The sequence below is a fragment of the Lederbergia sp. B243.17 genome, assembly GCF_057657925.1.
The window spans coordinates 57202-114057 of the sequence record NZ_JBWBKF010000097.1 but is presented as its reverse complement, the minus strand read 5'-3'; the positions used below and the strand labels follow the sequence as shown (position 1 = coordinate 114057).

Genomic DNA, 56856 nt, shown 5'->3' with positions numbered 1-56856 from the left:
CTGCCGAAGCAGGTCGAGGAGCATGGATTGACGAAAAGCCAGCTACAATTCAAGGATGAGGCCCTCGTTATGCTCGTCCGCTATTACACGAGGGAAGCGGGTGTGCGGGAGCTGGAGCGCCAATTGGCCTCCATTTGCCGGAAGGCGGCGAAAATCATCGTTTCCGGCGAGAAGAAACGTGTCATTATTACTGAATCGTATTTGGAGGAGCTGCTTGGCAAAAAGAAGTATCATTATGGCCAGGCGGAGCTCGAAGATCAGGTCGGTGTGGCGACAGGGCTTGCTTATACGACCGTTGGCGGTGACACACTGCAAATTGAAGTTTCGCTTTCGCCAGGGAAAGGCAAGTTGATTTTGACCGGAAAGCTTGGAGACGTGATGAAGGAATCCGCACAGGCGGCTTTCAGCTATGTCCGCTCGAAGGCGGATGATCTGAAGCTGGATAAGGATTTCCATGAAAATTGCGATGTCCATATCCACGTTCCCGAAGGTGCTGTACCGAAGGACGGCCCGTCAGCGGGCATCACAATTGCGACGGCACTTGTGTCCGCTTTGACAGGAAGACCGATCAGGAAGGAAGTCGGCATGACTGGTGAAATTACGCTGCGCGGCCGCGTTTTGCCGATTGGCGGCCTGAAGGAGAAGTCGCTCAGTGCGCATCGTGCAGGGCTCCGGACAATTATCATGCCAAAAGGCAACGAGAAAGATATCGACGACATTCCAGAGAGTGTCCGGGAAGATTTAACCTTCGTTCCTGTATCGCATATGGACGAAGTATTGGAAACTGCATTGGCGGGTGGCAAAAATGAAAGTAAATAATGTTGAATTGATTATTAGCGGCGTTAGGCCGGAGCAATACCCTGAGAGCAGTCTGCCGGAATTTGCGTTGGCAGGCCGCTCCAATGTCGGAAAATCCTCTTTTATCAATAAAATGATCAATCGGAAGGCGATGGCCCGAACGTCCTCAAAGCCGGGGAAAACACAGACGCTCAATTTTTACAAAATTGAGGAGTCGCTGTTTTTCGTTGACGTTCCCGGTTACGGGTATGCCAAAGTATCGAAGAGCGAACGGGAAGCATGGGGCAGGATGATCGAGACGTATTTTGTCAGCAGGGAGCAGCTGTGCGCTGTCCTGCTGATCGTCGACCTGCGCCATCCGCCGACGAAGGACGATGTCATGATGTATGACTTTTTGAAGCATTATGAACTCCCGTGTCTTGTGGTGGCAACAAAAGCGGACAAGATTCCGCGCGGTAAATGGGAGAAGCATAAAAAGATCGCAAAGGAAACACTTGACCTTGAACCGGAAGATGAAATTATCGTTTTCTCCTCTGAGACAGGGGAAGGGAAAGATAATGTCTGGAATGCGCTAGGCAAGTGGATGAATGCCTGAAAATGGAAGATTAGCAGAATGGAAAAGAGGCAGCGGGCGACTGGGGGGAGATTCCCCTTTTCGCCCCTGCCTCTATTTTCCTTTTTTCATGATAAAGAAGATGCCGGCTCCAAGGAGGAGAAAGGGCAGGAGTTTTTCGGCGAGGGAGAGGTCATGGCCATGCTCAGCTGCCCAGGCTGCTCCCTTTTCGAAAAAAAGCAGAAGAACTGCAGAAGCGAAAAAAAGAATCCCGGGAAACAGGCCGGTTCCTGTTTTTACGTAGCTGAGCAAAAATCCGAGCCCGAGAACCAAAAGAAAAATACCTGCATGATCCGGCCAAACATCAAGCGCTGCTGCAATGTGGAAGTGCAGTCCCAAACCTGCAAGGATGACTCCCGGCAGGATGGCATTCCAGTCTTTTCCCCCATAAGCTTGGAAGAGAAAAGCCACTCCGGCTATGATCAGCAGCGACGGCCATGAGTATAACTGAGAGAACTGGGTAAAATACTGCTGAAGCAAAAAATAAGCCCCAAATCCGGCTAACATTACGCCGGCGAACAACGATTGTTTTTTCATCCATTCATCACCTAATCATCCGACCTTGTGTTTACACAATGAATTTGTTATGTTACATAAGGGAAAAAGTGTATTAGGGGGCAAGCAGCCTCCTCCTTAAGATAGTAACACAAAAAAGATGTTCTTTCGTTTTCTGTTCACAACTTTTTAGAATTCTTCTAATCTGGAGTGCTATAATAGAGGGAGTGCATTATTGATTTTTTGGAGGTGCTTTAGGCATCATGCATATAGTAGTTGTCGGATTAAATTACCAGACGGCATCGGTTGAGATGCGGGAGAAGCTCGCTTTTTCGGAAGCGGCACTGCCGGATGCGATGCAGTCATTGAAAAATAAAAAAAGCATATTGGAGAACATGATTGTTTCGACGTGCAATCGGACGGAAGTGTATGCAGTTGTCGACCAGCTTCATACCGGGCGATATTATATAAAAGAGTTTTTGTCCGAATGGTTTGGACTTCCGCAAGAGGAGTTTGCCGGCCATTTGTTCATACATGAAGAAAACCAGGCAGTAGAGCATCTGTTCAAAGTAGCGAGCGGCCTGAACTCCATGGTTCTTGGTGAGACGCAAATCCTTGGGCAGGTTCGCAGCAGCTTTCTGCTCGCACAGGAAAATGGCACAACCGGAACGGTATTCAATCATCTTGTTAAGCAGGCGATTGCTTTTGCGAAGAAGGCCCATTCAGAGACGGACATTGGCGCAAATGCCGTATCGGTCAGCTATGCTGCCGTCGAGCTTGCGAAAAAGGTGTTCGGAAGCCTGAAGGACAAGCATGTGCTCGTCATCGGCGCCGGGAAGATGGGACAGCTGGCGATCAAGAACTTGTACGGAAGCGGTGCGACCCGGGTGACGGTCATCAATCGGACCTTTGAAAAGGCGCAAACCCTCGCTGAGCAGTTTGACGGACAAGCGAAGTCGCTGCAGGAACTTCAGTGTGCGATTATGGAAGCGGACATCGTCATTTCTTCAACAGGGTCGGAAGGCTATGTCGTGACGAAAGAATCGCTCGCCTTCATCGAAAAAATGCGCCGGGGCAAGCCGCTTTTCATGGTGGATATTGCCGTGCCTCGTGATCTCGATCCTGCGCTATCCGAGCTCGAGAGTGTTTTCTTGTACGACATCGATGACCTGGAGGGAATCGTCGAAGCGAATCTCGCCGAGAGGGAAGTGGCGGCTGCCCGGATCATGAAGATGATCGCGGAGGAAATGGCTGCATTCCAAGAATGGCTGAACACGCTTGGTGTCGTGCCGGTCATTACGGCTCTCCGCGAAAAGGCCCTTTCCATCCAAGCGGAAACAATGGAGAGCATCGAAAGGAAAATGCCGGATCTGACAGCACGCGAGCGGAAAATCCTCAGCAAGCATACGAAGAGCATCATCAATCAGCTGCTGAAGGACCCGATCCTGCAGGTGAAGGAGTTTGCCGGCGATGCTGATGCGGAAGCGAAGATCGCCTTGTTCTCGCAAATATTTAACTTGGAGAAGGACGAAGACGAAGAGCAGGAACCCGTATTGGAAAAGGGTGCGAAGAAACATCGCCATCTCGCTCCTATCCATATGGCATCCTATCAGTCATAAGGTACCGCCATGGAAAATGTGATATTGGCAAGATTACCCGAAGCTGTCATTCCTATTTACGCGGTTTCAATCCTGCTGTACTTTATCGATTTCATCGAGCAGAACCGGAAGGCCAATCGCCTGGCCTTCCGGTTACTTGCGGTTGTTTGGATTTTACAGACTATTTTTCTTCTCGGATATATGTGGCAGACTGGGAGATTTCCGGTCCTGACCTTGTTCGAGGGGCTTTATTTTTATTCGTGGGTGCTGATCACCCTGTCGTTGGCGGTTCATAATCTCTTGAAGGTAGATTTCACCGTCTTTTTTATTAATCTATTGGGTTTTTGCTTGCTGGCGATTCATGCGTTCGCGCCGTTGCAGGGAACAGGTCCGCAGATGGGCGAACAGCTGATTTCCGAGCTGCTGATTATCCATATTACAATGGCGTTCCTGTCTTACGGGGCGTTCTCCTTGGCGGCTGTCGCCTCGATCCTCTACCTGATCCAATACAGGCTTTTGAAGGAGAAGAAATGGCAGACAAAAAGGGTATGGAGGCTCAGCGATTTAAGCAAGCTAGAGGCCGTTTCCCACGTATCGAATCTAGTTGGAGTGCCGATGCTGTTGCTGAGCCTGATACTTGGCTTGCGCTGGGCTTTCATTAAATTGCCCTCCTTCCATCTTTATGATCCGAAAATCATCGGCTCATTTGTTATTATACTTATATACGGCTTTATCATTTATCTACGGCTTAAGAAAGGGATATTCGGAAAAAGGCTGGCCGAATGGAATGCGCTCGCATTTCTGATCGTGCTGATCAATTTGTTTTTAACAAGCCGGTTATCTACTTTTCATATTTGGAATTAAATCATCGACTGGAGGCACGGGACATGAGAAAGATTGTAATTGGATCAAGGCGGAGCAAACTGGCACTTACGCAGACACACTGGGTGAAAGAACAGCTGGAAAAGCTCGGTGCGCCGTTTGAATTTGAAGTGAAGGAGATTGTCACGAAAGGGGATCGTATTCTGGATGTGACGCTCTCGAAGGTCGGCGGCAAGGGGCTGTTCGTCAAGGAAATTGAGCAAGCGATGTATGACGGGGAAATCGACATGGCCGTCCACAGCATGAAGGATATGCCGGCGGTATTGCCTGAGGGGCTTGTGATCGGCTGTGTACCGGAAAGGGAAGATCCGAGAGATGCGTTGATTTCAAAAAATCACCAGACACTTCGTGATCTTGCGCCGGGCTCGATTATCGGCACGAGCAGCCTGAGACGGAGTGCACAGATTCTTAAGGTGCGTCCGGACTTGGAAATCAAATGGATCAGGGGAAATATCGATACACGTCTTGAAAAGCTCGAGAACGAAGACTATGATGCAATCATTTTGGCTGCTGCCGGCTTGAGCCGGATGGGCTGGAAACGTGAGATTGTAACGGAGTTTCTCGATCCTGAAACATGCTTGCCGGCGATTGGCCAAGGGGCACTTGCGATCGAATGCCGAGGCGATGATGCGGAATTGCTTGAGCAGCTAAACAAGCTGAACAGTATCGCAACTGCCAAAGCGGTCGAAGCGGAGCGTGTTTTCCTTGCCAAGATGGAAGGCGGCTGTCAGGTGCCGATTGCCGGTTATGCGAAGCTCAGTGATCATGATGAAATTGAAATGACTGCTCTCGTAGCATCTCCGGACGGAAAAACGGTATACCAGGAAAGGGTGGCCGGCAAGGATCCTGTTCAGGTCGGCGGCAGAGCGGCTGAGATTCTGACGGAACGCGGCGCTAAGAAGTTGATCGACAGTGTGAAGGAAGAGCTCGGGCAATGACCGGGGGCAAGCGTCCGCTCAGGGGAAGGCATGTCTTGATTACGAGAGGCGGGGAGCAAGGTGAGAAGTTCTGTACGGATGTTGCGACTGCAGGCGGCATTCCGCATATGGTTCCGCTCATCGACTTCATCCCTCATCAAGACATCAATGCGCCGATTTTCATGCAGAGGCTTGACAGGTACGACTGGATCATTTTTACGAGCAAAAACGGCGTCCGCTATTTTTTCGAGGAAATTGAACCGATTAAGGACAGGTTCGAGCTTCTGAAAAGCAAAATGAAATTTGCAGCGGTCGGCGAGAAGACGAAGAAGGAACTGGAAAAGCGGTCGGTGCCTGCGCACTTTATCCCAGGCATCTATACCGCAGAGGATTTTGCAAAAGAGTTCTTTGAAAGAGGTCTTGAAGCGGAGAATGTACTGATCCCGAAAGGAAATCTTGCCAGCACGACAATTGCTGACAGTTTTCGGGCGAAGGGAAGATCTGCCGATGAATGGATCGTCTATGATACAATTTATCCGACGAAGGGTGAGGAGCAGCTTGTCCGCCTCCTGAAAGAGGACCAGCTGGATATCTGTGCCTTTACAAGTCCGTCAACCTTTCATCATTTCCAGCAGATTGTCGCAAAGCATCTCCTGTCCTCCCATGCAAAGAAGCTTGAGATAGCGGTCATCGGTACGGTGACAAAGCGGGCGGTGGAAGCAGAAGGATACCGAGTGCGGATCTGCCCGCGGAAATTTACGATTGATGCTATGTTTAATGAAATAAGCAGCTTTTACACCAAAGAATCAGAAGAAGGGAATGACCAGAATGACTGATTTGACATTTAAACGCCATAGAAGACTGAGACAAACACCGGCAATGAGAGCGATGGTCCGAGAGACCCATCTTCGTCCGGAAGATTTCATCTACCCGTTGTTTATCGTGGAAGGGGAAAATAAGCGCATTGAAATCCCGTCCATGCCAGGGGTATTTCAATTGTCTCTGGACAATCTGAAGGCGGAAATCAACGAGATCACAAGCCTTGGCATCCCTTCCGTCATCCTGTTCGGCGTTCCTGAAGAGAAGGACGATTGCGGCACAGGCGCGTTCCATGATCATGGCATCGTCCAGGAAGCAACACGAAAAATCAAGGAGCTGGCTCCTGAAGTACTCGTTGTTGCCGATACATGCCTATGTGAATATACCGATCATGGCCACTGCGGCATGGTGAAGGACGGCACGGTCTTAAATGACGAAAGCCTTGAACTGCTCGTGAAGACTGCAGTCAGCCAGGCGAAAGCGGGCGCTGATATTATCGCCCCATCCAATATGATGGACGGATTCGTCGCTGCGATCCGGAAGGGATTGGATGAGGCTGGATTTGAACACATTCCGGTTATGTCCTATGCGGTTAAATATTCGTCCGCGTTTTACGGACCGTTCCGCGACGCAGCTAACAGCACGCCGCAATTCGGAGACAGGAAGACGTACCAAATGGATCCGGCGAATCGGCTTGAGGCGCTGCGTGAAGCAGAATCGGATGTTGAAGAAGGAGCCGATTTCCTGATCGTTAAGCCTGCCCTCTCCTATCTTGATATCATTCGTGATGTAAAAAACAATTTTAATCTGCCGATGGTTGCTTACAATGTGAGCGGAGAATATTCGCTCGTCAAAGCGGCAGCCGCCAATGGCTGGGTCGATGAAAAAGCAGTGACAATGGAACTTTTGACAAGCATCAAGCGTGCAGGTGCCGATCTGATTATTACGTACCATGCAAAAGATGCAGCGAAATGGCTGAAAGAATCCTAAAGAGAGAAAGGACGGAAGCACATGCGTTCATATGAGAAATCCATCGCCGCTTTCAAAGAAGCGGTCACTCTGATGCCGGGCGGGGTGAATAGCCCGGTCCGCGCCTTCAAGTCGGTTGATTTGGATCCGATTTTCATGGAAAGAGGAAAAGGGTCGCGTATTTACGATATTGACGGCAATGAATATATTGACTATGTCCTCTCTTGGGGACCGCTCATCCTGGGCCATACGAATGAACAGGTTGTCGAAGCGATCAAAAAAGTCGCAGAAAGCGGCACGAGCTTCGGAGCGCCGACTCTAATTGAGAACAAGCTAGCAAAGCTTGTGCAGGAGCGAGTTCCATCCATAGAGATCATACGTATGGTTTCCTCGGGGACAGAAGCGACGATGAGTGCCCTCCGGCTTGCCCGGGGCTATACCGGCCGCAATAAAATCCTCAAATTTGAAGGCTGCTATCACGGTCACGGCGATTCGCTCCTGATCAAAGCTGGATCAGGTGTTGCGACACTCGGCCTGCCGGACAGCCCGGGCGTACCGAAAGACGTGGCGAGAAACACGATCACGGTCCAGTACAATGACCTTGAAGGCGTGCGCTATGCGTTTGAACAGTACGGTGAAGATATAGCCTGCATCATTGCCGAGCCGGTTGCAGGGAATATGGGCGTTGTGCCTCCGCTTCCTGGCTTCCTGGAAGGCCTTCGCGAAATTACCGAGCAATACGGCGCGCTTCTCATCTTTGATGAAGTGATGACGGGTTTCCGTGTCGGCTACAATTGCGCACAAGGATATTTTGGCGTCACTCCGGATCTGACATGTCTTGGAAAAGTAATCGGAGGCGGACTCCCTGTCGGTGCTTACGGCGGGAAGGCGGAAATCATGGAGAAAATCGCTCCGAGCGGACCGATCTACCAAGCCGGTACATTGTCAGGCAATCCGCTTGCCATGACAGCGGGGTATGAGACTCTGAGCCAGCTGACTCCAGAATCATACGAACAATTCATCAAGAAAGCGGACAGGCTGGAGGAAGGCGTAACAGCAGCAGCAGCGAAATATGGCATTCCAGTTGCCTTTAACCGTGCCGGATCCATGATCGGCTTCTTCTTCACTGATGAAAAGGTAATCAATTTTGAAAAAGCGAGCACGTCGGATCTGCGCCTGTTTGCAGCGTATTACAAGGAAATGGCCAATAATGGCGTATTCCTGCCGCCGTCCCAATTTGAAGGGCTCTTCTTGTCCACTGCCCATTCTGATGAAGATATCGAAATGACGATTGCCGCTGTTGAGAAGTCCTTTGCGGCTGTCTCTGCAACTAGGTAACTTTCATAGAAAAACAGCTTCAAGACCCTTTCCGCATCAAGACGGGAAGGGTCTTTTTTTTGTGAAAAAAGATGGCATTGGAAGCCGCCATGCAACTGGAATGAATTTCTCATAAATGCGCCGGCACCATCATACAATGAGTTGACCGATTATTTTGTAACGCTGATTTGAAAGGAGGAGTCAACTTGTCTGACCGCGAAGCATCACTTACATTTGCGCTGGAAGAGACTGTCTGGTTTCAAAAAGGACAGGAAGTGGATGAACTGATTTCCATCTCGCTGGATCCCCATATATCTATTTTAGAAGAAGAAGAGTATGTGATCTTGGACGGAACCCTTACACTTAACGGAGAGTACCGTCATCTGCCAGAAGCGGGGGAGCCGGAAGATCCTTTCGGCAGCCTGAGGAAGTATGTTCAATCCGTTGAGGCGAGGAGTGAGGAGGAGAGTGTCTTCTTCCATCAGTTCCCCGTCAATATTACGATCCCGAGAAGGAGGGTGCCGAATCCGGAAGAGTTGGTCATCGCCGTCCAATCGTTCGATTATGAACTGCCGCAAGGAAATCGGCTCACCATTGAAGCAGACTTGGACGTCTTCGGACTCGCAGCCGACTTTCCCGAAGTCCCTAATACATCAGTAGAAGAGGAAAGCCAAGAATCACTGGCTCTTCAATTGGAGGAGTCTTCTGAAGAGGAACGGGAAGAGATCTCAATAACCGGGATGGATACAAATGAGCATGTGGAGGAGTTTTCTGAGGTAGCTCTTGAATTTGTTGAAGAAGAAAGAATCCCGGTGGCAGACGTGGATGAGGAAGAAGATGATGAGGACGAAGAGGACGAAAGAGAAGAGCTTTCCTTAATTGAGGAAGAAGAGAACCCTGCGGCTGAAATTCACATGGAAGAGGAAGAAAGTATTGAAGTGATTGAAGCGGAGCCCGAGCTGTATGAACCGTTTTTTGCCGAAGCGAGGAAGACTCCAAGGGAAGAAGAGGACGTCCGGAAGGAGTTTAACAAACTTCAGCAGCTCATTCCTCAGCTTCCCGAGTTTGCGATGGAAGCACTGGCGGAATTGACGAGGGAGTTTGCCCAGAAGCAAGACGATCCGTCCCCGTCCTCATCTCATCCCTATGAAGCTGAGTCGTCAAGCCCGCTGTTTGAAGAGGAGTCGCAGGAGTCGTCTTCGAGCAGTCCAGAGCAGAAGGTGAAAAAGAAGAAGGATAAATATCAATCAATCTCTTTCGCCGACTTTTTTGCCCGAAAAGAAGAGGATGCCTCTGCGAAGCTGCGTTTGTGCCTCGTTCAAAGCGGGGACACGCTAGATCGGCTAGCGGACCGATACAACATTAGCCCGCAGCAGATTTTGCGTGCCAACCGGCTCGAACCGTCGGCGGATGTGCACGAAGGACAGGTTATTTATATACCGGCAAAAACGCAGCACCGAAAATAGGCGGGCTAAAAGCAGGTGATCGAAATGCCAGAGCGGGAGACGATAGAGAGGATCGCTCGACTGTATGGACTGCGCCCTGATTATAGCGAGCAATACGGCCGCGTCACTAAGCTTTATACGAATAAAGGCCATTTTGCCTTGAAGAGGATGAGGGCAGCAAGTGGATTGGACTTTCTCGGCCGTATCCAGGAGCTTTTTCAGCGGGGATACAACCGGATTGTCCCGATTTATCCGGCGTTGGACGGGAGATATGCAATACTGGATGGCAGCTCATTGTACTATCTGATGCCCTGGCTTTCCGAAGGTGAGAAGGAAGGAAGAGCTTCAAGGCAGGCTGAGCTGTTGCGGGAACTGGCAAGAATGCATGCTTTGTCGGTCCGCGAAGTGGAGGTAAGCCAAGAGGAAAGGGAAGAACATTACGAGAGAACATCCGCACGTTGGGAGAAGGAAGAGGAACTGCTGGAAACATTCGTCGTGCAATGCGAGCAAAAGGTGTATCTTTCTCCGTTTGAGCTGCAATTTTGCCTTTCCTACCATGAAATTACGCTTGCCCAGGAGTATGCCCGGAACAAGTTTAAACAATGGCATGAGACGGCAAAAGACGGAAAAACCGCCAGGAGCGTATTGATCCATGGTAAAGTTTCAGCGGACCATTTCCTATACAATGAGGATGGAAACGGTTATTTCTCTAATTTCGAGAGAGCGGCGCATGCGTCCCCGCAACATGATCTGCTTCTCTATCTGTCCCGAAAGCTGCATGATTATCCGCACAGGCATGATGATGCGGTCGATTCGCTGCTCCTTTACTTTCGTCATTTCCCTTTCAAAGAGGATGAAAAAAACTTGTTCCTCAGTTATCTCGCCTATCCCGTCCATATGTTTCGTGAAGTGGAAAGGTCGATGGGCGGAACTGCTGGACGGGATGAACGAAAAGCAGTCAGATCTCTGCAGCGGGCGTACTGGGCGATGAAAAACACCGAATATGTCGTGACAAGGCTGGATGAGCATTTCCGGGCTGAAAAAGCGGCAACTGAAAATCCCCCTTCCGGATGACGGAACGGGGATTTTCATATCCATTCATAATGGAAGCCAAGGGCAATGGCAATGAACAGGACAAGCAGCAGGATGTCGATCGTTGTCGGAAAAAGGATGGTGCGGATGCCTTGAAAGATAGCAAACGGAATGATGAGCTGGCGGCAGATCGCTTTTGCATTCCGGGCAGTTTGTTGAAAACGGTATTTATTCCATTTGTTTTTCACGTACAGCCACCTCCGGAACTTGATCTGTTTTAGCGTATGCAGGCATCGCGCTACGGGTGCCTGCCCGTTTTTTCGCAAAGATATTGACTTTTGCCTTCGTTTTTCGATAATATGGGAAGGAACAGAATGATTGTCAAACTGCAGAGACCGGGAAGAGTACACAGGCCCCCTGCTTTCCAGAAAGGGAAATCAAAGCTGAGAGATTTCCCAGGCAGACCGTGTGGAAGGTCATCCCGATAGCAGCTTCCGTGAACTATGAGTAGCGGGAGCCGGCGAAGAGCCGTTATTAGATCAAGTGCCGGGAAGCTGGGTGTATTCAGCTTTTCCGTGAAAAAAGGTGGTACCGCGAATTCGCTCCCTTCGTCCTTTTGACGATGGGGGTTTTTTGCATTTATTCAACAATACTTGCCGGAGGGTGATCAATATGGAGCAAAATGAAATTTCCATGCCGACGAAATATGAGCCGCAGCGGATTGAAAAAGGACGATATGACTGGTGGCTGAAAGGAAAGTTTTTTGAAGCGGAAAACAATCCCGAAAAGGAACCGTATACGATAGTCATTCCCCCGCCGAACGTAACGGGACGCCTGCATCTCGGTCATTCATGGGATACGACGCTTCAGGATATTTTAACTAGAATGAAGAGGATGCAGGGCTATGATGTCCTCTGGCTCCCAGGAATGGACCATGCCGGCATCGCAACCCAGGCGAAGGTTGAGGAAAAGCTGCGGAATGAAGGGATTTCCCGCTATGACCTGGGCAGGGAGAAATTTGTCGAAGAGACGTGGAAATGGAAAGAGGAGTACGCGGATTTCATTCGCAGCCAATGGGCGAAACTCGGCCTCGGCCTCGACTATTCCCGTGAACGTTTCACGCTTGATGAAGGATTATCGAAAGCGGTCAGGGAAGTGTTCGTCAAGCTGTATGAAAAAGACCTGATCTACCGAGGTGAATACATCATCAACTGGGACCCGCAGACAAAGACGGCGCTATCTGACATTGAGGTTATTTACAAAGACGTGCAAGGGGCATTCTATCATATGCATTACCCGCTGGCAGACGGTTCGGGTGCGATTGAAGTAGCAACAACCCGTCCGGAAACGATGCTCGGAGATACCGGTGTCGCGGTCCATCCGGAAGATGAGCGCTATAAGCATCTGATCGGCAAGACGGTCATCCTCCCGATCGTCGGCAGGGAAATTCCGATTGTCGCAGACGATTATGTTGATATGGAATTCGGCTCTGGTGCGGTGAAAATCACGCCGGCCCATGACCCGAACGACTTTGAGATCGGAAATCGCCACAATCTTGAGCGAATTCTCGTCATGAGCGAAGATGGTTCGATGAACGAAAATGCCGGCAAATATTACGGCATGGACCGGTTCGACTGCCGCAAGCAAATCGTCAAGGATCTTCAGGATGAAGGCATACTTTTCAAAATTGAGGAGCACCTCCATTCTGTCGGACACTCGGAACGGAGCGGTGCAGTTGTTGAACCGTATCTTTCGACACAGTGGTTTGTGAAAATGCAGCCGCTCGCTGATAAGGCGGTCGAATTGCAAAAAGGAGAAGATAAAGTCAACTTCGTTCCGGACCGTTTTGAAAAGACGTATCTCCATTGGATGGAAAACATCCGTGACTGGTGCATTTCACGCCAGCTTTGGTGGGGCCACCGGATTCCTGCCTGGTATCATAAGGAGACAGGCGAACTGTACGTTGGAGTGGAAGCTCCTGAAGACGAAGAAAATTGGGAGCAGGACAATGACGTGCTGGACACTTGGTTCAGCTCGGCACTCTGGCCTTTTTCCACAATGGGCTGGCCAGATACGGATGCGGAGGACTTCAAACGCTTCTATCCGACCAATGTTCTCGTGACCGGCTATGACATCATCTTCTTTTGGGTTTCGCGGATGATTTTCCAGGCACTTGAGTTCACCGGTGAAAAGCCGTTCTCCGACGTCCTGATCCACGGCCTGATTCGTGATGCGGAAGGACGGAAAATGAGCAAATCTCTTGGAAACGGAATCGATCCGATGGATGTCATCGACAAGTATGGGGCCGATTCCCTCCGTTACTTCCTTGCAACGGGCAGCTCTCCTGGCCAAGATTTGCGCTTCAGTATGGAGAAGATCGAATCGGTTTGGAACTTTGCCAATAAAATTTGGAATGCTTCCCGTTTTGCCCTTATGAATATGGATGGCCTGAAATATGAGGAAATCGACTTGAGCGGTGAGATGTCCGTCGCCGACAAATGGATTTTGACTCGCCTGAACGACACGATTGAAACGGTGACAAAGCTCGCCGATAAATATGAGTTCGGAGAAGTCGGCCGTGCCCTTTATAACTTCATTTGGGATGAGTTATGCGACTGGTACATTGAAATGGCGAAGCTGCCACTGTACGGTGAAGACGAGGCCGCAAAGAAAACGACCCGTTCTGTCCTTGCTTATGTGCTTGACCGGACGATGAGACTTTTGCACCCGTTCATGCCATTTATTACCGAGGAAATATGGCAGAACCTGCCGCATAACGGAGAATCGATCACGGTTGCAGCATGGCCGGAGAATGATGAGAATCTGACTGACCGCCAGGCGGAAAGCGAGATGAAGCTCCTTGTCGACATCATCCACTCTGTCCGCAACATCCGGGCCGAAGTGAACACGCCGATGAGCAAGAAGATCAATCTGCAGATCAAGGCGAAAGACGAGAAAATCTTGGCAATCCTGAAAAAGAATGAGCAGTACTTGCTGAGATTCTGCAATCCGGAACAATTGGAGATCGCCATTGACCTGAAAGCGCCGGAAAAAGCGATGACGGCTGTTGTAACAGGAGCCGAACTATTCCTTCCACTTGCCGGTTTAATCAACATGGATGAGGAAATCGCCCGCCTTGAAAAAGAATGGGAGAAGTGGAACAAAGAAGTCGAGCGTGTCCAGAAAAAACTCGCCAATGAAAAATTCATCGCCAAAGCTCCAGAAGCTGTGGTCGAAGAAGAACGCGGCAAAGAAAAAGATTACCTGGAAAAACGCGAGGCTGTAGAACAGCGAATCAAAGAATTTAAATCGTAACACCAATAGCGGAAGGCGCCGTTCAGGGGCGACAAGCGCTGGAGGAAGCGGGCAGGTGGATGCATTCCAATCCACCAGTCCGCTTTCGAAGCGACCTCGAGCCCTTGGCGCCTGAAGCTGGACGAACCAATAGCGGAAGGCGCCGTTTAGGGGCGGCAAGCGCTGGAGGAAGTTACTTTGAATATTATGAAACTGAAGCGGATCCTGCGGGATTCGCTTCAGTTTTAGGAATGAGGTGCTTTATGTTTACGAATTACGACGAAGCGCTCGATTGGATCCATTCCCGCCTAAGGCTTGGCATTAAGCCCGGATTAAAGCGGATGGAATGGATGATGGACAAGCTCGGGCATCCTGAAAATAAGCTGAACGTTCTCCACGTCGGAGGAACGAACGGGAAAGGATCGACCGTTGCCCATCTCCGTTCGATGCTGAATGCGGCAGGAAAGAGTGCGGGAACTTTCACGTCACCTTATATAGAGCAGTTCAATGAACGGATTTCGGTTGACGGCAAGCCGATATCGGATGAGGAAATCACCATGCTCGCAGGGAAGATCAAGCCACTGGCCGACGAGCTGGAGCAAACAGAGCTCGGATCTCCGACTGAATTCGAAGTGATTACGGCAATGGCTCTCGTCTATTTCGCTTTTCACCGGCCAGTTGATTTTGCAATCATTGAAGTAGGACTCGGCGGAATGTACGATTCGACAAATGTCGTCCATCCTATTCTTGCCTTCATTACAAATATCGGGATGGATCACATGCAGATTCTCGGCAATACGATCGAGGAGATTGCTGTCCAGAAAGCCGGCATCATTAAAAAGGGCGTTCCACTGTTTACGGCCGCTGAAAAAGAAGAAGCACTCAATATTTTCGAACAGACAGCAGCCGGGCAAAAAGCACCGGTCTTCAGGCTTGGGAACGAGTTTACGGCAACTGGGGCAGAGTCTGTTCCGCAAGGAGAAAGATTTACCTTTACGTTCAATGGGGACGAGCCGATGAAACTTGAGACTTCCATGCTCGGAAGACATCAGGTGAAGAACGCAGCACTCGCTGTTGCGGGAATCATTTATTTGCGTAAAATAGGAAAATTACTGATTACGAATGAGGAAATGATGCATGGCCTGCGAAATACATATTGGCCGGGAAGAATGGAAGTGCTGCATGAGCATCCGGATATCCTCCTCGATGGGGCACATAACCCGGAAGGCCTCCGGGCATTCAAGGAAGCAATTGGCGGGAGATACAATGGCCGGAAGATCAAGCTTGTATTCGCTGCTTTGCAAGACAAGGACTTGACGGAAATGTTTAAGGTTCTGGCGGATATCCCAGCGGAACTATACTTGACGTCATTCGATTTTCCGAGAGCCGCAGATGCGCAAACGCTGAAAAATACGGGAGGGCTTGATGCCGAGACGGACGATGACTGGATGAGGCTCTTGGGAGAATTGACCTCAGGACTTGAGCAGGATGAGGTGCTTGCTGTTACCGGATCGTTATATTTCATCGCTCTTGCCAAGCCGTTCTTGAAGAAGCAGCTTATTATACTGGAAGAATAACTTTTCCAAATATTAGTGACAATCTCTGTTTTCTCTGCTAAAATAAATGGAAAATGAGACCAATAGACTAGAAAACGAGGGGGAGTAGGGAATGAGTAAGCAAAAACTCATAATTATTTGGGTCATTTGGCTCATTGTTTTTCCAGCGGGTTTCTGGCTTTCCCTTAAAATTTCTCCTCCTGTCAATATGAGCTTCTGGGACGTGTTCGCTTTTACAGTGATGGCATGTGTCATCGCTTGTATTCCGATTGTCATCAATAATACGACCATTTTCTTGAGCCATTGGGTATCACTTGCTGCTTTCCTCTCTTACGGGCTTTTCTTTGAAGTCGCCATCATCCAGCTGGCGACGGTGTCCGTCTTGATTACCATCAAACTGCCGAGACAGGAGTTTTACCGGTTTTTCATCAATTCATCGATGATGATGCTGACATCGCTGGCAGCTGGGATCGGTTTCTTTCTGGCGGGAGGTGAGGTCGGCTCTCTTTCGCTTGAGAAGTTGATTATCCCTGTGCTTGTCTATCAGTTTTTCTCTTTTGTAACAAACCAGCTCGTTCTTTACGCTGTCGATCGGTTTTTGAAACGCCCAGTCAACATCTTCGGACAAGATTTCATATGGGAAGCGCTGCTCCTTCTCGTCGTTTTCCCGTTGGGACTCGTCCTCTATTTCCTCAATGAGTATATGGGAATCGTTTCGGTAATACTCCTCGGTGTACCATTCCTGACATTCGTGCTCATTCTTAGGCTCTACAATTCTTCGGAGAAGGTGAACAACAGTCTGCAGAAAGCAGCGGAAATCGGGCATGAACTGACCGAAAGGCTCGATATCGATGAAGTGCTGGACCTGTTTATTCAGAAAATTTCCCAAACCCTTCCTGTTGACTATGCCGCTATCCTGGATGTGCAGAAAGATAAGCTTATGATGCTCAGGCAAATGGATAAGAAGGATGGAAAAGTATACGATTATGAACCTGTCAAAAAGGGAGAGGGGCTGAGCGGGGTCGTCTGGGAAACCGGAAAGGGCGTCATCTTCAGCCAAAGGAAAGAATGGGTGAAAGAAGCAGTCTGGGATGCTCCAATTGAGGCGGAAAGCGTTATGTGTGTGCCGATTTTCCGCAGTCAGAAGGTGGAGGGGGTACTTCTGCTCGCTTCCTCCAAGAAAAGGGCATATGAAAAATTCCAGTTGATGATCGTCGACATCCTCTGTTCCTACTTTTCCGTCGCCCTCATGAATGCCCGCCACTATGAGGAAAAGAAGAAAGAGAGTGAAATTTGTGCGCTCACGAAAGTATACAACTATCGCTATTTCGATAAGCTGGTCAGCGAACAATTCGGCATGATTGAAGCGGGTGTAATTGACAGTATCTCCTTGGTTATGCTTGACATCGATCACTTTAAGCGAGTCAACGACACATACGGCCACCAGGCGGGGAATGAAATCCTTATAAAGCTTGCCAACAGGCTTAAGGACAAAATTAACGGCCAGGGAACGCTCGCTCGCTATGGAGGCGAAGAGTTTGTCATTCTGCTGCCGGGGATTGAGAAAGAGCTTGCCTACCAGCTTGCTGAATCGATTAGGCGGACAATTGTTGATACGCCGTTCGTCGTCCAGAATGAATTGGATCCGGAGCAGTCGCTTGCAGAAGTGCAGATTACCGTAAGCATCGGTGTCTCCTCGACTCCTGATGATGCAGATGACCCGATGTCGCTTGTCCGCCATGCAGATCGTGCACTCTATATCGGCGCGAAGCGGGCCGGCAGGAACCGTGTCGCCACATATGTGAAATGAGAAAAAATAAGAGTACAGGCAAGGGGTCGGCAGAAGTGCCGGCCCCTTTATTAAAATAATCCGAGCTTCTTTCGGCACATTCTTTCAAACTTCGATAGAATATTATACAATATGGTAGAATTAGAGCATTTTAGAATCAGTCCAAATTTACCAGGAGGGAGGAACATTGTTGACTCCGATCATAATGGCTTTTCTTGGATTTTTATTGATCATACCCATTCTCTATTTTTTACCGTTGGGGATGCAGTTGAAGGGAAAGCTGTCCCTCGCTCTGACGGCCCTCGTTCTGGTACTTATTTATACGGCCGGCCATGAAGTGATGTCTCTATGGCGAATCGCCCTTATCATGTTGCTTCTTGCCGCACTTGTGCTATATTTCTTGGGTAAAAAGGCGGATCATTGGTTTGCGGCGGCTGAAGGAAACAGCGGGAATTCGACCTTCCAAGAAGAGGGTCCGGCAATGGAATCGGATCCGCAGCCTGCCGTTTCAGAGGCTGAACAACCGATTGAAGCCGATGAGGAATCGTACATAGAAGAGGACATTTTTATGGAGGAAGAGGAAACGGAGCAGCAAGAACAAATGGAAGAGACAGAAACAGACTCTCTTGAAAACCTTTTACTTTGGGAGGATGAAATCCTTTTGAGCGATGCACCGGAAAGATCTCCCTCTGAAGAACCGCCTGCTGTTTCTGATGTTTTGTCCGGGAACGCTGCGTTGGAAGAGCTTACCGGGTATGAACTAGAGTTACTTGACCGGAATATTGACGGGGCCCTGGGTGTTGAGGAAGAAGAACTGCCGCCGGCTGCAGAAGAAATTGCCGTTTCCTCTCCATTTGAGGCTGATGAAGATTTTGAACCTCCTTTCGATTTTGATGTGGAGGAAGAGGAGTATCTTGCTGTTCTGGAAGAGAATGATTTTACCGCAATTGAAAGAGAGCGAACGGAAGAACCGGCTGTAGACGATGAAGAAGAATTAGGTCTTTATCTAACAGAGCTGGAAAGAGAAGAATTCAGTGCAGCCCTAAATCAGGAAACCGGACTTTTTGAGGAAGAAGAGTCCTTAAAAGAAGCAGACCTTCCTGAAGAAGCGGAGCTTTTTGAACCGGTTATTGAAGAGGAAAATGAACTGGAACTTATAGAAGAAATAGACGAGGATAAGGAAGAAACAGTAGCAGAGTATGTTGTTCAGGATGAGGAAGAGCAAGTACAGAGTGTGCTCCCGGCAGAAAATCCTGACGATGAAGAGCCGGCGGAAGTAGCGCAGAAAGAATCAGGAAACGCTTCAGAGCTGCTGCGCAAAGAACTGTTTGCCACCATTTTGGAGGAACTCGAATTGCTGAAGGCTGCCTTCCCGCCGTTAGGCTATGAAGCAGAGGTCAAACAATATTTGCTGGCCGAACTCCCAGATGATGAATACTACGCATTGGCCCGCCTTCTGCTCGAGCATTTTATGGAGACGAAGCAATTCGATAAAGCCGAGGAATTGCTTGACGGACTGGAACCCCGGTTCTCCCGCTATCCGCTGCTTGAAGCTGAGATGCAGTTTGCCAGAACACTGGCGAAGAAATGAACGGACGATATTACAGGAGTAGGTGTTGAAAACTATGAAGAAAAGTACAGAAATCATTGATCTGCCGATCATTTCCATTGAGGACGGCAAGGAAATCGGCAAGGTCAAAACACTCGTTATTAACCCAGATAAAGGATCGGTCGACTTTTTAACGATTGATCAGGAAGAATGGCAGACAAGCCTGAAGGCGATTCCTTTTAAACGGATCATTGGCATCGGCGCTTTTGCCGTCACGATCGAAAATGAGAATGCAATTATCGATTTGAATGAAATTCCGATCGCCCATCAGCTTGTCAACAAGAAAATCCGTATCAGCGACACGCGGGTGATGACGAGACAGGGGGAACTGATCGGCGAAGCAGGCGAATATGTCATCAATCCGGAGTCTGGTCAGATCATCGGCATCCAATTGACCGCAGGAGGAAGCACTCGCTATGTAAAGGCAGATTTTATCGTTACTTACGGTAGGGACATCATCATTGTAAGGGAGGATGTTCAATTAGGGTATGTGGAAACTGCCGAAGCGCTTGGGGAGCAACTTCAGGAGCAAGACGGAAACGAAGAAGTGATGGCATTGAAATCGAAACAGGCGGATCTGCTAATCGGCAAAAGGGTGTTAAAAAATATTTTGTCCTCCGATGGCAGCCTCATTATTGCAGAAGGGAGCATACTGGATGAGGAAATGATCAGTGTGGTCCAAGACGCAGGCCCGGCTTTGTTTGTGGAACTATCGATGAATGTCGGTGAATGAGAAGATGGCAGGAGGCGCCTGACTTGAATACAAAACGTTTGCTGAATATGTCGGCGATGCTTGTTCTTATTACCGCATTTTTAATGGCTTTTACACAGGGCGGGGTTTTAGCTGTCCAAAAGTATTTTCAGCCGAAAAACGAATTTGCCGGCGGCACGTCGATCGGCGGCATTGATGTAGCTGGTAAAACGAAGAATGAGGCCCAGCAGCAGCTGCTGAAAGCAGTGGAGGAATGGCAGGGCAGATCGGAGCTTGATGTTCGACTAGCAGAAGACAATCAGGTTGCGGATTTAGGGGCCATATCCTTTGCAATTGCAAAAAGCGTGGAAAGGGCGGAAACGGGGAAAAGCAATCCGATTGTTATTGAACTGCCTGAGAGTGAGGCGGAAGAAATGATTTTCTCCCTTTATCCGGGTGTTGATCCGTCAGCCTTTGATCTATCCGGTCTGAGGGGTGTCATTATTGAAAAATCCGGCCATTTGGACAAGCCTTTACAGGATACAATCTATCTCAATCAATTCTTTTTGGATAAGAACGGGGAAGAGACAGTTGCCGAAGTAGTTGCAAATGGCGTGGATATCACTCCTGGCGTTGCATCGCTTGCTGGCGCAATGAGCGATGTCCCGATTGAAGGGAAGTCGACTTTTTCCCTGCTCGAATTTTCAGCGGAACTTGGTATGGATGAGCTGGATAGCGAAGATGCGAGCGTGGTTGCTTCCTTGTTGTATGAACTTCTGTTCCAGACCAACTTCACAATCATGGAGCGGAATCAGAGCAGTGAACTTCCGGATTATGCCCAGCTCGGGCTTGAAGCAAAGGTTGACGGCAGGGCAAATCTTGATTTCATTTTTGCCAATCCGAACGAAGAGGCGTACCTGCTTTCCGTCACGGAAGAAGACGGAGGCCTGCGCGCTGTATTGACCGGCAACCCTTTTGTTTATGGCTATGAGCTGTCTTTGCAGAAAGGAAAAAGCTTCTCGCCGAAAACGATCCAGCAGTACAACCCTTCCCTTGCAAAAGGCCAAACAAGGATCACGGAGCAAGGAAAAGACGGGCTTCTGGTTACTGCCGTCCGGATGAAGAAGAATCATGATGGAGAAGTGCTTGATGAAGAAAAAATCGCCGAAGACTTTTACCCGCCAATCCACCGCGTCGTTATGCGCAGCTTGATTGTAAAAGAAAGTGAAGCAGCGATCGAGGAAGAGAATGTCATTGACGGTGAAGAACTTCTCAGCGATGAGCGGAACCCGGACTCTTCCGAAGATAAAGGCGGTTCTGGTGATGCGGCTGATGCAGGCAAGAAGGACAAGGAAAACAGCGGGACCACTCCTGAAAAAACCAGTGGCGGAACAGCCAATGGGAAAGAGGTTAACACGGAAAGCGGAGGCGGGCAGGGGAACTCCGCTTCCGGAAAGGGTCAGGCAGGCGGGCAGGATAAGAGTGACACAGCCGTCCCAGGCCAAGTATGGACCGATCCAGGCGATGTGAAGAAATAAGGGAAGCGGGTGGCGGAGATGACAAAGACGAGAAAGCGGCTTGGGGATTTATTGGTGGAAGCTGGTTTGCTGACAGAGGAACAGCTGCAGACAGCGCTGAAGGAAAAAAGGCCGACCCAGAAACTGGGGGATGTACTGCTCCAGAGAGGCTATATTACCGAGCAGCAGCTGATTGAAGTGCTGGAATTCCAGCTGGGGATTCCGCATGTCACCCTTTACCGCTATCCGTTTGACACCAAACTGTTTTCGCTCATTTCAAAAGAGGCCGCAAAGCGGAACTTGATTATCCCAATGAAAAAAGATGGGGACACATTATTCGTGGCAATGGCTGACCCGATGGACTATTACACAATCGAAGATCTTCGACTTTCGACAGGTTTCCGGATTGAGCCGGCCATTGCGACGAAGGATGACATACTGCGTTCGATCAATAAATATTACGATCTGGATGACCAATTTGATGTGCTTGCTCTTGATGCAGGAGCTCCTGAGCTTGTTGAGGAGGAACGCATCACCGATCAGGATTCGCCTGTCGTAAAACTGGTCAATCAGCTGATCAGCAATGCGATCGCGATGCGGGCGAGCGATATACATATCGATCCACAAGAGACGAAGGTCGTTGTCCGCTACCGGATCGACGGAGTGCTGAGGACGGAACGGACGTTGCCGAAAGGGATGCAAAGTGTCCTGCTTGCCAGAATTAAAATCATGGCAAACCTCGATATTACAGAACACCGGATTCCTCAGGACGGCCGGATCAAGACGACGATCGAATTCCGCCATGTTGATCTTCGTGTTTCGACTCTGCCGACTGTGTTTGGCGAAAAAGTCGTCCTGCGGATTCTCGATCTCAGCAGTTCGCTGAATGACCTGAATCAGCTCGGCTTCAATAACCTCAACTTGAAACGGTTCAAAGAAATGATTGAGCGGCCCATCGGTATCGTCCTGATTACAGGGCCGACGGGTTCGGGAAAATCCTCGACACTCTATGCGGCACTTAACAAGCTGAATAGCGAGGAAGTGAACATTATCACGGTTGAGGATCCGGTTGAGTACCAGCTTGAAGGGGTCAATCAGATTCAGATCAACCCGAATGTCGGATTGACGTTCGCGGCTGGGCTTCGATCGATTTTGCGTCAGGATCCGAATATTATCATGGTCGGAGAAATCCGCGACAAGGAGACAGTGGAAATTGCAATCCGGGCTTCACTTACCGGGCACCTTGTCCTTTCCACCATCCATACGAACGATTCGCTGAGTACGATCACAAGGCTGCTCGATATGGGAGTCGAACCGTTCCTTGTAGCCTCGTCGCTCACCGGCATTGTCGCCCAGCGGCTCGTCAGGAGAGTTTGCCGCGATTGTGCGGCGGAAGAGGCGCCGACACAGCGCGAGGTCGAGATTTTTGCCAAACGCGGAATGAAAGTCGACCGGATTGTCCGGGGGCGCGGCTGTGCGTCATGCAATATGACCGGGTACAAAGGGCGGATCGCCATCCATGAAGTGTTGACCATCAACGATGAGATCCGGAAAGTGATCATGAACAACGAACCTTTTTCCAAGCTTCGTGAACTTGCGTATAAAAACAAAACAATCTTCTTGATCGACGACGGCCTGCTCAAAGTGAAGCAGGGCATCACCACAACGGAAGAAGTACTGCGCGTGGCAATTGCAGAGTAGGTGAAAAGATGAAAACAAAAATTGAACGATTATTGCGGGCAGCGTTCGAACTTGGCGCCTCTGATCTCCATCTGACCGTCGGGGTGCCGCCGATCATGCGGATTGACGGCCTACTGAAACGTTACGGAAAAGAGCCGCTTCTGCCGGAGGACACGGAAGGGATGGCAAGTTCGCTCGTATCCGAAGTTTTATGGGAGCAATTCAAAGACAAGGGGGAGCTCGACTTTTCCTATGGGATCCCAGGTGTTTCCCGTTTTAGGATCAATGCCTATTTTCAGCGCTCATGCGTCTCACTTGCCGTCCGGATTATTCCGACGTCCATCCCGACACTTGATGATCTCCATCATCCGGCCGTGCTGCGAAAAATCTCCGAACGGCCGCAAGGGCTTGTGCTTGTCACCGGTCCGACCGGAAGCGGAAAATCGACGACACTGGCGGCGATGATCGACTATATGAACCGGACGATGAGTAAGCATATTATCACACTCGAGGACCCGATCGAATATTTGCACCGGCACGGCAAATCGATCATCGATCAGCGTGAGGTCGGGTTTGATACGCAGACCTTCGCCAACGGTCTCCGTAGCGCCTTGCGCCAAGATCCGGATGTCATCCTCGTCGGAGAGATGCGCGACCTTGAGACAATTCAAACAGCAATCACGGCTGCGGAAACCGGGCATCTTGTATTGGCTACTCTCCATACATCGAGCGCACCGTCGACGATTGACCGGATCATCGACGTCTTTCCGCCGGCTCAGCAGCCGCAAGTGCGGATTCAGCTTGCTTCTGTGCTGTCGGCAGTCGTCTCCCAGCGGCTTTTCCCGACGAACGAAGGAAAGGGCCGCCGGGCGGCATTAGAAATCTTGATTAACACGCCGGCAGTCGCCAATCTGATCCGGAGCGAAAAAGTCCATCAGATCCCGAACATCCTGCAAACATCGCGGGCAGAAGGAATGCAGCAGCTTGAAATGCATATTAAGGAGCTGGTCGAGGGTGGTCAAATCAGCAAAGACGCGGCGCTGCAATATGTTAAAGGAGCGGAAGGCTGATGGCGCGCTTTACATACTCCGGACGCGACCGCCGCGGTGTTAAAAACGGGACGATCCAGGCGGAAAACCGCCGCAAAGCGATGCTGAAGCTGAAGGATGACGGCATCCGTGTCATCCATATCGAGGAAAAGCCAGAGACCTTATTCACAAAAGATTTGACGATCGGGAATCCGGTAAGGCTTCAGCATCTCGTCATCTTTCTCCGCCAGTTCTCGACCTTGCTGCGCGCAGGCGTCACGGTCGTTGACGCGACGAAAATTCTCGCAGCCCAAACCGAAAGCAAACCGCTGGCAAAGGCACTGACAAATGTTGAACAGGACCTGCGCGAGGGGCAGCCTCTGTCCGATGCATTCGCCAAGCATGGAAAAATCTTTGAACCGCTCTTTATTAACATGCTCCGTGCTGGCGAACTGTCAGGAACGATCGACGATACGCTTGACCGGCTCGGCGAGCATTATGAAAAGCAGCACCAGACGAGACAGAAGGTCGTCTCGGCACTCGCCTACCCGGCTGTTGTCGGCATCGTGGCTGTTGCTGTTGTTATTTTCCTGCTTGTCGGCGTTGTCCCGACTTTCGTCGACCTGTTTGCTGATTTTGGTGGAGAATTACCGGCCATCACCCAGTTTGTCCTAAATGCGAGCCATTTTATGGGCAAGTACTGGTACGTAATCCTGCTCGCTGTCATTCTCTTCGTGCTTGCGATCGCATTGATCAAGCAGAACAAAAACTCAAAGTATTATCTGGACTATTTTTTATTGAAAATCCCGGTTATCGGCAACCTGTTGCAAAAAACGGAGCTGGCGTCAATGACAAGGACGCTGAGCTCAATGTTCGCCAGTTCCGTCCCAATCCTTCAGGCTCTGTCGATGGTCGAGCGGGTAATCGAAAACGAAGTGATTTCCCGTGTCATCCGTGATTCAAAAATTGCTCTTGAAAACGGGCGCTCGCTCACCGAGCCGATGAAAAAGCATTGGGCCTTCCCGCCGCTCGTTTCGCAGATGATTTCAATTGGCGAAGAGACCGGCTCACTTGATGCGATGCTTGACAAAGTCGCCGACTTCTATGAAAAAGAAGTGGAAGCCGCGACCGACCGGATGAAGGCACTGATCGAGCCGATTATGATCGTCGTCCTTGCCTCGATCGTCGGCGTCATTGTGCTAGCGATCATGTTGCCGATGTTTGATATCTTTAATAAAGTACAAGGGTAATAGTCTATCGAAATGGGTAAAGGATAAGAAACCGAAAAACAGCCAATATTCTGCCAAAGGTACCAAAAATACCGGGCAAAAATGGAAATTCGACTATTCTTTTCTCCAATATCCGCTATAATGAAGCTAGGTCTAATAACCTAAACCATAAGAACCAAAAGGAGGGAATTTACATGTTAACATTGAGAAAGAGATTGAAAGAAGAAAAAGGTTTTACACTTGTTGAGCTGTTGGCAGTTATCGTCATTTTGGGGATCATTGCGGCGATTGCGATTCCGAGTATTGGAAAGGTGATTGAGAATTCGAAGAAGGATGCGCACATTTCGAATGCGAAAATGATGTTAGAGGCAGGACGCATGGCAGTAGCGAACGAGGAAAAGGGTGCAGCAGCTGGTAAGTATACGTTAAAAGAGTTAATAGATGGGGGATATCTTGAGAAGTTTAAAAGCCCTACAAAAGAAGACTACAGCGAGACTGATAACTTTGTTGAGTACAATAAAGAATCAGGTGAATACACAGTAACACTGAATATAACTGGAATGCCAAAAATTAATGGCGTAACTCAGGATAAATTAGATCGTAAAGAACTAGAAAAAACTACAAGTGGTGGCACTGGTAGTTGATTACTAGTATATGAATATTATAATAACCCTCTACGCCCTCCTCCTCGGCTCCTTCTACAATGTTGTGGGCTTGAGGGTGGCGGCGAAGCAGTCTATTGTAAAGCCACGGTCGGCGTGTCCGGGCTGCGGGCGGACGCTTGGACCGCTTGAATTGATTCCGGTTGTGTCGTATGTTTGGCAGAGGGGGAAATGCCGCGGCTGCGGGTCGCGGATTTCCCCGCTTTATCCAATCATGGAAGCGATGACGGCCGTTCTTTTCGTATTTGCCTACATAACGCTCGGCTTGACGGCGGAGACCGTCATTGCCTGGACACTCATTTCTTTATTCATCATCATCACCGTCTCCGATGTGACCTATATGCTTATCCCCGATAAGGTATTGCTGTTTTTTGGCTGCCTTTTTGCCGTTGAACGGCTGCTTTTCCCTCTCACCCCATGGTGGGATTCCTTGCTCGGTGCCGCACTAGGCTTTGGCCTGCTGCTCTTGATTGCGGTCATCAGCAAGGGCGGAATGGGCGGAGGCGATATCAAGCTTTATGCGGTGCTCGGCCTTGCGCTCGGGACAAAGGTCGTTCTACTGTCGTTTTTCCTTTCGTCGTTGTTCGGGGCGATTGGCGGCGTTGCCGCCGTTGCGCTGAAGATCCTGCCGAAGGGGAAGCCGATACCGTTTGGGCCATTCATTGGTGCCGGGACGCTGATCGCCTTTTTCTATCATCAGCCAATTATTGATTGGTATTTTTCATTTCTTCAATAACTTATACAGCGTGTGATTCTTCCGCAAAAAGGAGTTTTTAGGATGGGCCTACAGATATTTCAACGAAAAAAGAAAACAGCCAGTCTTGTCTTCACCGATCATTCGATTCGGTTTATGGATGTGGCGCTCGGTGCCCAGCCTAAAATCATCCGCTGGGAGGAGCGTCCGCTAAGCGGCGAAGTGATCCGGGACGGGAAAGTGACGGATCTTGATGCCTTTCGCATTATCCTTGAGGAATGTGCTGCCCTTTGGGGGATCAAACGGCGGGATGTCCAATTTCTCGTTCCTGATCAGTATGTGAACGTCCGTATAGTCCCTGTTCAGAAGGATGTACGGGAAGATGAACTGAAGGGTCATATTTTTCTAGAAATTGGTACGCAGATCCATCTTCCATTCGAAGACCCCGCGTTTGATGCCAAGATCATCCGCGAAGGGGAGAAGGCCAATGAGGTGCTGCTCGTCGCTTCTTCTGGAGAAGTGGTTGATGCGTATGTCCGCGGGCTTGAAGAAGCAAAGCTGAAGCCGGCTGCAGCCGAAATATCGCCGCTTGCGCTGTACCGCCTTTTCCATTATGCAGGGATGACAGACATCGCAGAGCACGTTCTCCTGCTGCATTTTGATCATGATTTGCTGACGATGTCGATTTTCCATGAAGACATTCCGCTCTTCATGAAGCCAGTTACATACGGAACAGACTCCCTGCCGGAAAAATCCAATGACATCAATCCCCTACTCCTCATGGAAGACGCCTTCCATGAGATTGATAAAGTGATAGAATTTTATACATATACGCTGAAAAAAGGCGACGCCCGGATCGATAGGGTGCTTTTGAGCGGCGACCATGAACGATTTTCGGAAATCAAGGCAGTCCTTAGTGAAAGGCTGCCTGTGAAGCCGGAAGAATTTCCGGCAGAAAAGTTTGCCTCCCCGGATGGCAGTCCGCTGCCGCCAGGTTTCCTGCCTGTTCTCGGCCTGGCGTTGAAAGAGGTGAACGCCTAGATGCTTGTCGATATCAACCTGATTGAAAAAGAAGGGAAGCGTTCTTCCTCCTTATTAATGGTTTTGCTGATGATTGCAATCGGATTCCTGCTCGCCTTCCTTGTGATCTTTTTTCAGACGCAGAACGAAAAGGGGCGGGTTGCTGACGAGGAAAGAAAACTTTTGGAGACTCGGAAGCTTGTTGCGGCAGAGGAAGCGAGAATTTCCGCCTATGAGGCGAATGATTCAGTCGCCATTTTAAAAGGGGCGATTGCTTGGGCAGAAAACGAGCCAGTTGCAATCGTGCCAGTGATGGAATTGTTCATCCATCAGCTGCCGGAACGCGGGTTTATCAAAGAATTGACGTACACCTATGACGGTCATGTCAATTTGGCTGTCCAATTTGATACGAGCCGGGAATCGGCCTTTTATCTCCACCAGCTTCTTTCCTCCGAATGGGTAGTAGATGCCAAGCTCTTATCCGTCGAAAGCGAGAAGCTTGAAGAGGAGGAAGAAGAAACGACTAACTCCGACCAAAAAAACATTTTGCCGCGCTATGTCGCATCCTATGAGGTGGAGCTGGACAGAAATGCGATTAAGGCCGGGCTTGTGGAAGATACTGCCGAGGAAGGGGGCGAGGAATGATGAAGCTCTCCCTCGAAAAAAAGCAGTGGGCTTTGGCAGCTATTGCGGCTTTATTCGCCCTGGCTGCCATCGGCCTCCTTTACCTCTTCATGTACAAGCCCCAAGCTGAGCTTGCAGAGCAGAAGGCGCGGGAGCTTGGACAAGAAAAGAAAATGCTCGCAATCGTCCAAAAGCGGGCGGATGGGATCGGAAATGCAACGTTTGAGAGCACCTTATCGCTACAGAAAAAGGTCCCGGTCAAAGCGATGGAAGATCAGTTCGTTCTCGATCTAGAAAAAGCAGAGACGATTTCAGGCGTTCAGATTGAGTCGATCCAGTTTGCTGTGAACGGTGTGCTTCCTGCCGAAACAGAAAGCGGCGAAGAAGAGAACGACACTGCAGAAACTGAGGAAGATGAAACAGTAGAAAATGTGCCTGTTCCTGAGCCTGCCGTTCTTCCGGAAGGAATGGAAAAACTGACAGCGACGGTTACGGTGACAGCCGATAAATATTTAGATTATGCAGCTTTTCTCGAGAGCATTGAAAGCGAGCCGCGGATCACCCAGATTGAACGCGCCGTGCTGAACGGCCAGGAAGAAGTGACGGTTCTGGATGAAGACGAAAAGACGGTATCAGAGCCGTTCACATTTGAAACGGATATTTCAGTTTATTACTTGCCTGTTTTGACACAGCTGCTCGATCAGCTTCCGAAAATCGATGCTCCGCAGCCGGCCCATAAAGAGGATCCGTTTGTGCGTTTGCCAGCGCAAAAAAAATGACGAAATCCTTTGAGGACAAGACGACAAAAGTCTTGTCTTTTTTTATTTTCGCTATGCTAGCATGAAGCAAGACAGAGTGGGCGGAAGGGGTGGAGGCATGGCGAAAAAAGGGAAGCGGACGATTACCGTCAGGGTGAATGGCCAGGAACAGGATTTTGCCGAGAAGGTGGTCATCTCTAACTGGCAGGCAGCAAAGGATGAAACAGCTTCCGCGGCTGAGAAGGCGGACGAGGAGGGTTTTGAGTGGGTTCTTCCGGATGAAGAGCGAATCGATATCCCGGAATACAAGCCTGTGCCCATCTATACGGCGGGAAGCCAGGCAATCACGTCTTTTAAAAGGAACAAGAAGAGCTGGCTGAAAGGAAAGGGTCTTCTGATCGTGTCGGCCGTTTTCGCGATTGTCATCGGTCTGCTGCTTGGCCTTTTCATCTTGAATATTACCTTGCCGGCTTCAAAGGAAATCGAAGCATCGGGAGGCAAGCTAGAAGAAGCAACTGCAAAACCGGCGCCTGAAAAAGCCGCGGCAATGGTAGCGGCTGGACTGCCTGCGCTTGATGTAGCGCTCGTGCAGGCCGGTGTGTTTTCCACAAAGGAGGCAGGGGAGGAAATGGCCGCTGCCTTTAAAGCGAAGGGCCAGGCCGCGTCACTCCTTGAAATGGATGGGAAGTTTTATCTTTTTTCCGGCGTTGCTGCCGACATCGTTACAGCGAAAGCAATGGAAAATAAGCTGAAAGCGGGCGGGGAAGATGTCTGGGCAAAAATGCTCTCCTTCCCAGCCAAAGAGTGGGAAGTCCAGGCAGGGACAGATGAGGCCTTGAAGTCGGGCAGGGAAGCCTTCCTTTCACTGGCGGAAGTGACAGGAAAGGCAGCGGTCAGCGGTCAGCTTGACAGCGCCGGCGTTGAGGGGGCGAAGATAAAGGCGGAAGCGGCCGCAAAAGCCGGTGACGGTAATGAAACAGCCGCGGCTCTCGGGAAAGCGATCAATCAGGCAGTCGAACATAGCGAAGCATTCGGTAAAAGCGGCAACGCGCAAAACCTTGTTTCCGCCCAGCAGTCGCTTTTAGACTATCTTCAAATTTCGTTCGGAACCGGTCCCCGGCCGTAAAGGCTCAGATGGCCGGTTTTTTCATGCGTTCGCACCGATCATAAGCCGGATCCAAGCTGTAGGTCGGGCGTTATTCGGCTTGCCCATTCCATGCCGCTCTGATACGATGGGGGTATATCTCCCTTATCCAGGAAAGGCAGGAAACCTCATGAAAAACCTCATACTCGCATCCTCCTCGCCACGCAGAAAAGAACTGCTGGCAAAGCTGCAAATCCCATTTGATGTCCAGCCGACGAATACGGATGAGTCCTACCAGGAAGGTCTTGCCCCAAGCGCGATTGTCGAAGAACTTGCGCTGCGGAAGGCAAAAGCTGCACAGCCTCTTCACCCTGAAGCTTTCATCATCGGTTCGGATACGATTGTTGTCTATGGAGAAACGGTCATGGGCAAGCCGCAAAGCCGTGAGCATGCGGAAACGATGCTGAAACAGCTTTCCGGATCGATGCATGAAGTATATACAGGTGCGGCTGTGCTTCACCAGCAGAAAAAGGAAGTATTCCATGTGAAAACAGAAGTGTTGTTCTGGGAGCTGGACGAGCAGCTTATTAAACGGTACCTCGACAGCGGCGAACCGTTCGACAAGGCGGGTGCATACGGAATCCAGGGGCTTGGCTCTCTGTTTGTGAAAGAAATCAAAGGCGATTACTTCTCTGTTGTCGGCCTGCCGGTCTCCCCGCTGTTCAGAGTATTGCAGAAAATGGGACTGACCCCTCCGGCTCCTTAAATCAAAAGGAGGCTTGCCCCACTTGAAAATAGAACCTGAAACGTTGATGATCCGAGATTTCCCGACTGCTGAACGCCCGAGGGAAAGACTGATCCAGCAAGGAGCGGAAAGCTTGTCGAATCAAGAGCTTCTTGCCATCCTGCTCAGGAGCGGAACCCGCTCTGAATCCGTCATCCAGCTCGCCAATCGGCTCCTTACACAGTTTGACGGCCTTTCCTGGCTGAAAGACGCGGCCCTTGAAGAAATGACATCAATCAAGGGGATCGGGGAGGCGAAGGCCGTTCAGATTGCCGCAGCCGTTGAGCTCGGGAGAAGAATCTCCAACCTCTCCTACTCCGACCGTTATGTAATCCGCAGCCCCGAAGACGGGGCGAACTACGTCATGAATGATATGCGCTTCCTGCATCAGGAAAATTTCGTTTGCGTCTACCTCAACACGAAAAACCAAGTCATCCACCGGCAAACCATCTTTATCGGCAGCCTGAACGCCTCGATTGTCCACCCGAGAGAGGTATTTAAAGAAGCGTTCCGGCGCTCTGCAGCCTCCATCATCTGTTTCCACAACCATCCGAGCGGAGATCCGACACCATCACGTGAAGACATCGATGTGACAAAACGGCTTGTGGAATGCGGGAAGCTGATCGGCATCGAAGTTCTCGACCATGTTATAATTGGCGACAAGCGATATGTGAGCATGAAAGAAAAAGGATATATGTAGTACTATGATTTACAACAATGTTAATATATAATTATGTTTGTGATTTTTTAAAAGACCGGCCATTGGGTTTAGGGCCATTGGAATAGAATGTTCAGCATACAGCGAGGCTGGGCGGAAAGTGGCAAAGCTGTTTTGCCGGCTTGGCATTGAATGGAGAAAGGGAGATACATAACATGTTTGGAATCGGAACGAAGGATCTTGGAATCGACTTGGGAACGGCGAACACGCTCGTTTTTATCAAAGGCAAAGGCATCGTCCTCCGCGAGCCGTCCGTCGTCGCATTACAGACGGATACGAAGAAAATTGTCGCAGTTGGAAATGATGCGAAAAATATGATCGGACGGACACCGGGCAATATTGTTGCACTCCGGCCGATGAAAGACGGCGTCATCGCCGATTATGAAACTACAGCGGCGATGATGAAATATTACATTAAAAGCGCAGCGAAAAATGGCTCATTTGGCGGAAAGCCCCATGTAATGGTTTGCGTTCCGTCTGGTATCACAGCCGTTGAACAGCGCGCCGTGCTCGATGCGACAAGAGAAGCGGGCGCACGTGATGCGTATCCGATTGAAGAGCCGTTTGCAGCGGCAATCGGTGCAAACCTGCCTGTATGGGAACCGACCGGCAGCATGGTTGTCGACATCGGCGGCGGTACAACGGAAGTGGCGGTTATTTCCCTTGGAGGAATTGTGACTAGCATGTCAATTCGGACTGCGGGCGATGATTTTGACGAAGCAATCGTCACGTACATCCGCAAAACGTATAACTTGTTAATTGGAGAGCGTACAGCTGAAGCAATCAAGGTTGAAATCGGTTCTGCAGGGGATGTGGAAGGCATCGCTCCGATGGAAATCCGCGGGCGGGACCTGTTGACAGGCTTGCCGAAGACGATTGAAATCCGTGCGGACGAGATTGCCAAGGCGCTTCACGATACCGTCCATGCCATCATTGAAGCGGTGAAGAACACCCTTGAAAAAACTCCGCCTGAGCTGGCAGCGGACATCATGGACCGCGGCATCGTCCTTACAGGCGGCGGAGCGCTTCTGCGCAATTTGGACAAGGTGATCAGCGAAGAGACGAGAATGCCGGTCCTTATCGCCGACGATCCGCTTGACTGTGTTGCCATCGGTACCGGAAAAGCGCTTGAGCACATTGATCTGTTCAAAAATAAAGCGAGATAAAACAAAATTCATCAGATAGGCCGCCCCAGCAGGGTCCTGATTGGCGTGCCGGACCGAATCTGAAATTTGCAATTAGGGGACCCCGGAATTTTTCCATTTCCGGGGTTCCATCTCCTTGCAGCTGGGAGGGTGATCAGCTGCCGGCTAATCAGAAAATGAGGTGTCAATCATGCCGCAGTTTTTTCTTAATAAACGTCTGATTATCCTGCTTGTCAGTATTATTATCCTCGTCTCATTGATCGGTTTTACGCTTCGGGATCGTGATAACATCTCAAAGCCCGAGCAATTCGTGAAGGATGTTGCAGGTTTTGGGCAATCACTCGTTTCCAAGCCTGCCCATGCAATAGCAGGTTTTTTTGACAATGTGAAAAGTCTACAAAATACATATACGGAAAATCAGAAACTGAAGGTCCGACTCGAAGGGCTGGCCAAGCAGGAAAAGGAAATCGCCGATCTGAAGAAAGACAACAAGGAACTGCGTGGAGTACTGGGCAAGACCGAGAGCCTGCGGGACTATACGCCGATCCAGGCAACTGTCATCAGCCGAACACCTGACCGCTGGTATGAGCAAATCATCATTAACCGCGGCAGCAAGAGCGGCGTGAAGCCGGATATGGCTGTCATTACGGCAAAGGGGCTCGTCGGTAAGGTTGTAGCTACTTCTGGTGTGACAGCGACTGTTGAACTGCTAAGCTCGGATAATACGAAAAACCGCGTGTCGGCTGCTGTCCAGATTGGCAATGATGATGAAGTATACGGACTGATCGACGGGTATGACCAGAAGAAGAACATGCTCCTGCTGAAAGATCTTCCGAACGATAAAGAGATCAAGCCCGGACAAGGGGTTATCACGTCCGGCTTGGGCGGCGTCTTCCCGAAATCCCTGGACATTGGGACGGTCAAGGAACTGGTGCCCGATGAGTATGGTTTAACGCAGATTGCTTATGTAGAGCCGTCTGCCGAGTTTTACGGCTTCGAGCATGTCATCGTCGTTAAGCGGAGCATGGAAGCATACAAGGAAAGCAAAGAGGGGGAGGAATGATGAAGCGAGTTGTTCTGCCCCTCGTATTGGCGGTCGTCTTTTATGCCGAAAGCATTTTCGTCGACCTTCTTCCTCCCGGGGCATTCGGCGGCCCGCGCGTGCTGGAGCCCCATTTTCTTCTCATCCTGCTTGTCTTGATGGGCATCTATTATTTCCGGAACCGCACGCTCGTATATGCGGCTATTTTTGGTCTTGTTTTTGATATTTATTACACCGGTTTGATCGGAGTGTACCTTTTTCTCTTTCCGATTGCCGTCTATGTTGCAGCTAAAATGGAGAAAATTCTCCAAGCAAATATATTAACGGCCGCCCTGATTGTCATACTGAACATTTCACTCGTTGAGACACTCGTCTATTTTCTACATTTTCTTATTTCGCGCAAGACGGCCCCGTTCAGTGAATTTGTCGAGTTCGGTCTTCTGCCGACGCTTGTGCTGAACATCGCCTTTTTTATTGTGGTCTTTCTTCCTTTCTCCCGTTGGTTGCAGCGAAAAAGAAGGCTGGAGCTGGATGAATAGTTTTTTTCGGCAGCGCATTTTTGAAAAATAAGAGAAAAAAAGAGGGAAAAATGCGCCACCTGTCGAAATGAGGAGATTGAGACAGTAAAAGGTTCAGAGATCGTCCGTAAAAGGGTCCATATCACACTTGTACATATATGGATAGAACCGACGTTTTCCGCCGAAAGGAGACATAGGGGCAGGACACTTGCTTGGAAAGGAGCTGCCCGGCTAACATGAAAAACAAACAATATGTAATGATAAAAGGGACGAAGAGCGGCCTTTCGCTGCAACTGAGCGACCGCTGTTCCTATGAAGAGCTGCTTGCTGAGCTGGAAGAGAAATTGGCGGAATTGCAGGGTGCAGAAGCTGATACACCGCTGCTTTCTGTCCGTATCCTGGCCGGCAACCGATATTTGGATGAGAAGCAGCAAGAAGAACTGAAAGAGATGATCAGGCAGAAGCAAAATCTGCTTGTTGAAGAGATTGAAAGCAATGTGATGACGAAGGAAGAATCACAAGCGCTTATAGACAAGCAGGATATTACATCGATCGCTGCCATTGTCCGTTCCGGGCAGATTTTGGAAGTGACCGGTGACCTTCTGCTCGTTGGAGATGTGAATCCGGGCGGAACGGTGAGAGCAGGCGGAAATATTTTTATCATGGGAGCGCTGAAGGGAGTGGCCCATGCAGGCTATTCCGGGAATGAGGAAGCGGTCATTGTCGCTTCATTCATGACTCCCTCTCAGCTGCGGATCGCCGACTGCATCAGCAGGGCGCCTGATTCGTATGACAATGAGGACCATCATCAGATGGAATGTGCCTACATTGATCAAACGCACCAGATTGTCATTGACCGTTTGCAGGTCCTGAAATACATACGGCCGAATATTACTAGATTCAAAGGGGGACACTACTATGGGTGAGGCAATCGTAATTACTTCCGGGAAAGGCGGCGTCGGCAAAACGACAACTTCCGCAAACTTGGGGACGGCCCTTGCCCTGCAAGGGAAGAAAGTATGCCTGATTGATACGGATATCGGCTTGCGCAACCTTGATGTCGTGCTCGGATTGGAGAACCGCATCATCTATGACCTCGTCGATGTCGTTGAGGGCAGATGCAAGCCGCATCAGGCATTGGTGAAGGACAAGCGTTTTGAAGATAAATTGTTCTTGCTGCCAGCCGCCCAGACGAGCGATAAAACAGCCGTGTCGCCTGAGCAGATGAAGGCTCTCGTCGATGAGATGAAGCCTGACTATGATTATATTCTGATTGATTGCCCTGCAGGGATTGAACAGGGATATAAAAATGCTGTGGCGGGCGCAGACCGGGCGATCGTTGTCACAACGCCGGAAATCTCCGCTGTGCGGGATGCCGACCGGATCATCGGACTGCTAGAGAAGGAAGAGACCGTAGAACCGCCGAAATTGATCATTAACCGGATCCGCAGCCAAATGATGCGGAACGGGGACGTGCTCGATGTGGACGAAATCTCCCAGCACTTGTCGATTGACTTGCTCGGCATCGTTCAGGACGATGAAGAAGTGATCAAGTCCTCCAACCAGGGAGAGCCGATCGCCTTAAATCCGAACAGCAAAGCGTCAATCGCTTACCGGAACATCGCGAGAAGGATTCTCGGCGAATCCGTGCCGCTCCAAGCGCTGGACGATGAAAAACCCGGGATGTTCGCGAAAATTAAAAAGTTTTTTGGCGCACGCGCCTGAATGAAACCTCCAAAGCTTAGCCTTTGGAGGTTTTTTGAATCTTCCGGTTTTGCCCCCTCCCGTGATACCTATAGGATTCAAAGGCGAGTCAAGTTTACATTTTTTTAAGCGGTTCATGTCAATTCAAGTCAGTTTTTATCTTACACATCAGTTCACGATACGGCATGCATGCATACGTCAGCTCACGATTTGTCGCGTATGTTTACGTCATATCCTCGGCGGACAAGTCATATCGTAATACAAATGACCAAGCAGGGGAGAGTGTTGACATGAGCCGGCGAGCGGATGAAGTCAGAAAGCGGATGGCCAAAAGGCGGAGGCAAAACAGGATTCCGTCTGATCGGCCACTATATAAAAGCGAAGAAACCGCTCCGGATATGGAGTATACATCCGATGGCTGGTCGCGCGAAGAGCGTTCCGTCCATCCGCTTTGGAATAAAGATGTGTTTCTGATGAAAATTTTCGGGTCGGCCCTGCTCGTCCTCGTTACGGCGATTCTATTCCAAGTGCAGGCCCCCGCTTTGGATAAGGCACGTGCGGCGGTAACGAAAACATTTGAAACGGATTTCAAGTTTGCTGCGGCGGCGGACTGGTATGAAAAACAATTCGGCAAGCCGCTCGCACTCCTGCCTGTTAAAACTCCTGCAGAAACAGAGAAGCCGGCAACCATACCGTATGTGCTGCCGGCATCCGCCAAGATATCAGAGCCGTTTGCCGACGGGCGTCAGGGCGTCCTGTTTGAAACGGAACAGGGAGCTGCGGTGGAAGCGATGGCAGGAGGGGTTGTCCTGTTCGCCGGGAAAAAATCAGATATCGGCAATACGGTCGTCATCCAGCATTCGGACGGGTCGGAGTCCTGGTACGGCAATTTGGAATCGGTGAAAATCAAGCCCCGCGAACAAGTGAGCGCGGGAGAGCAGGTCGGAGTCGTCTCCAGCAGCGAGGATGAACTCGCCGGGCAATTTTATTTTGCTATCAAACAGAACGGCCAATTCATCGATCCGACAACGGTGATGACCTTTGACTAAGTACATCCAATTGATGACAAAGGTCCATATTCATCCTTTCTTCTGGGCTATTGCGGGACTTGCTGTACTGACAGGCTATTTCTGGGAATTGGCTGCCCTTTTTTTCATCGTCTTTCTCCATGAATGCGGCCATGCGACAGCAGCAGCCTATTTTTCTTGGAGAATCAGAAGGATCGTACTCCTCCCGTTTGGGGGTGTATGCGAAGTGGATGAGCACGGCAACAGACCGCTGAAGGAGGAGCTCATCATCACTCTTGCCGGGCCTCTTCAGCATGTCATCATCGCGGGAACGGTAATCGTTCTTGGCAACTTGGAATTATTGCCGGTAGAATATGCAGGGCTTCTCCACCAGATGAACGCGATGGTCTTCCTGTTTAACCTGCTGCCGATCCTGCCGCTTGACGGCGGGAAGCTTTGGCGCCTGCTGCTGACGTCCCGTTTTGCGTTCAGTCAGGCTCTGCGTTTTTCGCTTCAAAGCTCATTTGCATTTTTGCTCGTACTCCATTTGATCTGCTTTGTATTTTTCCCTTTTCATCTGAATATATGGATTGTGCTCGGCTTTCTCTACTTCAGTCTCTGGACGGAATGGAAGCAACAGCGCTTTGTTTTTATGCGTTTCCTGCTTGAAAGGCATTACGGAAAGCAGGCAGAATTTGAGCAGCTCCACAATCTGGAGGCGGCCGGCGAGGAATCACTGCTCTCTGCAATGGAAAGGTTCCGGCGCGGCTGCAAACATCTCGTTGTCATTGCAGGGAAGGGAAAGCTTGATGAAAATGAACTCCTTTATGCTTATTTTACTGAAAAGCAAGTTGACGCAAAGCTGAAGGATCTAGTATATGAGGAATGATTGACGTCAACAGAAGAGCAAGCTACAGTTAAAGACAGATCTAAAAATCTGCCTTTTTTGCGGTAGAATGGGTGAAGAATAAAATGAATGAAATTATCATTGATGCGATTACGGATGAAAAACGGCTGGCAGTTAGGGAGGACGGGAGAACGGTCAGGCTCCTGATTGATCAGCCAAAGGACAGGTCCGAGGTCGGCAACATATACTATGGCATCGTCGAAACGGTCAAGCCGGGGATGAATGCGGCATTTATCAGAATCGGCAAGGGAAAAAAGAACGGATTTCTCCAGCGGAATGACCTGCCTGCCTATATACATTCCGAAGATGCCGATAAAGACAAGAAACCGATTACCGCTTTTCTCAGGCAGGGGGAAAAGTTACTTGTCCAAGTTAAAAAGGATGCAACCGATAGGAAAGGGCCGCTCCTTTCAGGCATCATTGAATTCCCTGGTGAGCGGATGGTCTACATGCCGGATGGAAAATATATCGCAGTAACGAAAAAACTTTCCGAATCCGGGCGCAGCTTTTGGCGTTCGGCCGCAAGCCGGTATGCTGAGGATCGGGAAGGGCTGATCATCCGCACGGAGGCGGTCAAAGGGACGGAAGAGGATTTTTTTGAAGAACTTCAACGGCTCCGCGGAGAATATATCGAACTGAAAGAGAGGCTGAAAGAGGCCAGCCCGCCAGAGCTGTTACGGGCCGATTCTCGGTTTTTTGACGAGGTGGGCCGGGAATGCGTCCGCCTGAATGAAGGGGCGATTTACTGCAACAGTTCCGCTGCGATGGCGGAGTTGAAGAAGCGGGGACTGACTGGAGAATGGACCACTAAGCTCATTCTGGGAAAAGAGAACATCTTTTCCCTGCTTGAAGTGGAAAAAGAGCTGGAAAGAGCGCTGAAAAAGATTGTCTGGCTGGAGAATGGCGCCTATTTGATTATCGATGAGACAGAAGCCGCTGTTATCATTGATGTCAATACAGGGAAGTTCACAGGAAAAACGCTAAAGAGCGACACAATCTTCGAAACGAATAGGCTTGCTGCGCTGGAAATTGCCCGGCAGCTGCGGCTGAGGGACTGCGGCGGAATGATCCTGATCGACTTTATCGACATGAAGGCGGCGGATGACTGGAAGAAGGTAGAGAGGACGCTTGCCGATGCGCTCCGCAGCGATCCGAACGGTGCAAAGCTGATTGGTTTTACTCCGCTCGGGATTTTTGAGCTGACACGGAAACGGACGAAGCATTCGCTCGCCGCCGCCTTGATGACGGATTGCCCGGCTTGCGGCGGAAGGGGCAAAGTCTTCTCTCCGGAGACGAACGCTTTCCGGCTTGAACGGCAGCTCCGGGAAATGCCGCCTGGAGACCATGAAGCCGTGCTGATCGAATGCGACGCGGATACACAGGCCGCCTTTTCAGGTGAAGGGGAACGATATTTGGAGAAACTGGAAGGCGATCTTGGGATAAAGATCTTTTTCCGTGGTCTCCCGACAGGAAGGACAGGCTACGAAATTCGCAGATTCGGCACCCGAACCGAGATCAGTGCCTCGCTGGAAATGAATTGAGACGAGTATTGACAAATGCTTTTAAAATATGGTAGTATCGTTTTGTTAGTTTGTAGCACCCGTGCTACAACCGCACGAGCCGGGTAATAAGATTCATCAACCGATGAACGCCCGTACTTGGCGAGTCTGAGTCTAATAAGGAGGTGCAATGCATGTACGCGATTATTGAAACTGGCGGAAAACAAATCCGTGTAGAAGAAGGCCAAGCAATCTACATCGAGAAATTGAATGCAGCTGAAGGTGAATCTTTCACTTTTGACAAAGTTCTTTTCGTCGGCGGCGAAGATGTGAAAGTGGGCAGCCCATTTGTTGAAGGCGCAACCGTCACAGCGAAAGTTGAAAAACAAGGCCGTCAAAAGAAGATTGTTGTCTTCAAATACAAAGCGAAGAAAAACTATCACAAGAAACAAGGTCATCGTCAGCCATACACAAAAGTTGTTGTTGAAAAAATCAACGCTTAAGGCGGGGTTGTCATGATCCGGGTCCAGATTCAGCGGACAAAAGATGGCAGGGTTGAAGCCTTTACGATGGACGGACATGCCGATTTTGCGGAACATGGCCAGGACATCGTTTGTGCAGGAGCATCGGCAGTGGCATTTGGCAGCTTGAATGCCATTATGGCGCTGACCGGGGCCGAGCCGGAGCTGGAACAGAGCGAGAGCGGTTTTCTCCGCTGCTCTTTCCCCGGCGGCCTTCCCGATGACGTCTCCTCGAAAGTTCAGCTTTTGCTTGAGGCGATGATCGTTTCTTTGCAGACGATCGAGCGCGACTATGGGAAATATATAAAGATAAAAGTTCATCAATAGGAGGTGGAACAAATGCTAAGATTGGATCTTCAATTTTTCGCATCCAAAAAAGGGGTAGGTTCTACAAGGAACGGACGTGACTCTGAGTCGAAGCGCCTTGGCGCGAAGCGTGCGGATGGACAATTCGTATCCGGCGGCTCAATCCTGTACCGCCAGCGCGGAACAAAGATTTACCCAGGTGAAAACGTTGGCCGCGGAGGCGACGACACATTGTTTGCTAAAGTTGACGGCGTCGTTCGTTTCGAGCGTATGGGCCGCGACAAGAAAAAAGTAAGCGTGTATCCAAAAGCTCAATAAGGGCAATTTGCCTGGTTGAAAAATCTCCAGCCTGATTAGGTTGGAGATTTTTCTTTTCCGTATGCCAGTGAATCTGCATTTCTTTTCCAAATATCTGCTATACTTAAATCATCAATGAAGCCGTACTGAGGAGTAGAATAATGCGAGAAAATTGGACAAAGATGGATATTTTGCAGCATGTCCGGCATGACTGGCTCAACAGGATTCAACTGATCAAGGGCAACCTGGCGCTCGGTAAGACGGAACATGCGAATCGAATCATCGAGGATATCGTCATTGACATGCAACAGGAGGCAAAACTGACGAATCTCGGCTTGCCGGAATTAGCGTTCTTGCTGATGTCGCATAACTGGGGCGGATATCCCTATGCAGTCGAGTACGAGATTCCTGAGACACTGCTTGAGCTTCCGGTCGTTGACAGAGAGGTTTCCAACTGGGTGCGCCAGCTTTTTGAAAAGCTGAACGAAAAGGCTGATCCGGTCCATGATAACCGTCTGTCCGTACTGATCGGAGAGGAAAAGGGCTTGGCTCGATTTGTTTTCTATTTTGACGGAATACTAGAAGATATCGGCGGCCTTGAAGATTGGCTGGCGGGCGATGAGGCAGTGGAAGAGGCTCGCATCGAGAGAAAGTCAGGCAACGAAACCATCATCGAAGTGTTTTTTAAACGGATTGGAGTGTGATCGTGATGTTTGTCGATCAAGTGAGTGTATATGTAAAAGCTGGTGACGGCGGAAATGGCATGGTCGCCTATAGGCGGGAAAAATATGTGCCGATGGGCGGTCCTGCCGGCGGCGACGGCGGCAAGGGAGCAAGTGTCATTTTTGAAGTCGATGAAGGACTGCGTACATTGATGGATTTCCGCTACAAGCGCCATTTTAAAGCGGCGAGAGGCGAGCATGGGATGTCGAAAAGCCAGCACGGCAAAGGGGCGTCCGACATGGTCGTTAAAGTTCCCCCCGGCACCGTCGTTTCGGATGCTGATACCGGCGAAGTGATTGCTGACCTCGTCGAACAAGGGCAAAGAGCGGTCATCGCCAAAGGCGGCAGAGGCGGGCGGGGCAACATCCGTTTCGCAACGCCAGCAAACCCGGCGCCGGAAATTGCCGAAAACGGGGAACCGGGCCAAGAGCGAAACGTGACCCTTGAACTGAAGGTACTTGCCGATGTCGGCCTCGTCGGTTTCCCGAGTGTCGGAAAATCAACCTTGCTTTCTGTCGTCTCTGCGGCCAAGCCTAAAATTGCCGAATACCATTTCACAACGATCGTGCCGAATCTCGGCGTAGTGGAAACAGAGGATAGCCGGAGCTTCGTTATGGCTGACCTGCCGGGATTGATCGAGGGTGCGCATGAAGGAATCGGTCTTGGACATCAATTTCTCCGTCATATTGAAAGGACGAGGGTTATCGTCCATGTTATCGATATGTCCGGTATGGAAGGCAGGGAGCCGTTCGAGGATTTCGAAACGATCAACAGCGAACTGGAACAGTACAACCTGCGATTGATGGAAAGGCCGCAAATCATCGTCGCCAACAAAATGGACATTCCGGGTGCAGAGGAAAACCTGCAGGAATTCAAGGAGAAACTGGATGGCCGTTATCCGGTCTTCCCGATTTCCGCGATTACGAGACAGGGCTTGCGCGATCTGTTATACGCCATCGCCGACCAGCTGGAAAAAACGCCGGAATTCCCGCTTGCAGAAGCGCCGGAAGAGGTGGAAGAAATCAACCGGGTCGTGTACAAGCATGAAAAACCGGAGGATCAGTTTGATATTACCCGTGATCCGGACGGCAGCTTTATCATTTCCGGCGATCAGGTCGAGCGCCTGTTCAAGATGACGGATTTCTCGCGTGAAGAGTCTGTGAGACGTTTTTCCAGGCAGCTGCGCGGCATGGGTATCGACGATGCTCTTCGTCAGCGCGGTGCGAAAGACGGCGATGTCGTCAAGCTGCTGGAATTTGAATTTGAGTTTATTGAGTAGCTTTTCTTGGCATTGGGGGAAAGACAATGGCAAAAAAACAGCAGCATCATAAGTTTTTCTTGGTCCGGGAAGATGTATTGCCGGAAGCGATGAAAAAGACGCTCGAAGTGAAGGAACTGTTGGAAAGAGGGAGAGCGGAATCGGTTTGGGATGCTGTCCAGAAAGCAGATCTTAGCCGGAGTGCCTTTTACAAATATAGAGACACGGTCTTTCCGTTTCACCGGGTGGTAAAAGAAAAGATCATCTCTCTCTTCTTTTACCTGGAGGACAAACCGGGGGCGCTGTCCAAGCTGCTCGCGGTCGTCGCTACCAACTCGTGCAACGTCCTGACCATTCACCAGACGATCCCTCTTCAAGGAAGGGCTAACGTTACGCTTTCACTTGATGTGACGAACATGTCCGTTGATATTGACGAGCTGCTCATCAAGTTGAGACGGCTGGAATTTGTCGACAAAGTAGATGTCCTCAGTTCTGGAGGATGATAAAAAGCGCAAGCAGGAACCCATTCAGGGACCTCGCTTGCGCTTTTTGTATGCCGGGAGTTAGATACGTGAAAAACCGTTGGACCGTTTCTTCGGGGTGAAAGCGTTGCTTAGACACGTGAAGAATTCGGAAAGGCGTTTCTTCCGGTATGCAAGTGGTGCTTAGACACGTGAAGAATGGGAAAACCCGTTTCTTCCGGTAAGAAAGCATCACTTAGACACGTAAAGAACAGGAAAACTCATTTCTTCCGGTATAAATCAGCTGCTAACCCCCAACTCCCAAGACAGCTCACTCTGCCATATGCCCAAGACAGCTGACAAATCCATCCGTTCCCCGTATCGGGGCCCCAATCCTTCTTTATTTTTCCTCCATCAGGATGCCTGCTTCCTTCAGTGCCCTTTCAACGGAATCGAGTACAGTCCGATTATTCGCAATCAATGTATGCAGATGGATACCGGATGTCAGGTCAGAGAGAAGGGAAGCGTTCGTATCGGCGATTTTCTTTAAGAACTGCTGGACATCGTCTCTCGTAGATACCATGATGGACGCGGTCAGATCCCCGTATACCGGGTGCTCAACCCGGACATCTTTCACGGTGACGCCGTGATCGACGATGATGTTCAGTTCTTCTTCTGCCTGCTGGCGGCTATGAAAACAGACAATCGTTTTTTCGATTTTTTCCCCTGCTGTTCCGGCGGCAAGGTAAATGTAGCCCTGGCTTGTCGCGATAATCGGTTCATTCCGGGCTTTCAGCAATGTAACATCGCTGACAATCACCTGGCGGCTCACATTGGCCATCTTTGCCAGCTCACTGCCTGTGACGGGCGAAGGGCTGTTTTTGAGCAGCTGGAGCAGCCATTCACGCCGTTCTTCGCCTAATTTTTTCTTGTTGATCCCTGTCATGCAAAAACCTCCGTCCGTCGCACTTGTCTCCATTTTACCATAATTGCCTTAAAGGCGTGTGTCAGGAAATCAGCACCCCTATATTCATAAAAAGAAAAGATCTATCATAAATTTTTGTGAAGAAGAATGGCAATTTGCCTACACGAACATAGGATAAAGGGACTTATGCTGAGGAGGGAATACATTGAGAATCCATATCGTACAAAAGGGTGAAACTCTTTGGACGATCGCCAAGAAATACGGCGTTAATTTCGAAGAGCTGAAAAAAATGAATGCCCAATTGTCGAATCCCGAAATGATTATGCCTGGAATGAAGATCAGAGTGCCTGCTGCCGGCCATAAAGAGATGCCAATGCACGGACAGCAGGCTCAGCATCACCATAAGCCGCCGGTTCATCATCATCCAAAAGAGGCGCCGATTCATCATGCTCCGCCTCATAAAGAAATGCCGAAGCCGCCGGTCGTCCACAAGGAGATTATTAAGGAAAAGCCGATTATTCATAAGGAGCAGGTCAAACACATTTATACCCCGGTGATGCCGCAACTGCCTACACCGAATCTGCCCGAAATCGATGTGAACAATTTCGTCACTATGAACATGCAGCAGGTCCAGACGCAGACCCAGGCGCCGCCGCCAATGCCTGCCCCGCCGCCGGTTGTAGAAGAGGAAACAGTTGAAATGCCAATGATGCCAATCATGCCAATTCAGGAAGGATGCGTCCAGCCTATGTTTACACACCCATGTCCGCCGCCAGTCATGCCTATATGTGATCCGTGTTACCCGCACCCGCATCATATGATGCCGCATCATATGCCGCACCATATGATGGGAATGAGCCCACAGGTGATGGGAATGGAGCAGTGGATGCCGCCGGTCCAGCCGATGCCGTTCCAAGGAATGCCGATGCAGCAAATGCCTTACCAAACGATGCCGATGCAACAGGGAGCATATCCGATGGCACCTGCACAAGGTGTTGGCCAGCCGTATTGGGGTGACGAGTCGTCATCTTCCTATTACCAAATGGGCGGCCACCATCATCATATGATGCAAGGCCATGATCCATCTGCCGTGATGGGCGCTCAGCAGTCTCCTTATGCAGGCCAAGGGGCAGCTGTCCTGCCGCAAGTGCCTCCGACCGGCATGCCATTGAGCGGCTGTGGCTGCGGAGGAGGCGGGGGCCATACCCACCACCAAGCTGGCGGTCAATTTCCGATGCATCAGGGGATGATGTACAGCATGCCGAGAATCCAGCCTGAGTACAGCCAACCTGCGCCTCAATCTTATTATGGAGGAATCCCTTACGGCTATCCTTTGCCGGGAACTGGACAGATGTATGGGATGCCGCAATTTGCCGGATATGAGGACGAAGATGAGTAAAGTAACAGCGGGAGACGGACATGATGCCCGTCTCCTTCTTTTTCTGAGGAAGAAACTTCATCTGCCCCCAGCCCGACTGGAAAAAATCAAGCAGGGAATCTGGAAATTGGAAACCCGGAATGAACGCTGGATGCTAAAAGAATTTTCGTCTGAGGAAAAGTTCGATTCGCAATACTATTTATTAAATAGGTTAGAAGAAACAGCCTTTAGCAGAACGTATAGTTTTCACTCGATTCACGAGTATGGCCCGCTTCTGTTTGAGGGAAAGCATTACGGGCTTCTTTCCTATATCGAAACGAAGCTGAGCAAGCCTGTCCTGTATAAAGAAGAGCAGGACCGCAGGCAAGTGCTCGAACTGCTTGAAACATTCCATGAGACTACGGCTGAAATAGCCCACGATAGCGAGGGTTATGTTCCGGCTTACGACCAGCTCGAAAAATGGGAGCAACGGCTTCGCCAATTCCGTGAAATGATCCTGCCAGTGAAAGATGACCCGATTTTTCCGTATCTGGCCGCCTATGCCCGAATTGGACGACAGGCCTTATCACAGCTTGAGAGTAATAAAGAGTACTTCACAAAAGGTCCGAGGGTGATCATCCACGGGGATTTGGCGAGCCATAATATCCTGCGCGGACGCGATGGGGGTTTATACTTGATCGATTTTGATTTGATCGCCAGAGCTCCTGCCGCGATTGACCACCTGCAGATTTGCAACCGGTTGCTGCCTTTTTTGGAATGGAAGAAAGAGAGAATGTTCGCTTATAAGGAATTGGGGCGTTATGAAAATGAGCAGCCCTTTCTTGTCGCGCTGCTGTACCCTACTGACATTTTCCGGGAATGGAATCACTTCTGCAAAAGCAGCAGGCGGAGGCAGCAGACCGCTTGGCCATATGTAAACAATCTCGTCCGCGGTCAATTTGAAGAAAGGATCCGTTTTCTTCAGGAAATCAATGATTCCGCCGGGAAATTGATATCTGTCTAACTTGTAAGATCACGCATAAGATTGTCAGTTTTTGGTCACGCTATAGCCAAAGAACTTACTTTTCCGGCTAGAGGTGAACAATATGAAAACTGTGTTCCGCCTTACTGCGTTTCTAATTGTCGTATCAGGGACAGCAAGTCTCTTTTTCCTGGCACCGATGGGAACAGGGGAGGCAGGAGTGGAGGAGGAAGCAACATATACGGCTATACCTAATGGCCCGCTCACACTTGATGTCATTTTGAAACGAACTTATCTGGATGGCGAGTCAAGTGAGGAGCACGTTAAAGAGACCGTTTGGGCGCTGGAGGATTTTTGGGCTGCTTATGAAGCCTGGCAGCTTGTCGATATGGATGAAGAGAAGCTTATCTTTGCTATGCAGGTCGACGACATCTCGCCCATGCTGAAAATGAATGGGTATTTTGGGTTGACTGAGGACGGGATTTTGTCGACGTTTAACGGAAAGCCGGATCAGGCAAAGATCATCCACTCGTTTTTCCAAATCGATATGGAGAAGCTGGAAGGGCGCCAGCAGCTTGAGTTGAAAGATGGCGTACCAATTGTGACAAAAGAAACGTATACGGCCATGATTGAGGAAATGAAAAAGCTGGAGAAAAAGGATAGGCGATAAATAGAGCAAGCCGGCGGAATGAATCATCCGCCGGCCTTTTTGTTACATATCAGGACTGAGGGCCATCCAAATTGTTGCCATAGTCATTATTCGGACGGTGCTTATCCTTTTGCGGGTTGTGGTTCTTGTAAAATAGATCTGTTTCTTCCTCGTATTCTCTCTCCCGATAAGTTCCCGGAGGCTGCTGATCGGCCTGCATCGCAGGTCTCGATGAAAGATCATTGTCCACATCAAGTGCCTTCTGGAAGCGCTGTTCATCACGCAGGTCCTCTTTCAAGGTATTCAGGTTGCGGGAGTCCGTCTCTATCTCTTCTTCCGGATGTCCGGATACGGCTGCAGCTGTTTCTTCTGCAGTCTCTCTGCTCACTTCAGGGGTGAGGTCCCGTCTTTCCGGCATAATGTCCGGATTGATCACGCCAGTTCTGCCTTTATCATAGGCGCTGTCAACAAGGACGAGGATCTTTCCTCCGTCCACTTCGCCGCTGTATCGCTCGATATCGCTATCCGTAAGGCCGAGATCACGCAAATGCTCATCATAGCCCGCATAATCATCTTTTACTGTGAAAAAGGAGCGCAAATCCTCCCAGAAATTTCTGTGATCCCGGTTTTCGCGTTCATAATCCGGAGATATGTCGAACTTGGCCTCGGCACCGGTCTGATCCTGAATCAGCTCCGAGTCGTTCAAATCACGGGCAACAACGTAAATATGACGCGGTTCGATGCCATCCGCCTTCATCGACTCGATGGAGCGGACCGCCTCAAAGCTTGAAGCGAAGATACCGACGACGTTCTTATTCATGTTACATTCCCTCCCATATCCATTGATTTTTTTGCAGGCGGACAGCGGGCGATCCATATCCGGAACATGCCTGCAGCCCGTCCGTCAGTGCAGATATATTAAAGGATGAATACCCTGGAACAGCTCTTTGTAAACAATCACATTGGCTCAGAATGAAGAACATATGTTTTTTATGTTTAGTACCGATAGAATTTTATGGTACAATGGTGGGTAGCATGAAAGAGGAGAGAATCAACTTTGTATGAATATATAAAAGGGACGGTCGAATCGATCGGGCCGGAGTATGTGGTGATTGAAAACGGGGGAATCGGTTTTGAGATTTTGACGCCAAACCCGTTCGCATTCTCAGCGGATCAGGGCAGTCACGCGAAGGTATATACATATCAGCATGTCCGCGAAGATATGATCGCGCTGTATGGGTTCCGCACAATGCAGCAAAAGAGAATGTTCAAAAAGCTGATCGGTGTTTCTGGAATCGGTCCGAAAGGGGCACTTGCGATTTTGGCATCAGGCGAGCCGACGCAAGTGATCCGGGCGATTGAGCAGGAGGACGAGAAGTTCCTGACGAAATTTCCTGGAGTGGGGAAAAAGACGGCAAGGCAGATGATCCTTGACCTGAAAGGGAAGCTGGATGAAGTGCTGCCGGAATCGTATCTTCACCTTGGTGATGAGGAGCTCTTTAAAAAGCCTGCTGCGAGCGGACATCCGCCTGAGTTAGAGGAGGCGCTCCTGGCGCTTGCTGCTCTCGGCTATTCTGAGAGGGAATTGAAGAAGGTCACCCCCGGGCTGGAAAAAGAAGATTTGCAGACGGCGGATCAATATATTAAAAAAGCATTGCAATTATTGATGAAATAATCGGCAGCCTAAATCGCGGAAAGTCCGCGAAAGGCGCCGGGGAAATTGAGATTAACAGGAGGCTGGAGTGATGGAAGAAAGGGTCCTGTCAGGCGAAGCGATCATGAATGATCAATCTTTCGAGCAGAGTCTCAGGCCGCAATTTTTAGCCCAATACATCGGACAGGATAAAGTGAAGAGCAATCTTTCCGTCTTTATCGAGGCGGCGAAACTGCGGCGGGAAACGCTGGATCATGTACTTCTGTACGGACCGCCTGGACTTGGGAAAACAACGCTCGCTGTCGTCATTGCCAATGAGATGGGAGTAAACGTCCGGACAACATCCGGCCCCGCAATAGAACGTCCGGGCGATTTGGCGGCAATCCTGACTTCTCTCGAGCCCGGTGAGGTGCTTTTCATCGACGAAATCCACAGGCTGCCGCGCTCAATCGAGGAAGTGCTGTATCCGGCGATGGAGGATTATTGCCTCGATATCGTCATCGGAAAAGGACCGGAAGCCCGGTCTGTCAGACTTGATCTTCCGCCGTTTACCCTTGTCGGTGCAACAACAAGGGCCGGAGCGATTTCTTCGCCGCTGCGTGACAGGTTCGGCGTCCACAGCCGGCTGGAGTATTACACGGAGAGCCAGCTGACCGATATTGTCGTCAGGACGGCGCAAATATTGGATACGGAAATCGACTGGGAAGGGGCTGTGGAGATCGCCAGGCGTTCCCGTGGCACCCCAAGGATTGCCAATCGGCTGCTGCGCCGCGTCCGGGATTTCGCTCAGGTTCGCGGCGACGGAGTGATCACGTTCCCGCTTGCGGAAGAGGCGCTCGCACTCCTGCAAGTGGATAGGCTCGGCCTTGATCACATCGACCATAAGCTCCTGACCGGGATCATTGAAAAGTTCAGGGGCGGGCCGGTCGGGCTCGATACGATTGCCGCCTCCATCGGTGAGGAGTCTTCGACAATAGAAGATGTTTATGAACCGTACCTATTGCAGATCGGCTTTTTGCAGCGGACGCCAAGGGGGCGGGTTGTGACCGGTAATGTATACAGGCATTTCGGACTCGAGGAGCCGGCCACATGAACGGCATCGGCAAATTATTGATGTTTGCCGGGGTCGGACTGTTTGTCATCGGGCTCTTTATACATTTTTTCAAGCTGGGCAGGCTGCCTGGCGATATTTTGATTAAAAAGGGCAATACGACCTTTTATTTTCCTGTCGTTACGTCCATTTTGATCAGCATTTTGCTTACAGCTGTGTTGTACGCAATCGGGAGGTTTAAGTGAACTGTGAAAGTAGAAGAATTTGATTTTGAACTGCCGGAGGAACTGATCGCCCAGGTGCCGCTAGCTGATCGAACAGCTAGCCGGCTTATGGTGCTCGATAAGAAGACCGGTGACATAGCGCATGAGCAATTCAGCCGGATCGGTGATTACTTGCAAGAGGGGGACTGCCTTGTCCTCAATGACACGAAGGTGCTCCCGGCACGGCTGATGGGAGAAAAAGAAGATACAGGGGCCAAAATCGAAGTACTCCTTTTGAAACAGCTTGAAGGCGATCAGTGGGAAACACTCGTTAAGCCGGCCAAGCGGGTAAAACCTGGGACGGAGATCATCTTCGGCGGCGGGAAGCTAAAGGCCATTTGCCGTGAAGCAGGAGAACATGGAGGAAGAGTGCTTGAGTTCAGCTATACTGGCATCTTTTACGAAGTGCTCGACGAATTGGGCAAAATGCCGCTTCCGCCGTATATTAAAGAACAGCTTGATGACCAGGACCGGTACCAGACGGTTTACGCGAAGGAGAGAGGCTCTGCAGCCGCTCCGACTGCCGGATTGCATTTCACGAAAGAGCTGCTTTCCGCTTTACAGGAAAAAGGTGTGAAGCTCGCTTTTATCACCCTTCATGTCGGGCTGGGCACGTTCCGGCCGGTGAATGTAGAAGATATTGACAAGCATGAAATGCATTCCGAATACTATCACGTAACCGAAGAGACTGCCGCCCTGCTGAATGATGTAAGAAAGTCCGGCGGAAGGATTGTCACAGTAGGAACGACATCGACCCGGACATTGGAAACAATCGCTACGCTGAACGGCGGGAAATTCGCGCCGGGAGACGGCTGGACCGATATTTTCATATATCCGGGCTATGAGTTCAAAGCGATTGACGGCATGATCACCAATTTCCATTTGCCGAAGTCGACACTGATTATGCTCGTCAGCGCTTTAGCTGGAAGGGAACATGTTCTGCACGCGTACCATGAGGCTGTCAGGGAGAAATACCGCTTCTTCAGTTTCGGAGATGCTATGTTTATTAAATGATCGGGCAACGCCGGAAGCCGTTTTGACAAGGCATCCTTCCGGCGGAGCCCTGACGATGAAAGGCTGCAGGATAGAAGACTGCCGGCCGGAAGGAGATTAGCAGAATGGCTGCAATTACATATGAATTGATCAAGACCTGCAAACAGACCGGAGCGCGGCTCGGCATGATCCACACACCGCACGGATCTTATGAGACGCCGATGTTTATGCCAGTCGGCACACTCGCGACGGTGAAAACAATGTCGCCTGAAGAATTGAAGGAGATGGGGGCCGGTGTCATCCTCAGCAACACGTACCATCTGTGGCTCCGTCCCGGACACGAAATCATTAAAGAGGCGGGCGGCCTTCACAAGTTCATGAACTGGGACCAGGCGATTCTGACCGATTCCGGCGGCTTCCAAGTGTTCAGTCTCAGTGATTTCCGCAAAATCGAGGAAGAGGGTGTCCATTTCCGTAACCACTTGAACGGGGACAAGCTGTTTTTGTCACCGGAGAAATCGATGGAGGTCCAAAATGCGTTAGGCCCTGATATTATGATGGCCTTTGATGAATGCCCGCCTTATCCGGCGACGCATGAATACATGAAAAAGTCTGTCGAGCGGACGTCACGCTGGGCGGAAAGATGCCTGAACGCCCACCAGCGCCCGCATGACCAAGGCCTTTTCGGGATCGTACAAGGCGGAGAATTTGAGGATTTGCGGAAACTGAGTGCAAAAGATCTCGTTTCTCTCGATTTCCCGGGGTACGCAGTCGGTGGCCTTTCGGTAGGCGAGCCAAAAGATGTGATGAATCGTGTGCTTGAATTCACGACTCCTCTTTTGCCTGATAACAAACCGCGTTACCTGATGGGAGTCGGTTCGCCGGATTCCCTGATCGACGGAGCGATTCGCGGCATCGACATGTTCGACTGCGTGCTGCCGACAAGGATTGCCCGCAATGGGACCCTCATGACGAGCAAGGGACGCCTCGTCGTGAAAAATGCCGCCTATGCCCGTGATTTTGGCCCGATTGACGAGAATTGCGATTGCTACACTTGCAGGAATTATTCACGCGCGTATATCCGTCATTTGATCAAATGTGACGAAACGTTCGGAATTAGACTTACGACTTACCATAATTTATATTTTCTGCTAAACTTGATGGAGCAAGTCCGGAATGCGATACGAGAAGATCGTCTAGGTGACTTCAAAGAAGAGTTTTTCGAAGCATATGGGTTTAATCGCCCGGATGCGAAAAACTTCTGATGATTACATGATTGATATTTTGAACAGAAAGGAGGCGTATACATGGCAACATTGGTAAACCTATCCCCGTTTATCCTGATGTTCGTCCTGTTCTATTTTTTATTGATCAGGCCGAACCAGAAGCGCCAGAAAGCGGTTCAGACGATGCAGAGCAATTTGCAGAAGGGCGACAAGATCGTGACGATCGGCGGGCTGCATGGAACGGTTGATGCACTCGATGAAGGTGTGGTTGTCCTTGTCTGTGGCAATGGCACAAAGCTTACATATGACCGCGCTGCAATCCGCAACGTGGTCGAGTCCGTATCAGGAAGCAACTGATCCGGAAAAGGACCGTATGAAAAAAGCCGCGAAGAAGGGTGCTCCCGTCTTCGCGGCTTTGCTGTCTTACGCGGCCCGGCTCGAACCGGAAAGGATATTCACGCCAAGCACGCCGCCCATCATCGCTGTCAGCACATAGCATGTATAATAGATCACCTGTTCAAGCGAGAAGAGTGAACCATGCCCCAAATACTGATAAAGTAGAACGGACAAGGCGTACGCAAGTCCCGTCGCACCTCCGAGCAGCCACCCCTTCTGCCTGCCTTTCCCGCCGCAAATGAATCCGCCGGCAAACACGCTCAGAAACGAAATAATAGTGATCAGCAAGCGGATTGATTTTTCCTCTGTCGCCGTAAAGGCCAATATGAACGAGAAAATCAGGCTGGTGACAGCGGCCAGCAGCAATATTGTCAGCAATCCGTATACAATCGAGACCCCCATCTTTTTGGCTTCGATTTTCTTCAACCCCCTCATCAGAGCACATTTTCGCTAAAACCTGTCCCGATCGCGGTCTCTACATGTGTATTCAACCTTTCCGCCATTTAGAATGGCAGGCTGTTTGTTTTTTCCATCATTTTTCCCGAGGTTCGCGGCAAGCTATAGTCAGGCAGTACGAACGGGGGGACCAATGATGGAAAAGTACGTAATCATCATATTTCGCACCCTGCTGTTATACGGTGCGATTTTGGTGATTTTCAGATTAATGGGGAAACGGGAAATCGGAGAGCTGAGCGTACTCGACCTTGTCGTCTTTATCATGATGGGGGAGCTGGCGGTTCTGGCGATCGAGTCGCATGAAGATCCGCTGCTCGATACACTCGTACCGATTCTTGTTCTGCTGATCATTCAGATTTTACTCGCCTATCTTTCAATGAAAAGCAGGAAGGCAAGACGACTTATCGATGGAAAACCGTCTGTCATCATCAAAAATGGCAAAATTGATGAAGTAACGATGCGAAAGCACCGGTACAATTTCGATGACCTTCTCATGCAGCTCCGTCTGAAGGATGTCGCCAACATCGGTGATGTTGAATTTGCTATTTTGGAAACGTCCGGTGAGCTGTCCGTCGTCAAAAAAGAAAACGGCAAGGCTGCCTCTTATACAATCCCCTTTATTCTTGACGGCGCCATCCAGCAGGATCACCTAAGAGAGATCGGAAAAGATGAAGAGTGGCTCCGGCGCGAGCTGCGGGTAAGAGGCCATGAAAAAATAGATGACATCTCCTTTTGCAGTCAGCAGGACGGTGAATTTTATATTGACTATAGGGATACAAAGACTACTTGATGATTCGCCTGAAGAATGGAATTCTGAGAAGATCGGCTTTTTTCAACAGTTTTGCCAGTGTGATCAGTACCAGATACACGGCAATAGTCACACCGATACCCGCAAGCAGTTTGAGGACAGCAGACTCGAAAGGGAGATGGGCATATACGAACCGGCTCAAAAGTACGGTTAAAAAGGTGGCGAGGGCAAACTTTCCGTAATCGCCGAGATAGATCGTGAACTGAATCTTCTTTAGCACGGTCGCAAAATGAAGAAGCGTAACGAGCACGGTGCCTGCAGCAATGCCGAGCGCTGCTCCCATAATGCCAAATTGCGGCTGCGATGCAAGAGCAAAGATAACAGCAATTTTTACAATGGCCCCAATAAAGCTGTTGATCATTGCTGCTCTTGCCATGTCCAGCGCTTGCAGGATCGCCTGCAGCGGACCTTGGTAATAGTGGAAGATAAAAAATGGAGCCATCAGTGCCACAAACTCCGCCCCGCTTTTTGCTCCGTAAAGGAGTTTCATCAGCGGTTCGGCATAGACGAGTAAAACGACGACACAAAGCCCCCCTGACAGCAATGCAAGCCGCAGCGCCTGCTGCAGCCGGTGTTCGACGAGAGAATGCTGCCGCTTTGCATTCGCTTCGCTGATAGCCGGGACAAGAGCAGTCGCCAGCGAATGTGTGATGAAGGACGGAAGCATGAGCAGCGGCAGGGCATAGCCGGTCAGAAGCCCATACTGTTTTGTCGCAATCCCTGCCGCAACGCCCGCCAGCAGCAGACTCTGCGATACGACAATCGGTTCAAAAAACCAGGAAAGCGAGCCGACCATTCGGCTGCCCATTGTCGGCAAAGCGACCCTCATCAGCTCATCGAATGCCCCTTTCCCTGCCGAAACGGTTTTCCAGAACTTTTTCCGGACAGGGAACCGCTTTTTCACTTTGAACATTGTGAAAAGATAAAGCAGAGAGGCGAGCTCGCCAAGTACAGCTGCCACCATCGCTGCGGCCGCCGCGTACTCAATCCCCATCGGCAGGAACTTCCCCGCAAAAAAAGCGATGAGTGCGATGCGGACAATCTGTTCCAGCACATTTGAAATTGCCGCTGGCTTCATCTTCTGCCTTCCCTGAAAATATCCCCGGATGACCGAAGAAACCGCGATGATCGGAATGATCGGTGCAATGGCGGTCAGAGGCAAATACACCCGCTCATCAGTAAAAAGGAGATTGGACAGGCGTGGCGCGGCCAATATGAGCGCTGGAGTGAAGAGAAGGGAGAGGGAGACGGTGATCGATAGGGAAACAGCGAGGATTTTTTTTATCTGCCGCTGGTCTCCGCGCGCCTCCGCTTCAGCAACTGTCTTTGAAATCGCGACAGGAAGTCCCATCTGCGTAATCGTCACGACAAGAATCAGCGTCGGATAAGCCATCATGTAAAGGCCGACCCCTTCCACGCCGATCATACGGGCGATTACAATTCTATTAACAAAGCCGAGCAGCCTGGACAAGAGCCCGGCTGCCATGAGAATCATCGTTCCTTTTAAAAACTTCGACATTTGCGTCCCTGCCTTCTCAAAAGTACTGCGTTCGATTACAATAATGTATATGCAGAGAGTGGGACAAACCATGACAAGAGTTCCACGGACCGTTCCACAATAGAAAGGCGGATCGCAGATGAAGGAAAAGGTTCATCCTTATGAGGAGTCACGCAAAGTGGTACAGCCTGCGCTGGCAAGCAAGGTCGAAGAGTTTGCCGTCCTTGGCTATAAAGATGTGACAGAAAATGATTTATGGAACTTCTTGACCAGAAAAAAATGGAGGAAGCCGAAGGAAGATATTCATCTGTATGAGCTTGTAAGCGACGTTTTGTCGGCAGACGTCGGCGAATATATGAACTTTGCGACTGTCGAGGCCTTCCGCTCGCCAAATTGGTTCGCCGATCTGGAAAGCGAGGAACTGCAAGCGTTGTTAAACCCAAATGATGAGGAGAAGCCGCAAGATTAAATTGACAGCCAATTTTTTCTGCTTCATAATAGTCATGTTGCAAAGATTAGCAGATGTTCAACTATATTCATTCCATCAGCGGCTTACATAATTGATGTGCAGGCAAGGGGGATACAAAGGGAATGGTAAAAAGAAGCCGGATCGTTGCTTTCTTTCTGGTCCTGATTTTATTTGCAGGGCTCGCAGGAACAACATCCAAGACCATCATTGATAATATTAAACTAGGGTTGGACCTCCAGGGCGGTTTTGAAGTCCTTTATAAAGTAGAACCAGCGATTAAAGGACAAAAAATCGACAAGGAAGCACTCATCCATACGACCGATGCGCTCAACCGGCGCGTCAACGTCCTCGGTGTCAGCGAGCCGAGCATCCAGGTGGAAGGGAAAGACCGGATCCGGGTTCAGCTTGCCGGAGTGGAAGACCAGAACCAGGCTCGTGAAATCCTGGGCACCCAGGCAACTCTGACCTTCCGTGATGTGAACGACAATCTGATGATGGATGGAACTGATCTTGTTGAAGGCGCATCGAAAATGACCTTCAACCAGAACAACCAGCCGGTCGTCCTTGTCCAGCTGAAAGATAAGAAGAAATTCCGTGATATCACCGAGAAAATCGTCAGCATGGCTCCGAATAACCAGCTAGTCATCTGGCTCGATTTCGAAGAAGGTGTGGATTCCTATGCGAAAGCGGTGAAAGAGGGCAGTGATAAGATGCTCTCCGCTCCGAATGTGCGCGAGGTTTTCAACACGAATGAGGTAACGATCGAAGGAAGCTTTACGAGTGAGGAAGCCGAAAACCTGGCGAACCTGCTGAATGCCGGTGCACTCCCTGTAAAGCTTACAGAACAGTATTCAACTTCCGTTGGCGCTCAATTCGGGGAATCGGCGATGAACAAGACTGTAACGGCCGGGATTATCGGCATTGCGATCATCTTCCTGTTCATGATTGTCTACTACCGCCTCCCGGGCTTCGTAGCAACAATCACACTTTCGATTTATATTTACCTGATTCTGCTTATTTTTGATCTGATGAACGGCGTATTGACACTGCCGGGAATAGCGGCCCTCGTTCTCGGGGTCGGAATGGCCGTCGACGCCAACATTCTTACGTATGAACGGC

The 56856-nt window shown here is 50.0% G+C and carries 59 protein-coding genes and 2 other annotated features (2 of these 61 cut by a window edge); of the genes, 53 read left to right on the top strand and 6 right to left on the bottom strand.

Features of this window, described 5'->3' with window-relative positions; translation table 11 throughout:
• Positions 1–819, top strand: partial view of an endopeptidase La gene (lon, locus tag AC0TWI_RS20730; protein WP_488128426.1) — the end only. It extends 1467 nt beyond the left edge of the window; the window shows 819 of its 2286 coding nt (coding positions 1468–2286); its start codon lies off the left edge, out of view; it ends in the stop codon at positions 817–819.
• Positions 806–1393: a ribosome biogenesis GTP-binding protein YihA/YsxC gene (gene yihA / locus AC0TWI_RS20725; protein ID WP_488128243.1), complete on the top strand. Its 588-nt coding sequence runs from the start codon at positions 806–808 to the stop codon at positions 1391–1393. Before lon ends, yihA begins: the two co-directional genes overlap by 14 nt.
• Positions 1394–1465: 72 nt before the next feature.
• Here the strand turns inward: yihA and AC0TWI_RS20720 are convergent, their stop codons facing one another.
• Entirely contained in the window at positions 1466–1948 is a 483-nt protein-coding gene (locus AC0TWI_RS20720) for a LiaI-LiaF-like domain-containing protein (RefSeq protein ID WP_488128242.1), read from the bottom strand.
• Between the two features lie 221 nt (positions 1949–2169).
• Here AC0TWI_RS20720 and hemA point away from each other — a divergent pair, with 221 nt between their 5' ends.
• The 8 genes from hemA (at position 2170) to ysxE (ending at position 10927) form a co-directional block, all read left to right on the top strand.
• A complete protein-coding gene (hemA, locus tag AC0TWI_RS20715) occupies positions 2170–3525 on the top strand; it encodes a glutamyl-tRNA reductase (RefSeq protein ID WP_488128241.1) in 1356 nt (451 codons plus the stop codon).
• A 9-nt stretch (positions 3526–3534) separates the two neighbouring features.
• On the top strand, positions 3535–4368 hold the full coding sequence (locus tag AC0TWI_RS20710) for a cytochrome c biogenesis protein (protein ID WP_488128240.1): 834 nt from the start codon (positions 3535–3537) through the stop codon (positions 4366–4368).
• Positions 4369–4391: 23 nt separating this feature from the next.
• A complete protein-coding gene (hemC, locus tag AC0TWI_RS20705; RefSeq protein WP_488128239.1) occupies positions 4392–5324 on the top strand; it encodes a hydroxymethylbilane synthase in 933 nt (310 codons plus the stop codon).
• On the top strand, positions 5321–6139 hold the full coding sequence (locus tag AC0TWI_RS20700) for a uroporphyrinogen-III synthase (RefSeq protein WP_488128238.1): 819 nt from the start codon (positions 5321–5323) through the stop codon (positions 6137–6139). Before hemC ends, AC0TWI_RS20700 begins: the two co-directional genes overlap by 4 nt.
• Positions 6132–7112 (top strand): porphobilinogen synthase, encoded by a 981-nt coding sequence (gene hemB / locus AC0TWI_RS20695; RefSeq protein WP_488128237.1) that lies wholly within the window; start codon positions 6132–6134, stop codon positions 7110–7112. Before AC0TWI_RS20700 ends, hemB begins: the two co-directional genes overlap by 8 nt.
• Before the next feature lie 21 nt (positions 7113–7133).
• A complete protein-coding gene (gene hemL, locus AC0TWI_RS20690; protein WP_488128236.1) occupies positions 7134–8429 on the top strand; it encodes a glutamate-1-semialdehyde 2,1-aminomutase in 1296 nt (431 codons plus the stop codon).
• A 185-nt stretch (positions 8430–8614) separates the two neighbouring features.
• The gene (locus tag AC0TWI_RS20685) at positions 8615–9874 is read left to right on the top strand and encodes a LysM peptidoglycan-binding domain-containing protein (protein WP_488128235.1); all 1260 of its coding nucleotides are present in this window, start codon (positions 8615–8617) and stop codon (positions 9872–9874) included.
• Between the two features lie 24 nt (positions 9875–9898).
• Positions 9899–10927, top strand: a complete 1029-nt coding sequence (gene ysxE / locus AC0TWI_RS20680; protein WP_488128234.1) for a spore coat protein YsxE — start codon at positions 9899–9901, stop codon at positions 10925–10927.
• A 14-nt stretch (positions 10928–10941) separates the two neighbouring features.
• On the opposite strand, the gene AC0TWI_RS20675 is transcribed toward ysxE, so the two are convergent.
• Entirely contained in the window at positions 10942–11133 is a 192-nt protein-coding gene (locus tag AC0TWI_RS20675; protein WP_488128233.1) for a hypothetical protein, read from the bottom strand.
• 134 nt (positions 11134–11267) lie between these two features.
• Positions 11268–11504, top strand: a binding site (T-box leader).
• Positions 11505–11557: 53 nt separating this feature from the next.
• On the opposite strand from AC0TWI_RS20675, the gene AC0TWI_RS20670 reads away from it, so the two are divergent.
• The 31 genes from AC0TWI_RS20670 to AC0TWI_RS20520 all read left to right on the top strand — a co-directional run bounded on the left by AC0TWI_RS20670 (position 11558) and on the right by AC0TWI_RS20520 (position 43052).
• The gene (locus tag AC0TWI_RS20670; RefSeq protein WP_488128232.1) at positions 11558–14200 is read left to right on the top strand and encodes a valine--tRNA ligase; all 2643 of its coding nucleotides are present in this window, start codon (positions 11558–11560) and stop codon (positions 14198–14200) included.
• 242 nt (positions 14201–14442) lie between these two features.
• On the top strand, positions 14443–15756 hold the full coding sequence (locus AC0TWI_RS20665) for a bifunctional folylpolyglutamate synthase/dihydrofolate synthase (RefSeq protein WP_488128231.1): 1314 nt from the start codon (positions 14443–14445) through the stop codon (positions 15754–15756).
• A gap of 91 nt (positions 15757–15847) precedes the next feature.
• Positions 15848–17545: a sensor domain-containing diguanylate cyclase gene (locus AC0TWI_RS20660; protein ID WP_488128230.1), complete on the top strand. Its 1698-nt coding sequence runs from the start codon at positions 15848–15850 to the stop codon at positions 17543–17545.
• A 169-nt stretch (positions 17546–17714) separates the two neighbouring features.
• A complete protein-coding gene (locus tag AC0TWI_RS20655; RefSeq protein WP_488128229.1) occupies positions 17715–19115 on the top strand; it encodes a hypothetical protein in 1401 nt (466 codons plus the stop codon).
• Positions 19116–19149: 34 nt separating this feature from the next.
• On the top strand, positions 19150–19866 hold the full coding sequence (locus AC0TWI_RS20650) for a PRC-barrel domain-containing protein (RefSeq protein WP_488128228.1): 717 nt from the start codon (positions 19150–19152) through the stop codon (positions 19864–19866).
• A gap of 23 nt (positions 19867–19889) precedes the next feature.
• Complete coding sequence (locus AC0TWI_RS20645; protein WP_488128227.1) at positions 19890–21362, top strand: G5 domain-containing protein; 1473 nt, start codon at positions 19890–19892, stop codon at positions 21360–21362.
• Positions 21363–21380: 18 nt separating this feature from the next.
• Positions 21381–23042, top strand: coding sequence for a GspE/PulE family protein (locus AC0TWI_RS20640; protein WP_488128226.1), 1662 nt, complete (start codon positions 21381–21383; stop codon positions 23040–23042).
• Between the two features lie 8 nt (positions 23043–23050).
• Positions 23051–24091, top strand: a complete 1041-nt coding sequence (locus tag AC0TWI_RS20635; protein ID WP_488128225.1) for a type IV pilus twitching motility protein PilT — start codon at positions 23051–23053, stop codon at positions 24089–24091.
• Positions 24091–25299 (top strand): type II secretion system F family protein, encoded by a 1209-nt coding sequence (locus tag AC0TWI_RS20630; RefSeq protein WP_488128224.1) that lies wholly within the window; start codon positions 24091–24093, stop codon positions 25297–25299. The genes AC0TWI_RS20635 and AC0TWI_RS20630 overlap by 1 nt, the downstream gene beginning before the upstream one ends.
• Before the next feature lie 173 nt (positions 25300–25472).
• Entirely contained in the window at positions 25473–25922 is a 450-nt protein-coding gene (locus AC0TWI_RS20625; RefSeq protein WP_488128223.1) for a prepilin-type N-terminal cleavage/methylation domain-containing protein, read from the top strand.
• A 10-nt stretch (positions 25923–25932) separates the two neighbouring features.
• On the top strand, positions 25933–26676 hold the full coding sequence (locus AC0TWI_RS20620) for a prepilin peptidase (protein WP_488128222.1): 744 nt from the start codon (positions 25933–25935) through the stop codon (positions 26674–26676).
• A 42-nt stretch (positions 26677–26718) separates the two neighbouring features.
• Positions 26719–27675, top strand: a complete 957-nt coding sequence (gene pilM, locus AC0TWI_RS20615; protein ID WP_488128221.1) for a type IV pilus biogenesis protein PilM — start codon at positions 26719–26721, stop codon at positions 27673–27675.
• Positions 27676–28299: a hypothetical protein gene (locus tag AC0TWI_RS20610; protein WP_488128220.1), complete on the top strand. Its 624-nt coding sequence runs from the start codon at positions 27676–27678 to the stop codon at positions 28297–28299. It begins immediately after the preceding gene.
• Positions 28296–29057, top strand: coding sequence for a hypothetical protein (locus AC0TWI_RS20605; protein ID WP_488128219.1), 762 nt, complete (start codon positions 28296–28298; stop codon positions 29055–29057). The genes AC0TWI_RS20610 and AC0TWI_RS20605 overlap by 4 nt, the downstream gene beginning before the upstream one ends.
• Positions 29058–29154: 97 nt before the next feature.
• Positions 29155–30162: a hypothetical protein gene (locus AC0TWI_RS20600; protein ID WP_488128218.1), complete on the top strand. Its 1008-nt coding sequence runs from the start codon at positions 29155–29157 to the stop codon at positions 30160–30162.
• 148 nt (positions 30163–30310) lie between these two features.
• A complete protein-coding gene (locus AC0TWI_RS20595; RefSeq protein ID WP_488128217.1) occupies positions 30311–30886 on the top strand; it encodes a Maf family protein in 576 nt (191 codons plus the stop codon).
• A gap of 46 nt (positions 30887–30932) precedes the next feature.
• Positions 30933–31604 (top strand): RadC family protein, encoded by a 672-nt coding sequence (radC, locus tag AC0TWI_RS20590; protein ID WP_488128425.1) that lies wholly within the window; start codon positions 30933–30935, stop codon positions 31602–31604.
• 173 nt (positions 31605–31777) lie between these two features.
• Positions 31778–32788, top strand: a complete 1011-nt coding sequence (locus tag AC0TWI_RS20585) for a rod shape-determining protein (RefSeq protein WP_488128216.1) — start codon at positions 31778–31780, stop codon at positions 32786–32788.
• Positions 32789–32957: 169 nt separating this feature from the next.
• Complete coding sequence (gene mreC / locus AC0TWI_RS20580; RefSeq protein ID WP_488128215.1) at positions 32958–33830, top strand: rod shape-determining protein MreC; 873 nt, start codon at positions 32958–32960, stop codon at positions 33828–33830.
• On the top strand, positions 33830–34348 hold the full coding sequence (mreD, locus tag AC0TWI_RS20575) for a rod shape-determining protein MreD (RefSeq protein ID WP_488128214.1): 519 nt from the start codon (positions 33830–33832) through the stop codon (positions 34346–34348). Before mreC ends, mreD begins: the two co-directional genes overlap by 1 nt.
• A gap of 215 nt (positions 34349–34563) precedes the next feature.
• Positions 34564–35253 carry a septum site-determining protein MinC gene (gene minC, locus AC0TWI_RS20570; protein WP_488128213.1) on the top strand — a complete coding sequence of 230 codons (690 nt, stop codon included), beginning with the start codon at positions 34564–34566 and terminating at the stop codon, positions 35251–35253.
• A complete protein-coding gene (gene minD / locus AC0TWI_RS20565; RefSeq protein ID WP_488128212.1) occupies positions 35246–36052 on the top strand; it encodes a septum site-determining protein MinD in 807 nt (268 codons plus the stop codon). Before minC ends, minD begins: the two co-directional genes overlap by 8 nt.
• 269 nt (positions 36053–36321) lie before the next feature.
• Positions 36322–37080, top strand: coding sequence for a peptidoglycan DD-metalloendopeptidase family protein (locus AC0TWI_RS20560; RefSeq protein WP_488128211.1), 759 nt, complete (start codon positions 36322–36324; stop codon positions 37078–37080).
• Positions 37073–37927 carry a M50 family metallopeptidase gene (locus AC0TWI_RS20555; protein WP_488128210.1) on the top strand — a complete coding sequence of 285 codons (855 nt, stop codon included), beginning with the start codon at positions 37073–37075 and terminating at the stop codon, positions 37925–37927. The genes AC0TWI_RS20560 and AC0TWI_RS20555 overlap by 8 nt, the downstream gene beginning before the upstream one ends.
• An 83-nt stretch (positions 37928–38010) precedes the next feature.
• The gene (locus AC0TWI_RS20550) at positions 38011–39486 is read left to right on the top strand and encodes a ribonuclease E/G (RefSeq protein WP_488128209.1); all 1476 of its coding nucleotides are present in this window, start codon (positions 38011–38013) and stop codon (positions 39484–39486) included.
• 58 nt (positions 39487–39544) lie between these two features.
• Positions 39545–39624 (top strand) — a sequence feature (ribosomal protein L21 leader region).
• A 14-nt stretch (positions 39625–39638) separates the two neighbouring features.
• The gene (gene rplU / locus AC0TWI_RS20545; RefSeq protein ID WP_488128208.1) at positions 39639–39947 is read left to right on the top strand and encodes a 50S ribosomal protein L21; all 309 of its coding nucleotides are present in this window, start codon (positions 39639–39641) and stop codon (positions 39945–39947) included.
• Between the two features lie 12 nt (positions 39948–39959).
• Entirely contained in the window at positions 39960–40292 is a 333-nt protein-coding gene (locus AC0TWI_RS20540) for a ribosomal-processing cysteine protease Prp (RefSeq protein WP_488128207.1), read from the top strand.
• Positions 40293–40304: 12 nt separating this feature from the next.
• Positions 40305–40589, top strand: a complete 285-nt coding sequence (gene rpmA, locus AC0TWI_RS20535; protein WP_488128206.1) for a 50S ribosomal protein L27 — start codon at positions 40305–40307, stop codon at positions 40587–40589.
• A 140-nt stretch (positions 40590–40729) separates the two neighbouring features.
• Positions 40730–41272, top strand: a complete 543-nt coding sequence (locus tag AC0TWI_RS20530) for a Spo0B C-terminal domain-containing protein (protein WP_488128205.1) — start codon at positions 40730–40732, stop codon at positions 41270–41272.
• Positions 41273–41277: 5 nt separating this feature from the next.
• A complete protein-coding gene (obgE, locus tag AC0TWI_RS20525) occupies positions 41278–42570 on the top strand; it encodes a GTPase ObgE (RefSeq protein ID WP_488128204.1) in 1293 nt (430 codons plus the stop codon).
• Between the two features lie 26 nt (positions 42571–42596).
• Positions 42597–43052 carry an ACT domain-containing protein gene (locus tag AC0TWI_RS20520; RefSeq protein ID WP_488128203.1) on the top strand — a complete coding sequence of 152 codons (456 nt, stop codon included), beginning with the start codon at positions 42597–42599 and terminating at the stop codon, positions 43050–43052.
• Positions 43053–43410: 358 nt separating this feature from the next.
• Here the strand turns inward: AC0TWI_RS20520 and AC0TWI_RS20515 are convergent, their stop codons facing one another.
• Positions 43411–43956: a 3H domain-containing protein gene (locus AC0TWI_RS20515; RefSeq protein WP_488128202.1), complete on the bottom strand. Its 546-nt coding sequence runs from the start codon at positions 43954–43956 to the stop codon at positions 43411–43413.
• Between the two features lie 184 nt (positions 43957–44140).
• Between AC0TWI_RS20515 and safA the strand changes: the two genes are divergently transcribed.
• The 3 genes from safA (at position 44141) to AC0TWI_RS20500 (ending at position 46944) form a co-directional block, all read left to right on the top strand.
• The gene (safA, locus tag AC0TWI_RS20510; RefSeq protein WP_488128201.1) at positions 44141–45334 is read left to right on the top strand and encodes a SafA/ExsA family spore coat assembly protein; all 1194 of its coding nucleotides are present in this window, start codon (positions 44141–44143) and stop codon (positions 45332–45334) included.
• A complete protein-coding gene (locus AC0TWI_RS20505; protein WP_488128200.1) occupies positions 45327–46316 on the top strand; it encodes a phosphotransferase in 990 nt (329 codons plus the stop codon). The genes safA and AC0TWI_RS20505 overlap by 8 nt, the downstream gene beginning before the upstream one ends.
• Before the next feature lie 82 nt (positions 46317–46398).
• On the top strand, positions 46399–46944 hold the full coding sequence (locus AC0TWI_RS20500) for a BofC C-terminal domain-containing protein (protein ID WP_488128199.1): 546 nt from the start codon (positions 46399–46401) through the stop codon (positions 46942–46944).
• Positions 46945–46993: 49 nt separating this feature from the next.
• On the opposite strand, the gene AC0TWI_RS20495 is transcribed toward AC0TWI_RS20500, so the two are convergent.
• Positions 46994–47743, bottom strand: a complete 750-nt coding sequence (locus AC0TWI_RS20495) for a general stress protein (RefSeq protein ID WP_488128198.1) — start codon at positions 47741–47743, stop codon at positions 46994–46996.
• A gap of 237 nt (positions 47744–47980) precedes the next feature.
• Between AC0TWI_RS20495 and ruvA the strand changes: the two genes are divergently transcribed.
• The 6 genes from ruvA to yajC all read left to right on the top strand — a co-directional run bounded on the left by ruvA (position 47981) and on the right by yajC (position 52467).
• Positions 47981–48598, top strand: a complete 618-nt coding sequence (ruvA, locus tag AC0TWI_RS20490; RefSeq protein WP_488128197.1) for a Holliday junction branch migration protein RuvA — start codon at positions 47981–47983, stop codon at positions 48596–48598.
• A gap of 70 nt (positions 48599–48668) precedes the next feature.
• On the top strand, positions 48669–49670 hold the full coding sequence (ruvB, locus tag AC0TWI_RS20485; protein ID WP_488128196.1) for a Holliday junction branch migration DNA helicase RuvB: 1002 nt from the start codon (positions 48669–48671) through the stop codon (positions 49668–49670).
• On the top strand, positions 49667–49873 hold the full coding sequence (locus AC0TWI_RS20480; RefSeq protein WP_488128195.1) for a DUF2905 domain-containing protein: 207 nt from the start codon (positions 49667–49669) through the stop codon (positions 49871–49873). The genes ruvB and AC0TWI_RS20480 overlap by 4 nt, the downstream gene beginning before the upstream one ends.
• Positions 49874–49876: 3 nt before the next feature.
• The gene (gene queA, locus AC0TWI_RS20475) at positions 49877–50905 is read left to right on the top strand and encodes a tRNA preQ1(34) S-adenosylmethionine ribosyltransferase-isomerase QueA (RefSeq protein WP_488128194.1); all 1029 of its coding nucleotides are present in this window, start codon (positions 49877–49879) and stop codon (positions 50903–50905) included.
• A 104-nt stretch (positions 50906–51009) separates the two neighbouring features.
• Positions 51010–52149: a tRNA guanosine(34) transglycosylase Tgt gene (gene tgt / locus AC0TWI_RS20470; RefSeq protein WP_488128193.1), complete on the top strand. Its 1140-nt coding sequence runs from the start codon at positions 51010–51012 to the stop codon at positions 52147–52149.
• Between the two features lie 42 nt (positions 52150–52191).
• Positions 52192–52467 carry a preprotein translocase subunit YajC gene (yajC, locus tag AC0TWI_RS20465; RefSeq protein WP_488128192.1) on the top strand — a complete coding sequence of 92 codons (276 nt, stop codon included), beginning with the start codon at positions 52192–52194 and terminating at the stop codon, positions 52465–52467.
• A gap of 66 nt (positions 52468–52533) precedes the next feature.
• Here the strand turns inward: yajC and AC0TWI_RS20460 are convergent, their stop codons facing one another.
• Positions 52534–52908 carry a TIGR04086 family membrane protein gene (locus tag AC0TWI_RS20460; protein WP_488128424.1) on the bottom strand — a complete coding sequence of 125 codons (375 nt, stop codon included), beginning with the start codon at positions 52906–52908 and terminating at the stop codon, positions 52534–52536.
• A gap of 190 nt (positions 52909–53098) precedes the next feature.
• Here AC0TWI_RS20460 and AC0TWI_RS20455 point away from each other — a divergent pair, with 190 nt between their 5' ends.
• Positions 53099–53752 (top strand): DUF421 domain-containing protein, encoded by a 654-nt coding sequence (locus AC0TWI_RS20455; RefSeq protein ID WP_488128191.1) that lies wholly within the window; start codon positions 53099–53101, stop codon positions 53750–53752.
• Here the strand turns inward: AC0TWI_RS20455 and spoVB are convergent.
• Complete coding sequence (gene spoVB, locus AC0TWI_RS20450) at positions 53745–55289, bottom strand: stage V sporulation protein B (protein WP_488128190.1); 1545 nt, start codon at positions 55287–55289, stop codon at positions 53745–53747. The two genes, AC0TWI_RS20455 and spoVB, sit on opposite strands and share 8 nt — an antisense overlap.
• Positions 55290–55407: 118 nt before the next feature.
• Here spoVB and AC0TWI_RS20445 point away from each other — a divergent pair, with 118 nt between their 5' ends.
• Together AC0TWI_RS20445 and secDF are read left to right on the top strand one after the other, a co-directional pair.
• On the top strand, positions 55408–55737 hold the full coding sequence (locus AC0TWI_RS20445) for a post-transcriptional regulator (protein WP_488128189.1): 330 nt from the start codon (positions 55408–55410) through the stop codon (positions 55735–55737).
• 122 nt (positions 55738–55859) lie between these two features.
• Positions 55860–56856, top strand: the 5' portion of a protein-coding gene (gene secDF / locus AC0TWI_RS20440) for a protein translocase subunit SecDF (RefSeq protein WP_488128188.1). 1271 nt of this gene lie beyond the right edge of the window; only the first 997 of its 2268 coding nucleotides appear in the window; the start codon lies at positions 55860–55862; its stop codon lies beyond the right edge, outside the window.

Excerpts from the sequence above, each read along its gene's own strand:
- yihA (WP_488128243.1), top strand. The coding sequence starts at position 806 with ATGAAAGTAAATAATGTTGAATTGATTATTAGCGGCGTTAGGCCGGAG.
- AC0TWI_RS20720 (WP_488128242.1), bottom strand. The coding sequence starts at position 1,948 with ATGAAAAAACAATCGTTGTTCGCCGGCGTAATGTTAGCCGGATTTGGG.
- hemA (WP_488128241.1), top strand. The coding sequence starts at position 2,170 with ATGCATATAGTAGTTGTCGGATTAAATTACCAGACGGCATCGGTTGAG.
- AC0TWI_RS20710 (WP_488128240.1), top strand. The coding sequence starts at position 3,535 with ATGGAAAATGTGATATTGGCAAGATTACCCGAAGCTGTCATTCCTATT.
- hemC (WP_488128239.1), top strand. The coding sequence starts at position 4,392 with ATGAGAAAGATTGTAATTGGATCAAGGCGGAGCAAACTGGCACTTACG.
- AC0TWI_RS20700 (WP_488128238.1), top strand. The coding sequence starts at position 5,321 with ATGACCGGGGGCAAGCGTCCGCTCAGGGGAAGGCATGTCTTGATTACG.
- hemB (WP_488128237.1), top strand. The coding sequence starts at position 6,132 with ATGACTGATTTGACATTTAAACGCCATAGAAGACTGAGACAAACACCG.
- hemL (WP_488128236.1), top strand. The coding sequence starts at position 7,134 with ATGCGTTCATATGAGAAATCCATCGCCGCTTTCAAAGAAGCGGTCACT.
- ysxE (WP_488128234.1), top strand. The coding sequence starts at position 9,899 with ATGCCAGAGCGGGAGACGATAGAGAGGATCGCTCGACTGTATGGACTG.
- AC0TWI_RS20670 (WP_488128232.1), top strand. The coding sequence starts at position 11,558 with ATGGAGCAAAATGAAATTTCCATGCCGACGAAATATGAGCCGCAGCGG.
- AC0TWI_RS20665 (WP_488128231.1), top strand. The coding sequence starts at position 14,443 with ATGTTTACGAATTACGACGAAGCGCTCGATTGGATCCATTCCCGCCTA.
- AC0TWI_RS20660 (WP_488128230.1), top strand. The coding sequence starts at position 15,848 with ATGAGTAAGCAAAAACTCATAATTATTTGGGTCATTTGGCTCATTGTT.
- AC0TWI_RS20650 (WP_488128228.1), top strand. The coding sequence starts at position 19,150 with ATGAAGAAAAGTACAGAAATCATTGATCTGCCGATCATTTCCATTGAG.
- AC0TWI_RS20640 (WP_488128226.1), top strand. The coding sequence starts at position 21,381 with ATGACAAAGACGAGAAAGCGGCTTGGGGATTTATTGGTGGAAGCTGGT.
- AC0TWI_RS20635 (WP_488128225.1), top strand. The coding sequence starts at position 23,051 with ATGAAAACAAAAATTGAACGATTATTGCGGGCAGCGTTCGAACTTGGC.
- AC0TWI_RS20630 (WP_488128224.1), top strand. The coding sequence starts at position 24,091 with ATGGCGCGCTTTACATACTCCGGACGCGACCGCCGCGGTGTTAAAAAC.
- AC0TWI_RS20625 (WP_488128223.1), top strand. The coding sequence starts at position 25,473 with ATGTTAACATTGAGAAAGAGATTGAAAGAAGAAAAAGGTTTTACACTT.
- AC0TWI_RS20620 (WP_488128222.1), top strand. The coding sequence starts at position 25,933 with ATGAATATTATAATAACCCTCTACGCCCTCCTCCTCGGCTCCTTCTAC.
- pilM (WP_488128221.1), top strand. The coding sequence starts at position 26,719 with ATGGGCCTACAGATATTTCAACGAAAAAAGAAAACAGCCAGTCTTGTC.
- AC0TWI_RS20610 (WP_488128220.1), top strand. The coding sequence starts at position 27,676 with ATGCTTGTCGATATCAACCTGATTGAAAAAGAAGGGAAGCGTTCTTCC.
- AC0TWI_RS20605 (WP_488128219.1), top strand. The coding sequence starts at position 28,296 with ATGATGAAGCTCTCCCTCGAAAAAAAGCAGTGGGCTTTGGCAGCTATT.
- AC0TWI_RS20600 (WP_488128218.1), top strand. The coding sequence starts at position 29,155 with ATGGCGAAAAAAGGGAAGCGGACGATTACCGTCAGGGTGAATGGCCAG.
- AC0TWI_RS20595 (WP_488128217.1), top strand. The coding sequence starts at position 30,311 with ATGAAAAACCTCATACTCGCATCCTCCTCGCCACGCAGAAAAGAACTG.
- radC (WP_488128425.1), top strand. The coding sequence starts at position 30,933 with ATGATCCGAGATTTCCCGACTGCTGAACGCCCGAGGGAAAGACTGATC.
- AC0TWI_RS20585 (WP_488128216.1), top strand. The coding sequence starts at position 31,778 with ATGTTTGGAATCGGAACGAAGGATCTTGGAATCGACTTGGGAACGGCG.
- mreC (WP_488128215.1), top strand. The coding sequence starts at position 32,958 with ATGCCGCAGTTTTTTCTTAATAAACGTCTGATTATCCTGCTTGTCAGT.
- mreD (WP_488128214.1), top strand. The coding sequence starts at position 33,830 with ATGAAGCGAGTTGTTCTGCCCCTCGTATTGGCGGTCGTCTTTTATGCC.
- minC (WP_488128213.1), top strand. The coding sequence starts at position 34,564 with ATGAAAAACAAACAATATGTAATGATAAAAGGGACGAAGAGCGGCCTT.
- minD (WP_488128212.1), top strand. The coding sequence starts at position 35,246 with ATGGGTGAGGCAATCGTAATTACTTCCGGGAAAGGCGGCGTCGGCAAA.
- AC0TWI_RS20560 (WP_488128211.1), top strand. The coding sequence starts at position 36,322 with ATGAGCCGGCGAGCGGATGAAGTCAGAAAGCGGATGGCCAAAAGGCGG.
- AC0TWI_RS20550 (WP_488128209.1), top strand. The coding sequence starts at position 38,011 with ATGAATGAAATTATCATTGATGCGATTACGGATGAAAAACGGCTGGCA.
- rplU (WP_488128208.1), top strand. The coding sequence starts at position 39,639 with ATGTACGCGATTATTGAAACTGGCGGAAAACAAATCCGTGTAGAAGAA.
- AC0TWI_RS20540 (WP_488128207.1), top strand. The coding sequence starts at position 39,960 with ATGATCCGGGTCCAGATTCAGCGGACAAAAGATGGCAGGGTTGAAGCC.
- rpmA (WP_488128206.1), top strand. The coding sequence starts at position 40,305 with ATGCTAAGATTGGATCTTCAATTTTTCGCATCCAAAAAAGGGGTAGGT.
- AC0TWI_RS20530 (WP_488128205.1), top strand. The coding sequence starts at position 40,730 with ATGCGAGAAAATTGGACAAAGATGGATATTTTGCAGCATGTCCGGCAT.
- obgE (WP_488128204.1), top strand. The coding sequence starts at position 41,278 with ATGTTTGTCGATCAAGTGAGTGTATATGTAAAAGCTGGTGACGGCGGA.
- AC0TWI_RS20520 (WP_488128203.1), top strand. The coding sequence starts at position 42,597 with ATGGCAAAAAAACAGCAGCATCATAAGTTTTTCTTGGTCCGGGAAGAT.
- AC0TWI_RS20515 (WP_488128202.1), bottom strand. The coding sequence starts at position 43,956 with ATGACAGGGATCAACAAGAAAAAATTAGGCGAAGAACGGCGTGAATGG.
- AC0TWI_RS20505 (WP_488128200.1), top strand. The coding sequence starts at position 45,327 with ATGAGTAAAGTAACAGCGGGAGACGGACATGATGCCCGTCTCCTTCTT.
- AC0TWI_RS20500 (WP_488128199.1), top strand. The coding sequence starts at position 46,399 with ATGAAAACTGTGTTCCGCCTTACTGCGTTTCTAATTGTCGTATCAGGG.
- AC0TWI_RS20495 (WP_488128198.1), bottom strand. The coding sequence starts at position 47,743 with ATGAATAAGAACGTCGTCGGTATCTTCGCTTCAAGCTTTGAGGCGGTC.
- ruvB (WP_488128196.1), top strand. The coding sequence starts at position 48,669 with ATGGAAGAAAGGGTCCTGTCAGGCGAAGCGATCATGAATGATCAATCT.
- AC0TWI_RS20480 (WP_488128195.1), top strand. The coding sequence starts at position 49,667 with ATGAACGGCATCGGCAAATTATTGATGTTTGCCGGGGTCGGACTGTTT.
- tgt (WP_488128193.1), top strand. The coding sequence starts at position 51,010 with ATGGCTGCAATTACATATGAATTGATCAAGACCTGCAAACAGACCGGA.
- yajC (WP_488128192.1), top strand. The coding sequence starts at position 52,192 with ATGGCAACATTGGTAAACCTATCCCCGTTTATCCTGATGTTCGTCCTG.
- AC0TWI_RS20460 (WP_488128424.1), bottom strand. The coding sequence starts at position 52,908 with ATGGGGGTCTCGATTGTATACGGATTGCTGACAATATTGCTGCTGGCC.
- AC0TWI_RS20455 (WP_488128191.1), top strand. The coding sequence starts at position 53,099 with ATGGAAAAGTACGTAATCATCATATTTCGCACCCTGCTGTTATACGGT.
- spoVB (WP_488128190.1), bottom strand. The coding sequence starts at position 55,289 with ATGTCGAAGTTTTTAAAAGGAACGATGATTCTCATGGCAGCCGGGCTC.
- AC0TWI_RS20445 (WP_488128189.1), top strand. The coding sequence starts at position 55,408 with ATGAAGGAAAAGGTTCATCCTTATGAGGAGTCACGCAAAGTGGTACAG.